At 31.5% G+C, this 47,386-nt stretch carries 49 protein-coding genes (1 of these 49 running past the window's edge); 24 read left to right on the forward strand and 25 right to left on the reverse strand.

Annotated features, from left to right (window positions below; genetic code table 11):
- Together ACIQ66_RS02225 and ACIQ66_RS02230 are read right to left on the reverse strand one after the other, a co-directional pair.
- Positions 1-836, reverse strand: the 5' portion of a protein-coding gene (locus tag ACIQ66_RS02225) for a hypothetical protein (protein ID WP_396211179.1). 331 nt of this gene lie to the left of the window's left edge; the window shows 836 of its 1,167 coding nt (coding positions 1-836); the start codon lies at positions 834-836; the stop codon falls past the left edge of the window.
- A 111-nt stretch (positions 837-947) separates the two neighbouring features.
- A complete protein-coding gene (locus ACIQ66_RS02230; RefSeq protein WP_396211180.1) occupies positions 948-1,298 on the reverse strand; it encodes a 4Fe-4S dicluster domain-containing protein in 351 nt (116 codons plus the stop codon).
- 144 nt (positions 1,299-1,442) lie between these two features.
- Here ACIQ66_RS02230 and ACIQ66_RS02235 point away from each other — a divergent pair, with 144 nt between their 5' ends.
- From ACIQ66_RS02235 to ACIQ66_RS02255, 5 genes are all read left to right on the forward strand, one after another.
- A complete protein-coding gene (locus ACIQ66_RS02235; protein ID WP_396211181.1) occupies positions 1,443-2,501 on the forward strand; it encodes an acyl-CoA reductase in 1,059 nt (352 codons plus the stop codon).
- Positions 2,502-2,633: 132 nt separating this feature from the next.
- Positions 2,634-3,704, forward strand: coding sequence for a 3-phosphoserine/phosphohydroxythreonine transaminase (serC, locus tag ACIQ66_RS02240; RefSeq protein WP_396211182.1), 1,071 nt, complete (start codon positions 2,634-2,636; stop codon positions 3,702-3,704).
- Positions 3,705-3,776: 72 nt separating this feature from the next.
- Positions 3,777-4,736, forward strand: a complete 960-nt coding sequence (locus tag ACIQ66_RS02245; protein ID WP_396211183.1) for a D-2-hydroxyacid dehydrogenase — start codon at positions 3,777-3,779, stop codon at positions 4,734-4,736.
- A 480-nt stretch (positions 4,737-5,216) separates the two neighbouring features.
- Entirely contained in the window at positions 5,217-5,645 is a 429-nt protein-coding gene (locus ACIQ66_RS02250; RefSeq protein ID WP_396211184.1) for a DUF6146 family protein, read from the forward strand.
- Between the two features lie 34 nt (positions 5,646-5,679).
- Positions 5,680-6,006 carry a DUF6787 family protein gene (locus ACIQ66_RS02255; protein WP_396211185.1) on the forward strand — a complete coding sequence of 109 codons (327 nt, stop codon included), beginning with the start codon at positions 5,680-5,682 and terminating at the stop codon, positions 6,004-6,006.
- A gap of 49 nt (positions 6,007-6,055) precedes the next feature.
- Here the strand turns inward: ACIQ66_RS02255 and ACIQ66_RS02260 are convergent, their stop codons facing one another.
- Together ACIQ66_RS02260 and folE are read right to left on the reverse strand one after the other, a co-directional pair.
- Positions 6,056-6,310, reverse strand: a complete 255-nt coding sequence (locus ACIQ66_RS02260; protein ID WP_396211186.1) for a hypothetical protein — start codon at positions 6,308-6,310, stop codon at positions 6,056-6,058.
- Between the two features lie 103 nt (positions 6,311-6,413).
- Positions 6,414-7,085, reverse strand: a complete 672-nt coding sequence (gene folE / locus ACIQ66_RS02265) for a GTP cyclohydrolase I FolE (RefSeq protein WP_396211187.1) — start codon at positions 7,083-7,085, stop codon at positions 6,414-6,416.
- A 157-nt stretch (positions 7,086-7,242) separates the two neighbouring features.
- Here folE and ACIQ66_RS02270 point away from each other — a divergent pair, with 157 nt between their 5' ends.
- The 9 genes from ACIQ66_RS02270 to ACIQ66_RS02310 all read left to right on the forward strand — a co-directional run bounded on the left by ACIQ66_RS02270 (position 7,243) and on the right by ACIQ66_RS02310 (position 15,009).
- Positions 7,243-7,905: an ABC transporter ATP-binding protein gene (locus ACIQ66_RS02270; protein ID WP_396211188.1), complete on the forward strand. Its 663-nt coding sequence runs from the start codon at positions 7,243-7,245 to the stop codon at positions 7,903-7,905.
- Between the two features lie 17 nt (positions 7,906-7,922).
- The gene (locus ACIQ66_RS02275; protein WP_396211225.1) at positions 7,923-8,687 is read left to right on the forward strand and encodes a TIGR02757 family protein; all 765 of its coding nucleotides are present in this window, start codon (positions 7,923-7,925) and stop codon (positions 8,685-8,687) included.
- Positions 8,688-8,897: 210 nt separating this feature from the next.
- On the forward strand, positions 8,898-10,247 hold the full coding sequence (locus tag ACIQ66_RS02280) for a DEAD/DEAH box helicase (protein ID WP_396211189.1): 1,350 nt from the start codon (positions 8,898-8,900) through the stop codon (positions 10,245-10,247).
- Positions 10,248-10,292: 45 nt separating this feature from the next.
- On the forward strand, positions 10,293-10,535 hold the full coding sequence (locus ACIQ66_RS02285) for a hypothetical protein (protein ID WP_396211190.1): 243 nt from the start codon (positions 10,293-10,295) through the stop codon (positions 10,533-10,535).
- On the forward strand, positions 10,532-10,813 hold the full coding sequence (locus ACIQ66_RS02290) for a type II toxin-antitoxin system RelE/ParE family toxin (RefSeq protein ID WP_396211191.1): 282 nt from the start codon (positions 10,532-10,534) through the stop codon (positions 10,811-10,813). The genes ACIQ66_RS02285 and ACIQ66_RS02290 overlap by 4 nt, the downstream gene beginning before the upstream one ends.
- A gap of 3 nt (positions 10,814-10,816) precedes the next feature.
- Positions 10,817-12,757, forward strand: a complete 1,941-nt coding sequence (locus ACIQ66_RS02295; RefSeq protein ID WP_396211192.1) for a BatA and WFA domain-containing protein — start codon at positions 10,817-10,819, stop codon at positions 12,755-12,757.
- Positions 12,758-12,773: 16 nt separating this feature from the next.
- Positions 12,774-14,027, forward strand: coding sequence for a dihydroorotase family protein (locus tag ACIQ66_RS02300; protein ID WP_396211193.1), 1,254 nt, complete (start codon positions 12,774-12,776; stop codon positions 14,025-14,027).
- On the forward strand, positions 14,027-14,350 hold the full coding sequence (locus ACIQ66_RS02305; RefSeq protein ID WP_396211194.1) for a hypothetical protein: 324 nt from the start codon (positions 14,027-14,029) through the stop codon (positions 14,348-14,350). The genes ACIQ66_RS02300 and ACIQ66_RS02305 overlap by 1 nt, the downstream gene beginning before the upstream one ends.
- A 20-nt stretch (positions 14,351-14,370) precedes the next feature.
- Positions 14,371-15,009 carry an alpha/beta hydrolase gene (locus ACIQ66_RS02310; RefSeq protein WP_396211195.1) on the forward strand — a complete coding sequence of 213 codons (639 nt, stop codon included), beginning with the start codon at positions 14,371-14,373 and terminating at the stop codon, positions 15,007-15,009.
- On the opposite strand, the gene ACIQ66_RS02315 is transcribed toward ACIQ66_RS02310, so the two are convergent.
- From ACIQ66_RS02315 to ACIQ66_RS02325, 3 genes are read right to left on the reverse strand one after another with little or no spacing between them, the layout of a single operon-like run.
- Positions 15,006-15,386, reverse strand: coding sequence for a PH domain-containing protein (locus ACIQ66_RS02315; protein ID WP_396211196.1), 381 nt, complete (start codon positions 15,384-15,386; stop codon positions 15,006-15,008). The genes ACIQ66_RS02310 and ACIQ66_RS02315 overlap by 4 nt on opposite strands.
- Positions 15,386-15,874, reverse strand: coding sequence for a hypothetical protein (locus tag ACIQ66_RS02320; protein WP_396211197.1), 489 nt, complete (start codon positions 15,872-15,874; stop codon positions 15,386-15,388). Before ACIQ66_RS02320 ends, ACIQ66_RS02315 begins: the two co-directional genes overlap by 1 nt.
- 15 nt (positions 15,875-15,889) lie before the next feature.
- On the reverse strand, positions 15,890-16,654 hold the full coding sequence (locus ACIQ66_RS02325; protein ID WP_396211198.1) for an MBL fold metallo-hydrolase: 765 nt from the start codon (positions 16,652-16,654) through the stop codon (positions 15,890-15,892).
- 92 nt (positions 16,655-16,746) lie between these two features.
- Here ACIQ66_RS02325 and ACIQ66_RS02330 point away from each other — a divergent pair, with 92 nt between their 5' ends.
- Positions 16,747-18,204: a TonB-dependent receptor gene (locus tag ACIQ66_RS02330; protein WP_396211199.1), complete on the forward strand. Its 1,458-nt coding sequence runs from the start codon at positions 16,747-16,749 to the stop codon at positions 18,202-18,204.
- A gap of 136 nt (positions 18,205-18,340) precedes the next feature.
- Here the strand turns inward: ACIQ66_RS02330 and ACIQ66_RS02335 are convergent, their stop codons facing one another.
- From ACIQ66_RS02335 to meaB, 7 genes are all read right to left on the reverse strand, one after another.
- A complete protein-coding gene (locus tag ACIQ66_RS02335; protein WP_396211200.1) occupies positions 18,341-19,378 on the reverse strand; it encodes an o-succinylbenzoate synthase in 1,038 nt (345 codons plus the stop codon).
- Between the two features lie 9 nt (positions 19,379-19,387).
- Positions 19,388-20,602, reverse strand: coding sequence for a tetratricopeptide repeat protein (locus tag ACIQ66_RS02340; protein ID WP_396211201.1), 1,215 nt, complete (start codon positions 20,600-20,602; stop codon positions 19,388-19,390).
- A 268-nt stretch (positions 20,603-20,870) separates the two neighbouring features.
- The gene (locus ACIQ66_RS02345; protein WP_396211202.1) at positions 20,871-21,548 is read right to left on the reverse strand and encodes a metal-dependent hydrolase; all 678 of its coding nucleotides are present in this window, start codon (positions 21,546-21,548) and stop codon (positions 20,871-20,873) included.
- 56 nt (positions 21,549-21,604) lie between these two features.
- The gene (menA, locus tag ACIQ66_RS02350) at positions 21,605-22,558 is read right to left on the reverse strand and encodes a 1,4-dihydroxy-2-naphthoate octaprenyltransferase (protein WP_396211203.1); all 954 of its coding nucleotides are present in this window, start codon (positions 22,556-22,558) and stop codon (positions 21,605-21,607) included.
- Positions 22,559-22,648: 90 nt separating this feature from the next.
- A complete protein-coding gene (locus ACIQ66_RS02355) occupies positions 22,649-23,488 on the reverse strand; it encodes a 1,4-dihydroxy-2-naphthoyl-CoA synthase (protein ID WP_396211204.1) in 840 nt (279 codons plus the stop codon).
- 26 nt (positions 23,489-23,514) lie between these two features.
- The gene (locus tag ACIQ66_RS02360) at positions 23,515-24,360 is read right to left on the reverse strand and encodes a S1 RNA-binding domain-containing protein (RefSeq protein ID WP_396211205.1); all 846 of its coding nucleotides are present in this window, start codon (positions 24,358-24,360) and stop codon (positions 23,515-23,517) included.
- Positions 24,361-24,434: 74 nt separating this feature from the next.
- Positions 24,435-25,514 carry a methylmalonyl Co-A mutase-associated GTPase MeaB gene (gene meaB / locus ACIQ66_RS02365; RefSeq protein WP_396211206.1) on the reverse strand — a complete coding sequence of 360 codons (1,080 nt, stop codon included), beginning with the start codon at positions 25,512-25,514 and terminating at the stop codon, positions 24,435-24,437.
- A gap of 133 nt (positions 25,515-25,647) precedes the next feature.
- Here meaB and ACIQ66_RS02370 point away from each other — a divergent pair, with 133 nt between their 5' ends.
- Entirely contained in the window at positions 25,648-26,484 is an 837-nt protein-coding gene (locus ACIQ66_RS02370) for a GIN domain-containing protein (RefSeq protein ID WP_396211207.1), read from the forward strand.
- Between the two features lie 83 nt (positions 26,485-26,567).
- Here the strand turns inward: ACIQ66_RS02370 and rho are convergent, their stop codons facing one another.
- Positions 26,568-28,310: a transcription termination factor Rho gene (gene rho / locus ACIQ66_RS02375; protein WP_396211208.1), complete on the reverse strand. Its 1,743-nt coding sequence runs from the start codon at positions 28,308-28,310 to the stop codon at positions 26,568-26,570.
- A 182-nt stretch (positions 28,311-28,492) separates the two neighbouring features.
- Between rho and ACIQ66_RS02380 the strand changes: the two genes are divergently transcribed.
- Positions 28,493-28,906 (forward strand): DUF4293 domain-containing protein, encoded by a 414-nt coding sequence (locus tag ACIQ66_RS02380; protein ID WP_396211209.1) that lies wholly within the window; start codon positions 28,493-28,495, stop codon positions 28,904-28,906.
- Between the two features lie 154 nt (positions 28,907-29,060).
- Here the strand turns inward: ACIQ66_RS02380 and ACIQ66_RS02385 are convergent, their stop codons facing one another.
- A complete protein-coding gene (locus tag ACIQ66_RS02385; protein ID WP_396211210.1) occupies positions 29,061-29,294 on the reverse strand; it encodes a hypothetical protein in 234 nt (77 codons plus the stop codon).
- Positions 29,295-29,338: 44 nt separating this feature from the next.
- A complete protein-coding gene (locus ACIQ66_RS02390; RefSeq protein ID WP_396211211.1) occupies positions 29,339-30,505 on the reverse strand; it encodes a class I SAM-dependent RNA methyltransferase in 1,167 nt (388 codons plus the stop codon).
- A 116-nt stretch (positions 30,506-30,621) separates the two neighbouring features.
- Between ACIQ66_RS02390 and ACIQ66_RS02395 the strand changes: the two genes are divergently transcribed.
- The 3 genes from ACIQ66_RS02395 to ACIQ66_RS02405 all read left to right on the forward strand — a co-directional run bounded on the left by ACIQ66_RS02395 (position 30,622) and on the right by ACIQ66_RS02405 (position 32,834).
- Positions 30,622-31,386, forward strand: a complete 765-nt coding sequence (locus tag ACIQ66_RS02395; RefSeq protein WP_396211212.1) for a class I SAM-dependent DNA methyltransferase — start codon at positions 30,622-30,624, stop codon at positions 31,384-31,386.
- A 48-nt stretch (positions 31,387-31,434) separates the two neighbouring features.
- Entirely contained in the window at positions 31,435-32,133 is a 699-nt protein-coding gene (locus tag ACIQ66_RS02400; RefSeq protein ID WP_396211226.1) for a ZIP family metal transporter, read from the forward strand.
- Between the two features lie 263 nt (positions 32,134-32,396).
- Positions 32,397-32,834, forward strand: a complete 438-nt coding sequence (locus ACIQ66_RS02405; RefSeq protein ID WP_396211213.1) for an SET domain-containing protein-lysine N-methyltransferase — start codon at positions 32,397-32,399, stop codon at positions 32,832-32,834.
- Here ACIQ66_RS02405 and menD read toward each other — a convergent pair.
- Positions 32,831-34,486, reverse strand: coding sequence for a 2-succinyl-5-enolpyruvyl-6-hydroxy-3-cyclohexene-1-carboxylic-acid synthase (menD, locus tag ACIQ66_RS02410; protein WP_396211214.1), 1,656 nt, complete (start codon positions 34,484-34,486; stop codon positions 32,831-32,833). The two genes, ACIQ66_RS02405 and menD, sit on opposite strands and share 4 nt — an antisense overlap.
- 152 nt (positions 34,487-34,638) lie before the next feature.
- Here menD and ACIQ66_RS02415 point away from each other — a divergent pair, with 152 nt between their 5' ends.
- Entirely contained in the window at positions 34,639-35,133 is a 495-nt protein-coding gene (locus ACIQ66_RS02415; protein ID WP_396211215.1) for a GNAT family N-acetyltransferase, read from the forward strand.
- Positions 35,134-35,185: 52 nt separating this feature from the next.
- On the opposite strand, the gene ACIQ66_RS02420 is transcribed toward ACIQ66_RS02415, so the two are convergent.
- Positions 35,186-35,776 carry a glutathione peroxidase gene (locus tag ACIQ66_RS02420; protein ID WP_396211216.1) on the reverse strand — a complete coding sequence of 197 codons (591 nt, stop codon included), beginning with the start codon at positions 35,774-35,776 and terminating at the stop codon, positions 35,186-35,188.
- A 1-nt stretch (position 35,777) separates the two neighbouring features.
- Positions 35,778-38,900: a cytochrome c biogenesis protein CcsA gene (gene ccsA, locus ACIQ66_RS02425; protein ID WP_396211217.1), complete on the reverse strand. Its 3,123-nt coding sequence runs from the start codon at positions 38,898-38,900 to the stop codon at positions 35,778-35,780.
- A gap of 120 nt (positions 38,901-39,020) precedes the next feature.
- Here ccsA and ACIQ66_RS02430 point away from each other — a divergent pair, with 120 nt between their 5' ends.
- Both ACIQ66_RS02430 and ACIQ66_RS02435 read left to right on the forward strand, forming a co-directional pair.
- Entirely contained in the window at positions 39,021-39,782 is a 762-nt protein-coding gene (locus ACIQ66_RS02430) for a Rossmann-like and DUF2520 domain-containing protein (protein WP_396211218.1), read from the forward strand.
- On the forward strand, positions 39,766-40,293 hold the full coding sequence (locus ACIQ66_RS02435; protein WP_396211219.1) for a KdsC family phosphatase: 528 nt from the start codon (positions 39,766-39,768) through the stop codon (positions 40,291-40,293). Before ACIQ66_RS02430 ends, ACIQ66_RS02435 begins: the two co-directional genes overlap by 17 nt.
- Here ACIQ66_RS02435 and ACIQ66_RS02440 read toward each other — a convergent pair.
- The 3 genes from ACIQ66_RS02440 to ACIQ66_RS02450 all read right to left on the reverse strand — a co-directional run bounded on the left by ACIQ66_RS02440 (position 40,290) and on the right by ACIQ66_RS02450 (position 42,839).
- Complete coding sequence (locus ACIQ66_RS02440; RefSeq protein WP_396211227.1) at positions 40,290-41,576, reverse strand: cryptochrome/photolyase family protein; 1,287 nt, start codon at positions 41,574-41,576, stop codon at positions 40,290-40,292. The two genes, ACIQ66_RS02435 and ACIQ66_RS02440, sit on opposite strands and share 4 nt — an antisense overlap.
- Positions 41,577-41,668: 92 nt before the next feature.
- Positions 41,669-42,367, reverse strand: a complete 699-nt coding sequence (locus ACIQ66_RS02445; RefSeq protein WP_396211220.1) for an SDR family NAD(P)-dependent oxidoreductase — start codon at positions 42,365-42,367, stop codon at positions 41,669-41,671.
- A 4-nt stretch (positions 42,368-42,371) separates the two neighbouring features.
- Entirely contained in the window at positions 42,372-42,839 is a 468-nt protein-coding gene (locus ACIQ66_RS02450) for a cell division inhibitor (RefSeq protein ID WP_396211221.1), read from the reverse strand.
- Between the two features lie 133 nt (positions 42,840-42,972).
- Between ACIQ66_RS02450 and ACIQ66_RS02455 the strand changes: the two genes are divergently transcribed.
- Entirely contained in the window at positions 42,973-43,818 is an 846-nt protein-coding gene (locus ACIQ66_RS02455; RefSeq protein WP_396211222.1) for a DUF2911 domain-containing protein, read from the forward strand.
- 65 nt (positions 43,819-43,883) lie between these two features.
- Here ACIQ66_RS02455 and ACIQ66_RS02460 read toward each other — a convergent pair whose 3' ends face one another.
- Together ACIQ66_RS02460 and ACIQ66_RS02465 are read right to left on the reverse strand one after the other, a co-directional pair.
- Positions 43,884-45,578, reverse strand: a complete 1,695-nt coding sequence (locus ACIQ66_RS02460; RefSeq protein WP_396211223.1) for a sodium:solute symporter — start codon at positions 45,576-45,578, stop codon at positions 43,884-43,886.
- Positions 45,579-45,690: 112 nt separating this feature from the next.
- Positions 45,691-47,386 (reverse strand): LmbE family protein (locus ACIQ66_RS02465; RefSeq protein WP_396211224.1); only part of this gene is annotated, 1,696 nt, incomplete at its 5' end.

Genomic DNA, 47,386 nt, shown 5'->3' on the forward strand with positions numbered 1-47,386 from the left:
GTTTTATTTTTAACTTTAGCCAAAGTCATTGGAGAAATAACCGAGCTAACTTCAATTATCAATTTCTTTTCAGGATTATATACAACTTCGAAATCATCAAGTAAACCTACAGCATTATTTAGTGGCTTTGCCGAAATTACATAATACTCTTTATTGGAAGAATAAACTTTTATCAAAAAATCATACTCTTTAAGAGCCTTTGGTTCTAATAATGCATTTAGGTATTTGAAGTTATAATAATTTTCCATTATGTTATTAAAATTATAACCCAATAAATTATTATTTATTTCTTCCTCTACTAGACCAAAAGAACGATTTTGTTCAACTAAAATAGTAGATTTAAAATCTTTTGATTTACTAAAAATTTGAAAATTCATCAATCCATCTGTATAATAAGAATAACTTCCATTTAACTTAAAAAACTCTCTTGAATATACTTTTAGTCTTACAGGAGCAATAAGTTGATTAACAGAATTTCTAATTAATGATTTTAAAACTTTTTGTGGATGTTGCTTGCTTAAGATAATTTCATCCAAATCATTCAGATTACTTTTTAAATAGATAACATTCTCTTTTTCTTTTAAAACGGAAGTTCTAACTGTAGATTCTAAATAAGAAGTATGTGATATAATAAGATTAGAACCGCCTTTTAATTCAAAAGTGGCAATACCTTCAGAATTACTCAATAGTGTTTGCTTGCTTTTAACAACATAAACAGTAGCATCTTGTATAGGTTGATTGCTATCAATATCTTTTACAATGATAGTTTTTTCGACACTTTGCGAAAACAAATGGAGTGAAATAAATAAAAAAAATAAAGTGAAATTCCTTTTCATTTATTATAATCTTTTAACAAAAATAATTTATTTTTGTTAAAAGACACCTTAAAAATGTATTTTTTTATCGATAAAAAACACTTTTTAATGTAAAATTAACTGAAAAGAGTTTTATTCGTTGTGCAAAAATGATTGTCGATTAAGAAGTGTTTCTTCATTTTCAACATGATTTTCATCTAGAATACAACAATCTACAGGGCAAACAGCAGCGCATTGGGGCTCTTCATGAAAACCTTTACATTCGGTACATTTACCAGGAACGATGTAATATAAATCATCCGAAACTGGAGTTTGAGGTGCATCAGCATCTACCTCCGTTCCGTCTGGAAGAATAACTTTTCCTCTTAACTTTGTTCCATCTTTGTATCTCCAATCGTCTGCACCTTCATATATTGCAGTGTTTGGGCATTCTGGCTCACAAGCACCACAATTGATACATTCGTCTGTTATTATTATTGCCATATTTAAAGTTTATGAGTTTAAAAGTTTAAAAGTTTATGAGTTAAAAAAAACGCATAACTTTTTCAACTATTTACTTATTCCTATTTACTTATTATTAATTTTGTACAAAATTACAATCAAAACCATTCATATACAAATAAACAAATGTTACAAAAAGAAAAAAATAACGCTTTTGTAGAATTAGGTATGTTTCTAAGCCAATTTTCGTTGGACAATAACACTAAAAAAGCAAACGTTTTATGCAATGATTTGTTTTATGATAATTTTATAAATTTAATTGAACTTTCGCAATCACATAATGGTTGGTTTACAAAGGAACAAGTTTATTTTGCCATAAACTCTTGGTCTAAGGCATTGACTGAAGAAAATTTGGACAAATGGCTTTCTCAATACGATTTATCCAATATCGAACCAAAAACCGTTGGATTGGTTCTTGCTGGAAACATTCCACTTGTTGGATTTCATGATTTTCTTTCCGTTTTGATTTCGGGTCATAAAGTTTTGGTTAAGACTTCATCAAATGATCAACATTTAATTAAATTTTTAGCTAACTATTTAATTTCAGTAAATCCTGAAATTGAAAATCGCATCACTTTTACCGATGGAAAATTAGAAAATTTTGATGCTGTAATTGCAACCGGAAGCAATAATACCGCTCGTTATTTTGAATTTTATTTCAAAGACAAACCAAGAATTATTAGAAAAAATAGAAATTCCGTTGCCGTTTTAACTGGAAATGAAACACATAAAGATTTGGTTAATCTTGGAGAAGATATTTTTAGATATTTTGGTTTAGGTTGTCGCAATGTTTCTAAATTGTTTGTACCCAAAAACTATAATTTTCAACCATTTTTTAAAGCTATTTACGAATATAAAGATGTAATTTTTTACGAAAAATATTCAAATAATTACGATTATAATAAAGCTGTTTTCTTAATGAGCAACTTCAAATTGTTAGATAACGAATTTTTAACTTTGAAAGAAGATTCGAGCTATGCCTCTCCTATTTCGTCTGTTTTTTACGAATATTATGAAAGTTTAAATGAAATTAAAAACCAATTAGAAAAAGATTCCGAACAAATACAATGTATTGTTTCTAAAGATATTGTTAAAAATTCCATCGCTTTTGGTGAAACTCAAAAACCAAATCTTTGGGATTATGCCGACAATGTTGATACTTTAGCATTTTTAAAGGAAATATGATTATTAATTCTCAAATATTATTACAAACTATAACGATTTCGTTAATAATATAACCCAATTATTGCCAAATTCTAATCGCTTTTTCGTAGGCTATTTACGAAATTTGCACCTTAAATTTGCTTTACCTAAACAATGAAAAAACACAACTATAGCGCTGGACCATGTATTCTTCCGCAAGAAGTCTTTGAAAAATCAGCGCAAGCCATTTTAAATTTTAATAATTCCGATTTATCTATTTTAGAAATTTCGCATAGAAGCAAAGATTTTGTTGCCGTTATGGACGAAGCAAGAGCTTTAGTTTTAGAACTTTTAGGATTAGAAGGAAAAGGATATCAAGCATTGTTTCTAGCTGGTGGAGCCAGTTTAGAATTCTTGATGGTTCCCTATAACTTAATGAAAACTGACGGAAAAGCTGCTTATCTAGATTCTGGAACATGGGCAAATAATGCTATAAAAGAAGCCAAACATTATGGTGAAACTGTAATTGTCGCTTCTTCAAAAGAGCAAAATTACAATCATATTCCAAAAGGTTATTCTGTTCCTGAAGACGCATCTTATTTTCATTGTACAAGTAATAATACCATTTTTGGAACGCAAATGAAGTCATTTCCACAAACAAATGTTCCTGTGGTTTGCGATATGAGTTCGGATATTTTTTCAAGAACTTTAGATTTTTCAAAATTTGATTTGATTTATGCTGGAGCTCAAAAAAATATGGGGCCTGCTGGAGCAACTTTAGTAGTTGTAAAAGAAGAAATTTTAGGAAAATCTGGAAGATATATTCCAAGCATGTTAGATTATGAAAAACATATTAAAGCAGAAAGTATGTACAATACGCCACCTGTTTTTTCTATTTATGCATCGCTTTTAACTTTACAATGGTTGAAAAACCTTGGTGGAATTGCTGCTATTGAAAAAATCAATGAAGCTAAAGCTAATTTATTATACACTGAAATCGATAGAAATCCATTATTTAAAGGAGCTGCAGCCATTGATGATAGAAGTATTATGAACGCCACGTTTTTATTAAACAATGAAAACCAAGCACCTATTTTTGATAAAATGTGTAAAGAAGCTGGAATTTCTGGCTTACCAGGACATCGTTCTGTTGGTGGTTATCGTGCTTCAATGTACAATGCCTTACCAATAGAAAGTGTTCAAATATTGGTAGATATAATGCAAGCACTTGAAAAAAACATCTAAATTTTAAAACTAAATATATTAATTGAGTTTTAACTTTTAAACTCATAAACTTTTAAACTCATAAACTTTTATATGAAAGTATTAGCCAACGACGGAATTTCAAAAAGCGGTATCAAAGCTCTTGAAAAAGGCGGATTTGAAGTAATTACTACTAAAGTAGCTCAAGAGCAAGTTGCCAATTTTATCAATACAAACAATGTTGATGTAATTTTGGTACGAAGCGCAACCAAAGTTCGTAAAGATATTATCGATGCTTGTCCTAACCTAAAAATAATTGGTCGTGGTGGCGTTGGAATGGATAATATAGATGTAGAATATGCTCGTGCAAACGGAAAACATGTCATCAACACGCCAGCATCCTCCTCAGAAAGTGTGGCAGAATTAGTTTTTGCACATCTATTTACAGGTGTTCGTTTCTTACATGATTCTAACAGAAATATGCCTCTAGAAGGTGATACTAATTTTGAAGGTTTAAAAAAAGCGTATGCAAATGGCATCGAACTTCGTGGAAAAACTTTAGGAATTATAGGTTTTGGAAGAATTGGTCAAGCAGTAGCAAAAATGGCACTTGGACTTGGAATGAAAGTAATTGCTGCCGACAAATTTGTTAGTAAAGCCGAAATAAGAGTTGATTTTTATACCGGACAATTCATAAATGTTGATGTTATCACTGAACCTCTTGAAGATTTATTTAAGCATTCCGATTTCATTACTCTACACGTTCCTGCTCAAGAAGGTTATGTGATTGATAAAGAAGAAATAGCTTTATTAAAAGACAATGTAGGAATTGTAAATTGTGCTCGTGGTGGCGTTATTAATGAAGTTGCTTTAATAGAAGCTTTAGAAAATGATAAAATTTTATTTGCTGGTTTAGATGTTTTTGAAAACGAACCAACTCCTGAAATTCAAATTCTAATGCACCCGAGAATTTCATTAACTCCACACATTGGAGCCACTACTTTAGAAGCACAAGACAGAATTGGTTCAGAACTTGCAGAACAGATAATAGATTTATTAAAAAACAGAAGATAATTTGGTTTAGAAACAGCCATAAACAATCCTTCAATGCCAAACGAACAAAATGAAGCTGAAATTGAAGAAGCACCGAAGATCAATTCTTTAAGATTTAAAAGATATGGTGAAAGGAGAAAAAACAGGTGCTCTAGAAGAAATACTTTAGGCTAAAAAATCCTGTCGATTTGAATAATACTATAGTAAAAGAATTAGCAGGGAAAGTTACTAGAAATTTAGGTTCAAAATTATTATTGTATTCATATATAAATCATTAAACCATTACGGCGACTTAAAAGTTGGGGTTAGCGATGCTATTTCAGTGGTAACCAAAAAATCTGGTGGAATTGGTGATTTATTGGACAAACATCTGGAAGGAAAGTAATTTAACTAATTATAATTCAACAAAAATTATCTCTTTATCGGGCATTTTTTTGTTAAAAACAAATTAAATTTTAGTTGATTTACTTATTTTTCAGAATTTTATGAAAAATAAATCGGATGAAAAATCTACTTTCAATTTTATTCCTTTTTCTCATTATTATTGGATGTTCGACAACTTCTAGAACAATCCAAAAAACTGAAAATGATTCTGCAAAAGTTTTGGATACAATTCGTATTGCTAATGATGAACTAGAATACGAAGTCATTATAATTGATTCAGGATTTTCAACATGGTTAGCATCGCAAGCTCAACCAAGAGGGTTTTATGGAGAAAGTTATCTTGAAACTAGAAATAAAATATATGCAAATGAGTGGAATAATCGCATGATGCAACCACAACTTTTTAATCCAAACTTATATGAAATGCAAATTAATTACGACCCTTTTGCGCATTATGGCTACGAAGTAAACTATTTGATTTACAATTATTTTATATATTTTCAATTAACCTACAAACAACAACTTTCAGGATTTGTTCCGCGTTAAGAAATAAATTAAATTTGCACTACTTTTTACACTAATGGGAAATTTTAAAGAACGCTGGAATATTACTTCTAATTGGCAAATGCTTATTATATTTGTCGTTTTTGCCTTAACAGGCTCTACTTCTGCATTAATAGCAAAACCTATTTTAGCATTTTTTGGAATTACAAAAGAAACAATTTCAGTTTGGCTGTACTTTCCATTATATATAATTATAATTCTTCCTTTTTACCAAGTGCTTTTAGTAACATTTGGATTTATTTTTGGACAATTCAACTTCTTTTGGGCATTCGAAAAGAAAATGTTACGAAGCATGAAACTTGGTTTTATTGCCGATTACTTTGATTCATTTTCAAAAAAATAAAAATAACAACCCTTTTCAGATTGGCATTTTAATGAGAAGCAACTTAATTTTAGTTTTCTTTTTTGATGATATAAGTATAAATCCAAGTAATTGTAAATGTAGGAATTATATCAGTAAAGAGAATAAGTTCTTCTAAGAATCCTAAAACACCTGCAATTTTACCTGTATTTCCTTTATACATTTTGGCAAGTAAAAGTCCAGAAATTGGAGCCCAAATCAAATCAATAATTTCAGAAAATCCAGGAAAAACATAGGAAAGTATTCCTATCAAGTCAAAAAAAATTCCCGCAACTAACTTCGTCATTTTATGCGATTTAACTTTGGGAAAGAATTCAACTTGCAATTCATTTGTCATTTTTTATCCAATTTAAAAATTTGAATAAATACCATACAAAACAAATGCCAAACTATTTTGGTTGATTTATCATATTGAAAAAATCGTTTCTATTTTCTTTTTCATTAAAAATTCCACTATATTGAATTGTAGAAGTGTAGCTAGATTCGTCTTTAATCCCACGACTTGATACACATAAATGAGTTGCTTCCATAACAACAATTACATTATCTGTTTCTAAAACCGTTTTCAATTCGTTGTATATCTGCATAATCAAACGCTCTTGCACTTGCGGACGACGAGAATAATAATCGACTATTCTGTTCAACTTAGACAATCCAATAACTTTTCCGCTAGAAACATAGCCAATATGAGCTTTTCCAACTATTGGCAAAAAATGATGTTCGCAAGTTGAGTTAAAACTAATATTAGCTTCCACCAACATTTTATCATAGTTGTAACTATTGTCAAAAACCGAAATTTTAGGCTTGTTAGCTGGATTTAATCCCGAAAAAATTTCTTGAATAAACATTTTAGCAACACGATGTGGTGTTCCTTGTAAACTGTCATCAGTCATGTCTAATCCCATTTCTTCCATGATTATATGGAAATGCTTTTCGATGGTTTGCATTTTGTCAGCATCTGATTTATCAAATGCATCTGGACGTAAGGGTGTTTCTGCCGATGTCATTTGATGATTATCGCCAATCAATTCGTAAATTTCTTTTTCAATTAGTGTGTTCATGGCTCAATGAGATTAAATTATTTTGTTCAACAAATTTACAAAAACTTTAAACAAATAATTTTATTTAACGTTTATTTATTATTTATACAACGATAAATATTTCTTATACCTATAAACAATTTAGGAAATACTTTGTTTCTTTGTGAAAAATAAAAAGATGATAAAAGCCCACAATATTCATAAATATTACGATAGTTTACACGTATTAAAAGGTGTTGATTTACATATAAAAAAAGGTGAAATTGTTTCAGTTGTAGGCGCTTCTGGTGCTGGAAAAACAACTTTGCTTCAAATACTTGGAACATTAGACAAGCCAAAAATTGAAAACGGAACTTCATTAACCATAAACAATGAAGAAGTTTTAAACATGAATGATAAGGCCATTTCAAAATTTAGAAATCAACATTTGGGATTCATTTTTCAATTTCATCAATTATTACCTGAATTTACAGCTTTAGAAAATATATGTATTCCAGCTTATATCTTAGGAAAAGAAAAAGCAGAAACCGAAAAAGAAGCCAAACGTTTGTTAGAATATCTGGGGTTATCACATAGAATTTCACACAAACCAAATGAACTTTCAGGTGGCGAACAACAGCGTGTGGCAGTTGCAAGAGCCTTGATAAACAAACCAGCCGTTATTTTTGCTGATGAACCTTCTGGAAACTTAGACACGGCTTCGGCAGAAAATTTGCATAAACTGTTTTTTCAACTTCGCGACGAATTTGACCAAACTTTTGTAATTGTAACACACAACGAAGAATTAGCTAATATGGCTGATAGAAAATTAGTGATGGTTGATGGAAAAATTAGTGTTTAGAACTTTTTATGATTAATTTGAACAAAAACGACCTCAAATTTTTTCTTGATGAGAAAGTAGAACTTTACAACAATCCTACTTTTATAGAATCAGATCCTATTCAAATTCCACATGCTTTTTCTTTGAAAGAAGATATTGAAATTGCAGGTTTTTTGGCGGCAACAATTGCTTGGGGAAATCGCAAAATGATTATCAATAACGCCAGAAAAATGATCGATTTGATGGGAAATTCACCTTACGATTTTGTACTAAATCATCAAGAATACCAACTTGAAAAACTGGATAATTTTGTACATAGAACTTTTAATGGAGGCGATTTTAAAACGTTTATTCTTTGTTTAAAAAATATCTACATTAACAACAACGGATTAGAAGCTGTTTTTTCAAATCATGCCGAAAAAGATTCTATGCAAAAAAGCATTTCAAACTTCAAACAAATTTTCTTTGAGGTTCAACATCAAAGTCGAACACAAAAACATATTTCTGATCCATTAAACAATTCGGCTGCCAAGCGTATCAACATGTTTCTTCGTTGGATGGTTCGTCAAGATAAAAAAGGTGTTGATTTTGGTATTTGGAAAAGTATTTCACCTTCACAATTATCTTGTCCGCTCGATGTTCATTCTGGAAATGTAGCTCGAAAACTCGAATTACTTTCAAGAAAACAAAACGACGCAAAAGCACTTTCAGAACTCGATACTAATTTGCGATTACTAGACAAAAATGATCCTGTAAAATACGATTTTGCATTATTTGGTTTGGGCGTTTTTGAAAAGTTTTAGATTATTTTTATACAAAAATTTCACTAATTTTCACGAATTAAAAATGTAATTTAAAATTACACAAATTCATTAATAATTACAATTTGTGAAATTAACAAAGATGCATTTTCGTGCAAATTCGTGAAATTCGTGTAAACCATCAAAACCATGAAAAACTTCTCACTAGAAAATCAATTTTAAAAACCCTATCTTTGCACAAAATTCAAGCAAATGAGCACTTTTGAGCAATTCAATCTTCCAAAATCCGTACAAAAAGCAATAGACGAATTGGGTTTTACAACTCCAACACCTATTCAGGAAAAATCGTTTGCCGTGATTATGTCAGGTCGCGATATGATGGGAATTGCACAAACAGGAACAGGAAAAACTTTTGCCTACTTACTGCCATTGCTGAAACTTTACAAGTTTACACCAACTAATACGCCTAAAATTGTAATTTTAGTTCCAACACGTGAATTAGTAGTGCAAGTAGTCGAAGAAGTTGAAAAATTAACCAAATACATGTCGGTTAAAACTCTTGGAATTTATGGTGGCGTAAATATCAACACTCAAAAGAAAGCCGTTTTTGATGGAATAGATATTTTAGTAGGAACACCAGGACGCGTAATGGACTTAGCGTTAGACGCTTACATTCGATTTGATGAAACTCAAAAATTGGTTATTGACGAATTTGATGAAATGCTTAATTTAGGTTTTAGACCACAAATCACCTCGATTTTATCGATGATGAAAACCAAACGTCAAAACATATTGTTTTCGGCAACTATGACCGATGAAGTAGATCAAGTTTTGAATGACTATTTCGATTTTCCTGAAGAAGTTACGCTTGCTGCATCTGGAACACCGTTGGAAAATATTACTCAAATAGTTTATAAAGTTCAAAATTTTAATACCAAAATCAATTTACTGAAACATTTGTTGCAAAATGATGAATCGATGAGTCGAATTTTGGTTTTTGTCAATAACAAAAAGATTTCCGACATGCTTCATGAGCGAATTGAAGCTGATTTTGAAGGCCAATTTGGCATCATTCACTCCAATAAATCTCAAAATTACAGATTAAATACGATGGCTAGTTTTCAAGAAGGAAACTTACGAGGACTAATCACAACAGACGTCATGGCGCGTGGTCTAGATATTTCAAATATCACACACGTTATCAACTTTGAAATGCCAGAAGAACCAGAATTATACATGCACAGAATTGGTAGAACTGGTCGTGCAGATGCCAATGGAACTGCAATAAGTTTTTATACAACTCGAGAAGAAGAAGTCAAAATAGAGATAGAATTATTGATGAATCGAGAGTTAAACCCAGAAGTTTTTCCAGAAGAAGTTGAAATTTCTACTCTTTTAATTGGACCAGAAAAAGACAAAGAAAAAATCAAGTTTTTACTCAAAAAACCAAAATTAGAAGGTGAAGGTGCTTTTCATGAAAAAGCCAAGAAAAACACCAAAGTAAACCTCGGTGGTCCATCGAAAACAAAGAAAAAAACATCTGGTTCGGTTAACCGAAATATGTTGCGAGAACAAAATAAAAAAAGAGCAAAGAAAAAATAAAACACTATATTTGTTTCACTGTTTAATTTTTAATTGTTTATAAACATGGATTTAGAGGCGAAAAAATTACATTTTATTGAAGAATTTCTAAAAATTAATGATGTAAAGATTATTGATAAATTAGAAAAAGTAATCAATATTAGTTTTAATAAAACTTCTAAAAAGACTGAAAAACCAATGTCTTTAGAAGAATTTACTAAAACAATTGATATTTCACATAAGCAACATTTAATCGGCGAAACTTTAACAGAAGAAGAAGTTGATACACTTATTGATTCTTGGGAATGAAAATAGTTTGGTCAATTTTTGCTACAAAACAATTGAAAAAAATTAGAGAAAGCCATTCTCAAAATACAATTTCAAATATTATAATACGAACAAAAGCTTTAAAAGAATTTCCATTTATTGGACAAAAGGAAGAGTTATTAAATTTTAGAAATGAGGATTTTAGGTATTTAATTGAAGGCAAATTCAAAATAATTTATTGTGTAGACAAAGAATCAATATGTATTTATTCAGTTTTTCACACTAAACAAAATCCAAAAAAAATCAAAAATTTAGATTAAAAAATGCAATTTAAACACCCAGAAATTCTCTACTTCTTATTTTTATTGGTTATTCCAATTCTGGTTCACTTATTTCAATTACGCCGTTTCAAAAAAGAATATTTTACCAACGTTAAAATTCTAAAAGAACTTTCTATTCAAACCAGAAAAAGTTCAAAACTAAAAAAATGGTTGCTTCTTGCAACACGTTTATTGTTACTAGCCTTTGTCATCATTGCATTTGCACAACCTTTTTTTACGGCAAAAGATAGTAAAAATGCTTCCAACGAACTTTATATCATTCTTGACAATTCGTATAGCATGCAAGCCAAAGGTCAAAAAGGTGAATTGCTAAAACGTGCTGTTGAAGATTTACTCGAACATGCACCTGAAAATCAGAATCTTTCGTTACTTACCAATTCAGAAAATTTTTGGAATACAGATATAAAATCGATTCAAAAAGAATTACAAAATTTAAAATACAGTGCAACTGCTTTCAACTTAGAAAGTATTCTCAATCAAATAAAAGCTAGAAAATCAGCCTTTGGTAAAGATGTTGTGATTATTACAGATGCAGTGGGTTTAGAAGCGAAACAGTTGAGTAGCATCAATAAAGATTTGAATACTTTGTTTGTAGTTCCAAAAGCAGAACAGAAAAATAATATTTCTATTGATAGTGTTTATATCAATCAAACGCTGGATAATTTTTATGAAATTAGTGTCAAATTGACAACTTATGGCGATAATTTGAAAGAGATTCCGATTGGTTTGTACAACAAAGAAAAATTGGTTGCTAAAACATTGGTTAAATTAGAATCGAAGAATAAAACGATGAATTTTACGATTCCGAAAGAAGATTTTAATGGCTATTTTTCAATCTCTGATAATGGTTTGGATTATGATAATCAATTGTATTTCAGCATTTCAAAACCTAAAAAGAAAAATTTAATTAGCATTGGCAAAACAGAAAAAAGTAATTTTTTAAGTAGAATTTATACGAGCGATGAGTTTGAATATAAAAACTTTCCAATAGAAAATTTAGATTACAATAATCTCGAAAAACAAGATGCCATTGTGCTAAATGAACTAAAAGAAATTCCACAAGCCTTGCAAACAACTTTAAAGTCATTTGTTGAAAAAGGTGGAAATTTGGTAGTCATTCCGGCAACAGAAAGTTCACTAACTAATTTGAATAGCTTTCTTTCAAACATAGCAAACATGGAGTTTGGAGCAGTTTCTACATCTGAAAAAATGATCACCAAAATTCATTTTAATCATCCGTTATTTCAGCCTGTTTTTGAGAAAAAAATTACCAATTTTCAGTATCCAAATACAAAAAGTGCTTTTACCATCTCAAGTGCAACACCAGCAATTTTGAGTTACCAAGATCAATCCTCATTTTTGACTGCAAAATCTAATGGAATTTCGACTGTTTATGTTTTTGCAGCCGCTTTAAATAAAACAAATTCTAATTTTCAGAATTCACCATTAATTGTACCAACATTTTACAATATGGCACAAAATGACCAAAAAACAGGTGTAGTTGCGATGAAAATAGGCGAAAATAATCCGTTTATAGTGGATGTCGAATTGGCAAAAGATGAAATTTTGGAAGTCAAAAACACTTCAAAAGCAACAGGTGAAAAATTTATTCCGGTACAACAAATTTTGAATAATAAAGTCAAAATGACGTTTAATGATTTTTCAAAAGAAGCTGGAAATTATGGCGTTTTTAATCAAAATAAATTAATCAAGAACATTAGTTTTAACTATTCAAGAACTGAAGGAAATATTGACAATTCGAACATTGATGCTCTTTCTAATTACAAAATAGTGGAATCAATCGAATCTGTTTTTGATACTTTAAAGTTTGATCGCCAAGATACTTCAATATGGAAATGGTTTGTTTTCTTAACCTTGCTTTTTCTAGTATTGGAAATACTAATTCAAAAATTTGTGAAATAGACTAAAAATTAAAACTATGAAACTAATTATTAGAGAAGCCAAGATTATCGATTTACAAAGTTCTTTTCATAACCAAACAGTCGATTTGCAAATTGAAAACGGAATTTTGACTAAAATTGGTTCCAAACTTTCAAACGAAAAAAAAATTGAAGAACTAAAATTAGACAATCTTCATGTTTCACAAGGTTGGTTTGATAGTAGCGTAAGTCTTGGTGAACCAGGATTTGAAGAAAGAGAAACTATAGAAAATGGTTTGAATGTTGCTGCTAAAAGTGGTTTTACGGCAATAGCATTGCAACCCAACTCCAACCCGATTATAGATAATCAATCGCAAGTAAATTTTGTGAAATCAAAAGCGCAGAATAAAGCAACCGATTTATATCCGATTGGGGCTTTGACCAAAAATAGCGAAGGAAAAGATTTGGCAGAACTTTACGATATGAAAAACGCTGGAGCAGTTGCTTTTGGCGATTATGGAAAGAATTTGGATAATTCTAATTTGCTAAAAATAGCATTACAATATACGCAAGATTTTGACGGATTGGTTATAGCTTTTTCGCAAGATGCCAATATCAAAGGAAATGGTGTTGCTAATGAGGGAATAGTTTCAACAAGATTAGGATTAAAAGGAATTCCGAATTTGGCAGAAGAATTATTGGTAGCCAGAAATCTTTTTATACTTGAATATACTGGCGGAAAGCTACATATTCCAACCATTTCGACTACAAAATCAGTTGCTTTGATAAAAGAAGCAAAAGCCAAAGGTTTGCCAGTAACTTGTAGTGTTGCCGTTCATCATTTGGTGATGACAGATGAAAAGTTAGACGGATTTGATACACGTTATAAAGTTTCGCCACCATTGCGAAAAGAAGTTGATAGAAAAGCATTACTTGAAGGTGTTTTAGATGGAACAATCGACATGATAACTTCTGATCACAATCCTATTGACATTGAGCACAAAAAAATGGAATTTGATTGGGCTAAAAATGGAACTATTGGGCTAGAAAGTGCTTTTGGAAGTTTGCTAACAGTGCTTCCGCTTGAAGTTGTGGTTTCCAAATTAACTTCGGGAAAAAGCTTATTCGGAATTGAAAATCAAATTATAAACGAAGGTTCAAAAGCAACAATTACGCTTTTTAATCCTTCGACTGAATCAATTTTTACAAAAGAAAACATTCTTTCAAAATCAAAAAATTCCGCTTTTATTGGTCAAACGATGAAAGGTAAAGTTTATGGAATTGTGAATAATAAACAATTAATTTTAGCCTAATGAACAAACAAACAATTGATGCAGGAAAATCAACAGCTATTACAAGTTATATTTTAATTGTTGGCGTTTTAATAGCCATGTCAATGAATGCTGAACCGAAAAATCCATTTGCTGCATTTCATATTCGTCAATCGTTGGGATTATCTATTTTATTTGTTTCACTAGGATTGATAATAAGTAATTTTGATAACATAATGATTTCATCATCAATGTGGATATTTGTTTCAATATTATGGACTTACGGTGTTTTTACAGCAATAAAAGGTGAAATGAGACCAATTCCGCTTTTGGGTTCATTTTTTCAAAAATGGTTAAAATCTTAGAAAGACAAAAAAACTAAATTATGAGTTTATTTTATATAATTAGAGAACCGAAAATTAAATTAGAAAAAAATCCGTTGTTGCTATTGCTTCATGGTTACGGCAGCAATGAAGAAGATTTATTTTCGTTTGCTAGTGAACTTCCTGATACTTATTACGTTGTTTCAGCTCGCGCTCCTTATGATTTGATGTATGGAAGTTATGCTTGGTACGCCATCAACTTTGACGCAGATGAAAACAAATTTTCTGATATGAATCAAGCTAGTCAATCTCGTGATTTGATTGCAAATTTTATTGATGAATTAATTACAAAATATCCAATTGATGCTCAAAATATAACTTTAATAGGTTTTAGCCAAGGTTCTATTTTGAGTTACGCCGTGGCGTTATCTTATCCTAAAAAAGTTCAACGAGTTGTTGCTATGAGCGGTTATTTGAATACTGAAATGGCAAGAGAAAATTTTGATAAAAATGATTTATCAAACCTTAAAATATTCGCTTCTCACGGAACTGTCGACCAAGTAATTCCAGTAGATTGGGCTAGAAAAGTTGTGCCAGCACTAACCGACTTAGGAATTCCCGTTGTTTACAAAGAATATCCTATAGGTCATGGTGTTTCACCACAAAATTTTTATGATTTTAAAAATTGGTTGGCGAATTAGGCTAAAACATGTTGCGCTAAGACTTTCTGAACTTCATAAACATTTACAGATTTATTAAATTGCTTAATTATACTTGGATTAACCTCACTTGAAATCCAAATTTTTAGCTCAGCATCCAAATCGAAAGTGCCAGCAGTTTCAATACTAAAACGAGTTATACTCTTATACAAGATTGATTTGTACTCGGTTTTATTTCCGGTAAAACCTTGCTTGTCTACTAAAATAAGTCGTTTGTTTGTAAAAATAAACGTATCCCGTATAAGTTTGAATCCTAATTCTATCTGTTCATTATCAACTAATAATTGACCAAAATCTTTGATTAATTGTTCGTTGTTTACCGATCCCGCATTTCCTAATAAAGCTGAAAAAAGTCCCATTATTTTTGATATAAAATTGAATTAATTGTTTCAAAAGTTACTTGTTCGTTATCATCGATAAAATATTTTATCAAAACTTCGCCCCAATATTCACCATCGCTATAATCAGCAATAATCCAACGATGATTTAGCAATTTTACTTTATTGATAATAAATTTATTAGCCCCAATTTTATCTTGACCAATATAAGGATTTCCATTTGAATCTACATTAAAATCAATCAATTTCTCTGTCACTAATGGAATTATTTTGGAATAATCCATTCTAACTTTTACATTGTCATTATCAAAATAATTTTGAGCATTTTCGTTATATTTCAGTGAAAAATAATCAGCATCAGCTACTTTAGCAGCAACAGAATCTATTTTGATTTTCATTTTTTCAACTCTTTCTTTTTCAAAAGTTGCTTGTTTACTAAAATACATGTAGGTGAAAATATTCATCAAAACAGCCAAAATAAACAGGTACAATAAAAGTGATTTTTTCATTTTTTTAAATTAAATTTATAATAGTATTTCTAAATTATCATAAGCCAAAAACACGTTTTCAGGAAGTCGTTTTTGCACTTCTTCATGAAATCCAAAATGATGACTTATATGTGTTAAATAAGCTTTTTCTGGTTGAACCAAAGTTATAAAATCTAATGCTTCTTGCAAATTAAAATGTGAATGATGTTCTTCGTCACGCAAAGCATTTATTACAAGAACTTTAAGACTTTTTAGTTTCTCAATTTCAAAAGTTTCTATCTTTTTTACGTCTGTCAAATAAGCAAATTCATCTATTCTATAACCAAAAACTTGAAGATTTCCATGCCAAACGTTTATTGGAATAATCGTTTTATTACCTAAAACAAAATTTTGATTATTAACAACCTCAATAGCATCAACTCTTGGTGCACCAGGATAACGATTTTCGGTGGCAAAAACATAGTCAAATCGCTTTTTCAAATTATCTAAAACACGTTTGTGTCCATAAATTGGAATATTTCCTTGCATAAAATTAAACGGACGAATATCATCAATTCCAGCAGTATGATCAGAATGCTCGTGAGTAAATAAAATTGCATCTACTTTTGAACATTGAGAAACCAACATTTGTTGTCTAAAATCGGGTCCACAATCAATAATGCACGAAAAATCATCCCAAGTTATCCATACAGAAACTCGCAATCTTTTGTCTTTAGCATCAGCGCTTTTGCATACAGGATGTTGACTTCCTATTACAGGAATTCCTTGTGATGTTCCAGTTCCGAGAAAATAAATTTTCAATTGAATTCTTTTTTTACAAAAATAAGTTAATATATTTTATTAAAAAGCCTAATTTGCTAACTTTGTAACATCATTTTAGTGATAAAAAAAACATGGGAACAGAGATAAAATTAAAAGGAGATAAAATCATAGAGCAAATCCCTGCAATAAAGGACAAAGCTTTACGAATAAATCTTAATGAAAATATATACGGAACCTTCTCTGAGATTGGAGCTGGGCAAGAAACTGTTAGACATTTTTTCAGAGCTGGAGGTTCATCTGGAACGATTGCAAAAGCGATGTCGGCTTATGACAAAGACTTTAGTGATGCCATTTATGGTATTGAAGATGATGGCCGATATGTTACCGAAAGTCGCTTAAAAAAAATGCTTGCACATGAAGTAAATCTTGTTGAGCAACGTTTAGGAAGAGACAAACATCCAAGCAAAGTATTTTTTAGTTATGCAAATACAGTGGCTACTATTGATTTTGCAAAACAATTCAAAGGTCACGGTTGGGTTGGAATAAGATACCAAGTTGAACCAGACGAAGATTACAACGAAATCATCATTCACATACGTTTTAAAGAAACTGATGCTAAACTACAACAAGAAACCCTAGGAATTCTTGGTGTTAACTTGATTTACGGAGCGTATTACAAATACAATGATCCAAAAAAATTACTTCGTTATTTATACGACCATTTAGATAAAGATCAATTAGAAATCGATACTATCAACTTTTCGGGACCTCGTTTTGCTAATGTTGACAACCGATTAATGAGTTTACAATTAGTAAAAAATGGAATGACAGATGCCGTAATGTTTAGTCCAGATGGAAAAAATATCTTGCCTGCAGCAATTTTATACAAAAAAAATATCTTAGCACTTAGAGGAAGTTATAGACCTGTAACCAATGTAAACATTGACATGTATGAGAAATCCTTGAAAATGTTTTTAGAAGAAAGTAAGGTAGAAAAAGACAATACGTTAGTTATTTTTGAAATTACTCTTTCAAATCTTCGTTCTGAAGGAGAAATTGACGAAAGAGATTTTATGGATAGAGCTGAATTACTTTGTTCGTTAGGACAAACGGTAATGATTTCTAACTTCCAAGAATATTATAAAGTAGTAGAATATTTCGCCAATTATACAAAAGCTCGTATGGGACTGGCAATGGGTGTAAACAACCTAGTTGATATTTTTGACGAAAAATACTACCGTCACTTAAGTGGTGGCATTTTGGAGGCTTTTGGTAAATTATTCTACCGCGATTTGAAAGTTTTTTTATATCCAATGTTGGATGAAAATGGTGATTTGATTACTTCTCAAAACTTAAAAGTACATCCTAGAATGAAAGAATTATACAAGTTCTTTGCTTACAATGGAAAAGTGGTAGATATAGAAGTTTTTGATAAAGAAAACCTAAAAATATTTTCAAGAGAAGTATTAAAAATGATTTCAAATGGAAATTCTGGATGGGAGAAAATGTTACCCGAAGGTATTTCAGAATTGATTATAGAACACCAACTTTTTGGTTACGATCCAAATAAAGTTTTAGAAAAAGCATAAAATAAATTTTAAAAAGTATCGCTCTAAGGGCGATATTTTTTTTGCACTTACTGAAATTATTGAATAGTCATATTTGAAAATTTGAAGAGAAAATCAGTTTGAAAAATAAAATTTAATAGATAATTTTCATTAAAAATTAAATCAAATCACAGTTCCAATTTAGTTCATTACTATACCATAATTGACCATTTGAAACTTGTAACGGACAATCAAAATTATTGGTATAAAGTGAGCCTGTTCCCAAACCTTGTGGCATTGGATTTTGCTTTAAAAATGTCCATTGCGAAATGGCGTTTAAGCCAACGTTAGATTCTAATGCAGAAGTAATCCACCAACCGATTTTGTATTTTTCTGCTAATGAAATCCATTCATTTGTGCCACGAAAACCGCCAACAAAACTTGGTTTTAAAATGATATATTGCGGCTTGATTTTGAGTAATAACTTCTCTTTTTCTTCAAAATTTACAACACCAATTAGCTCTTCATCTAAAGCTATTGGAATTGGGGTTATTTTACACAATTCTGACATCCTGTCATGCTGGTTTTTTGCTATAGGTTGCTCTACACTATGCAACTCTGAACCAGTCAATTGGCATAATTTATCAAAAGCATTACTTGAATTAAAAGCTCCGTTTGCATCTACGCGGATTTCTATTGTAGAAACATCGAAATTTTGACGAATATAGTGTAATAAATCGAGTTCTTTTTGAAAATCTATAGCGCCAATTTTTAGTTTTATGCAATTGAATCCTTGCGCTAGTTTTTCTTCTATTTGTGCTTTCATAAAAGCTTCGTCACCCATCCATACCAAACCGTTTATCGGAATGCTTTTTTGATGCTCTGTGAACGCCGAAGGGAATAACAAAAAAGGATTTTCAGAAGCCAACGATTGGAACGCCATTTCGACTCCAAATTGAATTGAAGGAAAGTCTAAAAGTGCTTCCCAAAGTTGGTCTTTTCCTAAGTGAATGTTAGCACAAGTCCATTGCAATTTTTCTTCATAATCAGGTCGGTCGTCATGACTCAAACCACGCAAAATACCGCACTCGCCTATTCCCTTTTTTTGACCATCATCAAGTAGTAAAAACCAAGTTTCTTTGGTAGTCAAAATACCGCGAGAAGTGCCCGAAGGATTCTTGAAATTGAGAATATATTTTTTGTAGGTTGCTTTCATTAAAATTTTCTACTTTCCTAAAACTTCTAAAACTTTATCTAAATCATCTAATTGAATTCCTGCTTTTTTGAATTCTTGGATGTCGGTTTTAGTTTGTGCTTTCCAACTGGTTTTAGCGGTTATGTTTTGCGATTGATATTTTTTGTGTAACGTTTTAGCCTTACCAAATTGGTTAGTAAGCATATAAAAATGCGCTAGATTTAATTGCAAACGCAATTCAGAATCATCTAGTTCAATTCCTTTATTGATGGCTTTTAAAGCTTTGTCATATTGTTTGGAATACAAATAATAAGTTGCTAGTGAATTGTAGTCTAAAATGCTTACATTACCGTTGTCTATTACGCCAATAGTTAGCAAATCGATAGCATCGTTGTATTTTTTGTTTTTGAAATGCGTTGCAGCGTCTTTTCTTATGCCGTTTAAGATGGCTTTGTTATTTGGTTTTTCTGTTAGGCAAGTGTTACCGTAATCTTTGAAATCTTTTGATTTTTCAATGGCTAGCATATCTTGAAATTCTTTGAATGTATTTTCTTTTTCAAATTTGTCTAAAACACAAAGGCAAAAATCGTCGGAGTTGACCATTAGTTGTGCAAAATCTGATGATTTACACAAATCGATTACAGATTTTTTGTTTTCTTTTGACCAGCCACGACTTAGTTTGGCGTCAACCCAAGGCACAACTTCTAAAACAATTTTTTGGTTCATAATCCAGTTTTTACTTTCGAAAGAAAACCAAAGTGCTTCAGAATCGGCATTGAAGCAAGTTGTTTTTCCTATCGAAATACGTTTGGCCTCTTTGTTTATAGGATTGTTTTGGAATAAGCAAGCTCTCGAAGTTTCACCTGAACCGACATAATCTGAACTTGCTTTTTCAGATGAGAATATGGCATATTTGCATTTGTCTTCGCCCGAAACTTTGGAAAGTAAAAAGACTGCTCCAGCAGAACCTTGACTAATACCACTTGGATCGGGAATAGATTTTAGCACCGAAACCAAACTGGAAGCCATTTCTTGGTTTTCGTTTAAAAGTGTAATTCGATAGACGATTTCGGTGGTTCCTTGAGGTAAATCTTCGGTTTTTACGACGATTCTATCTCTTGCTGAAACGACTATTTCTTTGGTGGTTGCTCTGTCTTTGTCCCAAAAACCGTTTTTGGATTGTGCTGAAATAGAGAAAGTGCTTACTAAAAAAAGAAGTGTGAATAAGATAGCAGGTTTGTTCATGTATTTTATGGTAGATTTTAATATGATAATCTGAACTGTTTTTAAAACACAAATTTCACAAATTATCACAGATTTTATTGAATAATTTTTAAAATAATTACGATTAACTTCTTTTGAAATCGATTGCCCTAGCCCAGATAGTAGTGGAAATCCTTTGTTGTTGGGCTGTATTTTTTTCTTGGCTTACGACAGCGACCAAAGGAAGCTCGTTGTAAGGCTTAGAAAAAAACAGTCGAACGGCAAAGATTGCAACGAATAGCTGGATTGGCTACAAATAAATGCTTTCGCCAATTTTGAGCAACATCAAATCTTTTCCGGCATCAAAAAATTTCTTGATAGCCATGTCGTGATTAATTTCGATAAAACCGAATGTATCAAAATGTACGCCAAGAATTTTGTCGCACTCAACAAAATCGGACGCGAGAATGGCATCGTCTATATCCATAGTGAAATTGTCGCCTATTGGAAGGATTGCCAAGTCGAGTTTGGTACGCATCGGGATGAGTTTCATGTCCATAGTAAGTGCCGTGTCGCCAGCGATGTAGATGTTTTTGTTTTCGCTTTCGATGACAAAACCGCAAGGATTACCACCATAAGAACCATCGGGAAATGAACTTGAATGAATAGCGTTTACCAGTTTTACTTTTCCGAAATCGAATTTCCAGCTTCCGCCGTGATTCATAGGATGGTATTGCAAACCTTTGTTGCCAAAATGTGTCGCCACTTCATAGCTAGAAACAATTATGGCATTAGTTCGATTGGCAATAACCTCAACATCTAGAATGTGGTCTTGGTGTGCGAGTGTGAGTAAAATATAGTCTGCCGCCAACGAATTTATATCGATATGACTAGCTTTTGGATTGGCGGAAATAAATGGATCGACTAAAATGGTTTTTCCGCCGACTTCGATTGCTAAACTTGCGTGTCCGTAGAATGTTATTTTCATTTTATGTTAGTTGTTTGGAGATAGATGTTGAATATTTTTGCCAACAACCTACATCTTTATTCTAAAATATTTTCGATTATATATAGTGCTATATCAGAAAAAAGGAAAATTAATCCGATAGAAAGCACCACACAGATAAAAAATGTTGAAAGTGCTAGTTTTTTTAATTCAGGGTCTAAAAGTCTTGGTTCGCTGTTTTTGTAAACTCGTTTAAGATGCGCAACAAGTGGAAAATAGAAAGGCAAGAAGAAATATTGGTCGAAATTGAAAACTCCGTCTCGCATATCGTTAATAAATGCAAAAACAACAAATAAAATCATTGCAGAACATATTAGAAAATAGTGGTATTTCTTTGCCCAATCTGCACCAAATTTGACAACTAATGTATTTTTGTTAGATTTAGCATCAGATGCTTCATCACGCATATTGTTGAGATTTAGAACACCCACACTTAAAAATCCAACTGCTGTTGCTGGTAAAAACAATAACCAATCGACTTCTTTGGTGAACATGAAATAGATTCCGAATGTACTAATGAGTCCGAAGAAAACGAAAACAAAAACATCGCCCAAACCTCTGTATCCATAAGGATTTTTACCAACCGTATAACGAATTGCAGAAGCGATTGCTAATATTCCCAAAACAAAGAAAATGATGGAATAGAGAAAATATTTTCCTTTGAAAGAAGCATAAATAAGTAACATTGCCGAAACTAATGTCAAAAACGCCGTTACAAAAATAGCATAGCGCATAGTTCCTGGTGAAATTGTGCCGCTTTGAATAGCGCGTTTTGGTCCTACTCTATCATCGTTATCAGTTCCGTTGACGCCATCGCCGTAATCATTGGCAAAATTGGAAAGAATTTGTAAACCTAGCGTAGTGGAAAGTGCTAAAATCACAATTTTCCAGTTAAAATGACCTTGCGACATGGCATAAAAACATCCTACCAATATTCCAGAAACAGATAAGGGTAAGGTTCTAACTCGGGCGGCTTCTATCCAGTGTTTCATATTTTTTTTGGTTTTAGGTTTTTGGTAATTGGTTTTAGGCTGTGAGTTTTACTATTTCCTAAACCCAACAACCTAATTCCTATTACCTATTTATGGCAACCATTTTTTTTTAAAATCGGGTTTTCTTTTTTCTAAGAAAGCGTTTCTTCCTTCTTTGGCTTCGTCTGTCATGTAGGCTAATCTTGTGGCTTCACCTGCAAATACTTGTTGTCCAACCATTCCATCATCGGTTAAATTCATAGCGAATTTAAGCATTTTTATAGATGTTGGTGATTTTGCCAAAATTTCTTGTGCCCATTCGTAGGCTGTTGCTTCTAATTCATCATGCGGAATTACGGCGTTTACCATTCCCATATCAAAAGCTTCTTGTGCAGAATAATTTCTACCTAAGAAGAAAATTTCTCTAGCTTTCTTTTGTCCCACCATTTTAGCTAAATAAGCTGAACCATAACCGCCATCAAAACTGGTAACATCAGCGTCGGTTTGCTTGAAAATAGCATGTTCTTTACTTGCCAATGTCAAATCGCAAACAACGTGCAAACTATGTCCGCCACCAACTGCCCAACCTGGCACAACTGCAATTACAGCTTTTGGCATAAAACGAATTAGACGTTGTACATCTAAAATATTTAATCTATGATAACCGTCTTCGCCAACATAACCTTGATGACCGCGCGCTTTTTGGTCGCCACCACTACAAAATGACCAAATACCATCTTTAGAACTTGGTCCTTCGGCAGAAAGCAAAACAACTCCAATAGATGTATCTTCTTGTGCATCGTGAAAAGCTTGTAATAATTCTGAAGTTGTTTTTGGTCGAAATGCATTGCGAACATCTGGTCTGTTGAATGCTATTCGGGCAACACCATTACATTTTTTATAGGTTATATCTTCAAACTCTTTGACAGTTTTCCAATTTATTGAACTCATATTTATTTTTCTATAAAATTAAAAAATTATTCTTTAACCAAATAAATTCCGTCATCTTTAATTTCGATTAATTTGTCTTTATATAAAGACCCAATTGCTTTTTTGAATGTTTTTTTACTCATTTTCAAAACCGTTTTAATGTCTTCTGGATGTGAATTGTCGTTTAATCTTAAGAAACCTCTACTTGCACGGAGTTCATCTACTATTTTCTCAGCATTTGGTTCAACATTTTCGTAACCTTGCTTTTGCAAGGAAACATCAATTTTTCCGTCAGGACGAATATTTTTGATATATCCTACTGCTCTGTCACCTGTTCTGATGGATTCATCATAAACCTCATCTTTGTAGAGTAATCCTTTGTGTTTTTCGTTGATAATTACATTTATACCAAGTTCAGTGATATGAGAAACTATTAAATCAACTTCTTCACCTTTTTCAACTGTGATATTTTCATTACTTAAAAATTGATTGGTCTTACTTGAAGCGACCAAACGATTTGTTTTTTCATCTACATAAAGATATACCAAATAACGTTTCCCTTTTTCCATTGGGCGAGCTTGTTCTTTGAACGGAACTAGAATATCTTTTTCCATTCCCCAATCCATAAAAGCACCTACTTGGTTTATGTAGTTTACTCGCAAAAGAGCAAATTCATTTACTAAAATATAAGGTTGAAGTGTTGTCGCCACTGGCCGTTCTTCATGGTCAAGATAAACAAAAACTATTATTTCTTCACCAATTTCAAAAACTTTTGGGACATATTTATTGGGTAAAAGAATATCATCTTTATCGTCGGTTGTGTTTCCTAAAAACAAACCAACTTTGGTATCTCTTAAAATTGTAAGTGTATTGTATTTTCCTATTTCGAGCATAATATTTCTTATCTAATCATGCAAAGGTACAAAGATTTGCGGGTTTTATGGTTGAAAGTTTTTAGTTCTAACTTTTATTGAAAATAGGTATTTAACAATCTTGTAGCAGCATCAAAAGGAGAAATTTCATTTTCTTGAACCGCTTTTTTGTTGTATTCAATCAGTTTAGCAATTTTAGGATGATTGTAAAAATGATTTTTCAGGTTTTCGTTTATGGTTTCAAACATCCAATATTGATTTTGATCTTGGCGTTTTTTACCGAAATAATGATTCTCTTTTGTTAGTTTCAAATAATCTTCAATAATTTGCCATACGTTTTCAATTCCTTCTTTGGTAACGGCACTACAAGTCGAAACTACAGGTTGCCAATTAGAATTTTTAACGGGAAATAAATGCAAAGCACGATTGAATTCGACTTTAGCTAAATTTGCTTTTTTGATATTATCGCCATCAGCTTTGTTAATAATTATAGCATCAGCCATTTCCATAATACCGCGTTTTATACCTTGTAATTCATCGCCAGCACCAGAAATTTTTAATAACAAAAAGAAATCAACCATACTGTGAACGGCCGTTTCGCTCTGTCCTACACCAACAGTTTCAATTATGATTACATCAAATCCGCAGGCTTCGCACAAAATTATGGTTTCTCTCGTTTTTCTAGCTACGCCACCTAATGTTTCGCCTGATGCACTTGGTCTTATATAAGCATTTTCGTTTTTTACCAATTCTTCCATTCGGGTTTTATCACCTAAAATACTTCCGTGAGAAATGGTACTACTTGGGTCAATAGCTAAAACGGCAACTTTTTTTCCAATACTAGTTAGAAATGTTCCAAAAGCTTCTATAAATGTGCTTTTTCCAACGCCCGGAACACCCGTTATTCCGATACGAATGGATTTATTTGCGTAAGGTAAACAACCATTAATAACTTCGTTGGCTTGCTCAAAATGACTTGTATTGGTGCTTTCGATTAATGTAATAGCACGACTTAAAGCTACTTTATCTTTTTTAACAATTCTAGTAATCAACTCTTTTGAAGATGGTTTTATTTTACGAAAATTTTGAATAGTCACAACAGACGATGTGCTGATATTTTCAGGTTGTGCAATGCCATCTTTTTCGTTGAGTGCCGATTGTTGCTTTGAGTTCATGAATTTAAATCGTCTATTTTGTAAAATTACAATTATTTTTCAAAATGAAACTAAAAAAAATAAAACACCTATTTAACATAGACTTTAAAATCAGTAAATTATTAAGTATCTTTGCCAATAAATTGATTATAAAATGAAAAAAACAGTACTACTTATTGCTCTTATAATTTCTACAACACTAGTATTTTCGCAAAAAAATGAAAAGCTGAAAGGCTCTAAAATAGTTACTCTAGAACAAAAAGAAATTGAAGATTTTGATGCCATTGAAATTTCAGATGATATTGAAGTTTTTTTGGTAAAAGGTGATAAATGCAGTCTTGAAATTGAAGCCGATGACAACATTCATGATGCGATGGGAATAAGCGTTGATGGAACAACTTTGCGATTAATGCGCGTTAAAAAAGTATCGAGCTACAAAAAATTTAGTGTTCGTATCAATTATTCCGAAAATTTAAAATTTGTTTTTGGTAAAAATAATTCTAAGATTACAGCTATTGCAGATATTAGTTTGGCTGATATAAAATTTAAATTAACCGATCAAAGCCAATTTTTTGGCAATATCAAATCAAAAGTTTTTAGTATTGATGCAACTGATAAGTCAAAAGCAGAGCTAAATATCAAAACCGAAAAAAGTTCACTTACTTTTAGCAAAAATGCTAACTTAAAAGCGTTAATATCTTCAAATGAATTGATTATTGATATGTACCAAAAAGCGGAAGGAATTATTGAAGGCGATGCTGTAGATTTCAAACTACGATTAGACAACAATTCTGTCGTTGAAGCAAAAAAACTAACTGCTCAAAATGTTACTTTAGCAATGGAAGGCTACACTAGAACAAATGTAAATGCAATTAATACAATTAGTATAGAAGCATCTGGAAAAGCAGAAATTCAGTTATTTGGTGATCAAAAAATAGAAATGAAACGATTTGTTGATAATGCAACATTGTACAAAAAACCAACAAAATAGTTTTTTAAAATTTCATTAAAATAAAAATTCCAAATACTAATAGTGACTATTGGTATTTGGAATTTTTTATTTGAAATTTAAACTTAGTCGTTCATCGAAATCAAAAACTCGTCGTTGTTTCTTGTCTTCTTAATTTTATCACTTATAGTATCCATTGCTTCTACTGGGTTCATATCGGCTAGGTATTTTCTTAAAATCCACATCAATTGTAATGTTTTTGGATCTAACAATAAATCATCACGTCTTGTACTTGACGAAGTTAAATCGATAGCAGGGAAAATTCTACGATTCGCAATTTTTCTATCCAGTTGTAACTCCATATTTCCAGTTCCTTTGAATTCCTCAAAGATAACCTCATCCATTTTAGAACCTGTTTCGGTCAAAGCTGTTGCGATGATACTCAACGAACCACCGTTTTCAACATTACGAGCAGCTCCAAAGAAACGTTTTGGTTTTTGTAACGCATTAGCATCAACACCACCACTCAATACTTTTCCAGAAGCTGGTTGAACTGTATTATAAGCACGCGCTAATCTGGTAATTGAGTCTAATAGAATTACAACATCGTGACCACATTCTACCAAGCGTTTTGCTTTTTCTAAAACAATATTTGCAATTTTCACGTGTTCTTGTGGTTCTTTGTCAAAAGTGGAAGCGATAACTTCACCTCGAACACTGCGTTGCATATCGGTAACCTCTTCAGGACGTTCATCTATCAAAAGCACAATCAAATAAACTTCTGGATGATTAGCAGCAATGGCATTAGCAATGTCTTTTAGCAACATTGTTTTACCAGTTTTAGGTTGCGCCACAATCATACCACGCTGTCCTTTTCCTATTGGAGAAAATAAATCGATAATTCTTGTTGAAACCGAACTTCCTCTTTCGGCAATTTTGAATTTTTCTGTTGGAAAAACGGGTGTCAAATGTTCAAATGAAACTCTATCTCTAACAACCTGCGGATCATGACCATTTATTTTTAAAACTCTTACCAATGGAAAAAACTTCTCACCTTCTTTTGGCGGACGAACTACACCTTTAACGGTGTCCCCAGTTTTTAAACCAAATAATCTAATTTGAGAAGTTGATAAATAAATATCATCTGGCGAAGCTAAATAATTATAATCTGAAGAACGCAAGAAACCATAACCATCAGGCATCATTTCGAGAACGCCTTCACTTTCTATAATTCCGTCAAACTCAAAATCGGAATCTCTAAAATTATTTTTCTTATTTTTGAAATTCGGATTTTGATTACCGTTCCCATTTCCGTTTTGATTTGGGTTTTGGTTAGGATTTTTATTTTGATTCGGATTGATTTTCTTTTCTATGAAAGTATTTTCTTTTCCTTCTTTACTTTCTAATGGTGAAGCTACTTCGTCGTTTACCGTTTCGGTAGTTTCAGCTACTACTTGTTCCTCTGTATTTTGATTTGCTTTTTTAGCAATTTTTTTCTCATAATCAGCTTTTTTGAATTTTGCCAACTTCTTTTCAAAAGGTTTTGAAACAACTTCTTTTTGTTCTAAAATTACTTCTTTATCTTTTTCAACTAAAATTTCTGGTTCAGAAAATAAAGTTACCGATGCTTCTTTTGGTTGAATAGTATTTTTATCCGAGGTAATCCTAGCGCGTTTTTGCTTATTTTCAAAAAATTTTTCAGATGATTTTGGAGCTTCTGTCGGTTCATCCAAAGAGTTTTGAGCAGTAAGAATCATATCGATTAATGCTTCTTTTTTTATGCCAGTATATTTAATGGTTTTAGCTAATTTAGCAATGTCTTGAAGCTCAGTAAGCTTCATTCCTTTTAATGCAGAAATGTCAAACATAAATGTTTATATAATTTTAAATTTTTCTTGAGAAATTGAATAAGTAGTGAAATTTGTGATTTTTGGAATCGTCGTAAAATGAAGTATTTACCGATTTATACTGCAATACTACAAATAAAATTTCAATTTGCAATAGTATTTCTAAAAAAGAAAATATATTTTTGCGTAACAAAATTTAACAAATGATTCAAAGAATACAAACTATTTACTTAATTTTAGCATTTGTAGCCACTGGTGTGTTGCCATTTGTTTTTAGTTTATGGACATTAGACACCAAAGTAGCGTATTATTTTATGCAAAATCAAGTGTATTTGGTACTTTTTGCTGTGAGCACCGTTTTATCGGCTGTGAGTATTGTAAGTTATAAAAAGAGACAAAATCAATTTGTAATGGGCAGATTGAATATCATATTAAATTTAATTTTATTAGGATTATTTGTATATCGTTCGCTAAATTTATCTGGAGAAACTCCTGCAGTTTCGGAGAAAGGTATTGGGATGTTTCTACCTATTGTTGCTATCGTGTTATTGGTTTTGTCCAATAAAGCCATCAAAAAGGATGAAGAGCTCGTAAAATCTGTTGATCGATTGAGGTAAACCTATAAACTTAGTTTATTAGTGCGAAGAAAAGTCCGAAATGAAAGTTTCGGATTTTTTTTTAGGGTTTTCAGATTATTATTAAACCATAAAATAATAGCTAAAGGCTATTTACCAGAAACTTTTTGATAAAACATCAAACTATTTAGCCTTGCTAATTCACTTCTTTTATTCCTTTAACAAAAATCCATTTTACAAATAGTTTTTCTCCGTCTTTGGTGGCAACTGCTTGAAATTTTGGAGCCAAAACTGTTCCAATAATAAAAGCCACTAACGGAATCCATAAATCTTTTAAAGTTGTAAAAGAGGCCACTGCAAATCGAACTGCAAAAAATATAATAGCAAATCCTATAAGATTATAAACGAGTGCTTTTGTTTTTTTTGACATTTTTTTTAAAAGTTGATTATTGTTGATGGTTTCTACAAAAACTACTAATTGCCTTCTTGAACTTGAAACTTTGTTCTTTTGCTACCTTCGTACATTTCGTATTTGACTAATCTGGCTTCTAAACTTCCGTTGAAGAGTTTTATTTTTCTGGAAGGTTTTAGTCCTACAAATTTTAATGCTTCAAGGTTGGCTGTTATAAACCAAGCGTTGGTTCCTGGATAATTTTGTTTCATCGTATCACCCATTTCTCGATAAAAACGCTCTAAATCTATATCCAAACGTTCTCCATATGGCGGATTGAAAACCATGTGCAATGGGCCAACGGTTTCTTTTTTGGTGTCAAAGAAATTTTGTTGTTCAATTGTTACGTAATCATCAAGATTAGCATTTTTTATATTATCTTTTGCCTTGCTAACAGCACTTGGCGCTTTGTCATATCCTTTTATAGTATAATGAAACTCTTTTACTTTTTTCAAAAGACTTTCTACAATTTGGTCAAACAAATCATTATCCCAATCGTTCCATTTTTCAAAAGCAAATTCTTTTCGGTTGATATTCGCTGGAATATTACAAGCAACCATAGCTGCTTCTGCCAAAATTGTTCCCGAACCACACATTGGATCTAGAAAATCAGAGTTTCCGTCCCAACCAGAAAGCAAAACCATTCCAGCTGCCAAAACTTCATTTATAGGTGCAATGTTGGTTGCTGTTCGATAACCTCGATGATGCAAAGAAGCGCCCGAAGTATCAAGTGACACCGAAACTTGGTCTCTATCAATGTGGATATTAATGCGTAAATCTGGATAATCTTTATCTACACTTGGTCGTTGTCCGGTTCGATCTCTAAATTGATCTACAATCGCATCTTTTGCTTTTTGCGAAACAAATTGTGAATGTTTGAAATAATCTGAATGTATCGTGGTGTCAATTACAAATGTTTGATTGGCGTTTAGGTATTTACTCCAATCCATACTTTGAATTCCTTTATATAAATTCAAATCGTTTGTTGCCCTGAAATGGTAAATCGGTTTAAGAATTTTTAAAGCGGTACGCAGTGACAAATTAGCTTTGTACATAAAACCTTTATCGCCTTTAAAACTTACGGCACGCGTTCCTATTTCAACATTTTGAGCACCTAAAAGTTGTAGTTCTTTAGCAAGTATTTCTTCAAAACCAAAAAAGGTCTTGGCAATCATTTTAAAATTTTCCATTTTTCAATATCATAATTCAATTGTAATATCAAAAATCAATATCAATCACAATGTTGGGTAACTTCTGCAAAAATACACTAAATTTGCACGTTAGAAATTGTAATGCAAAAGAATTAATGTCAAATTTTCAAAATAATAAATCCCAAATCGTAAATCCTAAATCTGAAAACTGGTTTGCTTCTTGGTTTGATACACCCTATTATCACATTCTTTACAAAGAAAGAAATTATAGAGAAGCGCAGCTTTTTATGGACAACCTAACGCTTTATCTAAACTTGCCAGAGCATGCAAAAGTATTAGATTTAGCTTGCGGAAAAGGGCGACATTCCATCTATTTGAACCAATTAGGATATGAAGTTTTAGGAGTTGATTTGTCTGAAAATAGTATTGCAGAGGCCTCCAAAAACACTAATGACACTTTGCATTTTCAGGTGCATGATATGCGTGAACCTTTAGAAGCAAAATTTGATGCTATTTTCAATCTATTTACCAGTTTTGGTTATTTTGAAAACGAAACTGATCACTTGAAAACATTAATTTCTATTAAAGAAAATCTTTCTGAATATGGTTTTGCAGTTATTGATTTTATGAATGTAAATAATGTGTTGGAGAATTTAATTCCAGAAGAAACCAAGTCTGTTGAAGATATCGATTTTCATATAAAACGCTATCATATTGATGGATATATTTACAAAGAAATTAGCTTTACCGATAATGGCGAAAATTTTAATTTTATTGAAAAAGTTAGGGCTTTCACTTTAGAAGATTTCACAAGAATGATGGACGAAGCAGGCATTTTTTTACTAGATACTTTTGGCGATTATAAGCTGAAAAAGTTCTTGAAAAAAGATAGCGAGCGCTTGATAATGATTTTTAAATAGTCGGGGGTTGGAAGTTTGAATTTTTTTAAAATTAATACTATGAATTATATTATATATCTGTTTCCACTTTTTGCGGTGCTCTTAGGTTATTTTATTGCTGCTTTTTTTCATCCTAAGAGCAAGAAAAATCTAAAGCTACTTTTGGCTTTTAGTGGTGCTTTTTTGCTTTCGCTAACAGTGATGCATTTGTTGCCTGAAGTTTATGAAGCCGACATGCACAGTCACGAAGGTCACGACCATGAGCAAGGAACCATTGGAATATTTATTATGATTGGAATAGTGTTTCAAATTATATTAGAATATTTTTCAAAAGGTGCCGAACATGGGCATGTTCACGGTCATGAAACAATGCATCATATTCCGTGGTTGTTGTTTTTTAGCTTGTGTTTGCATGCACTTTTAGAAGGAATGCCTATTAGCAATCATAATCATTTGGCTTACGGAATTGCGGTGCATCATTTTCCAATTGCTATAATCTTGACCTCTTTTTTCAAAAATGCAAAATTAGATAAAAAAGCTATTTTATTCTTTATGTTCATCTTTGCATTGATGACGCCACTTGGAACATTTGCTGCTGTAAACCTTACATTTTTAGCTAACTACTACGTTCAAATTTCTGGAATTGTAATTGGGATTTTATTTCATATTTCTTCCACAATTATCTTTGAAAGCAGCGAGGGACATAAATTTAATTTGGCAAAAATTAGCGTTATTGTTTTAGGGATAATTTTGGCATATTTTATGTAATAAAAAAAGTGCTCAACTTATCGAACGCTTTTGTTTTCTGTATATTGTCTTGTCCTGAAATAGCGAAACACAAAAAGTATCCTTATAAAAAAACATTAAGAATGTCACTATGTAAAACGCACACAAAAAGATTACACAATGTCTTTTAAATTAGCAGCACAAATAGCCATTAAAAAGTATCATTATATGTAATTATTAAAAAAAATTAAGAATTATAATCTCAAATAACTATTCCTTACTTTTGGAGAATAGAAAATAAAAAAATGCACCATTCAAAATTAATTATCGATCAAAATGAAATTGATGCAGAAGAAACCGATTATTTATATTTCAAGACTTCACAGCTTTCAAATTCAGGAAATGGATTGTTTACTGCAATTGCTATTTATAAAGACGAAATAATTTCAATTTTCAAAGGTGAAATTTTATCTGAAAATGAAGCTAAAATTAGAGTTGCAAATAAAGAGGATAACTATTTTATGAATCTTCTAAACGGAACCATTTTGGATTGTAAGAACACCGATTGTTTTGCCAAATATGCTAATGATGCAAAAGGTTTTTCAAAATCAGATTTTAAGAATAATGCCAAAATAACTTTGGATGAAAACGGAAATATTTGCCTTATTGCCATTAAAAAAATAAAATCAGGCGAAGAAATTTTCTGTGATTATGGAAAACGATATTGGAAAAGACATTCTTAAACCAACTCCTTAAAATACTGCAACAAAACCTTATCATTTTCCAATGTTGGTGTAAAAACTTCTAATAAAAATGGTTTTTCGTTTTGCTTGAACATTGCTTCCAAACTATTCTCTAAAGTGATTTTATTACTTGCAGTTAGATATTCAAATCCGTACATTTTGGCTAAATGTTCTGCAGTTAAACAATGAGAAGTTTCAAAAAATGTATTGAAAACTGGCGTTTCATCATGACCTGGTAAAATTCTAAAAATTCCACCGCCACCGTTATTAATCAAAATGATTTTGAAGTTTTTTGGGATGTAATTATTCCACAACGCATTGCTGTCGTATAAAAATCCAATATCTCCAGCTATCAAAACTGTTGGCTTTTGGTTTGCGACTGCTGCTCCAATTGCTGTTGAAGTGCTTCCATCAATTCCGCTTGTGCCACGATTGCAAAAAACTTCAATCGTATTATCAATACTTACCAGTTGAGCATAACGAATGGGTGAACTATTGCTAATTTGCAAATGAGTGTTTGATGCTAATTTTGGCAAAATAATATCAAATGCTTTTAAATCGGTAAACGGAATTTTATCAATATATTCAATGTGTTTTCGCGCTCTTAAAGTTCTAATTTTTAATAATTTTTCTTGATAATCACTTTCAATTTTGATAGTTTTTGAAAAGAAACTTTCAAAGAATTCATTTGGTGAAACTTCAAAATGTTTAGTCAAACATCCATAAGTATCATAAGCTCTTAATTTGTCAACGTGCCAATGTTGTTTGGGTTGGTATTTTCTCAAAAATGTTTTGATTCTTTTAGAAACAATCATTCCGCCAAAAGTCAACAAAATATCTGGTTGAAATTCTAGAAAATCTTCGATCGTAAATGGCGTTATTATCGTATCAATATTGGTTATAAAATTTGGATGATGCACATTTGATGTAACTTCCGTCATTACTACAACCGAATTATCATTTCCTAAAGTATCAAGAAACTTTTGCTCTACAGCATTTGGATGCAAACCACCAATCAAAACCAATTTCTTTTTTGACAAATTCCAATTAGTTGCTAAATAATCAAGGTTCTCTAATTCATTATTTACTATTTCATTTGAGATGATTTTAGGCTCAACCAAAAGTGATTCTACTTTTTCATACAACGGTTCTTCAAATGGCGCATTGATATGCACTGGTCCTTTTTTGGCGAAAGCCGTATTGATAGCTTCATTGATTAAAAAATCATTTTCATCGGAAGGAAATTCATCCAAATTAGCATTAAATAACGAATGATTGGCAAATACATTTTCTTGACGAATGGTTTGTCCATCTCCAATATCGATTTTGTTTTTTGGTCTATCAGCCGAAACTACTATAAGTGGAATTTCGCTATAAAAAGCCTCTGAAAATGCCGGATAATAATTCAATAATGCTGAACCTGAAGTACAAACAACCGCCACGGGTTTATTGATTTGTTGGGCAATTCCGAGTGCAAAAAAAGCAGCACAACGCTCATCAGCAATGCTATAACAAATAAAATTGGGATTATTTACAAATCCAATTGTTAAAGGCGCATTTCGTGAACCTGGAGATATTACAATATGTTGGATTCCTTTGGCACGAAAAATTTCGATTATAGATTGTGCTAAAGGTATTTTAGGGTATTTCATTTGTATGTTTATAAATTCAAAACTTTAGTAATTAATCTCTAAAATTTCAATTACAAAAGTACAAAGTTATTTAGTGTAGAAAAATTAAACCATTAAGAAAGTTAAGTTAATTAAGTTATTTCTCAATGCTAAAAAAATAGTATTTTTGAAACATGGAAATCAAAATAAGACCCTATCGAACGGAAGATATTCAAGCTATTTTGGATATTATCAATTATACTATTCTAAATTCAACTGCATTGTATGATTATGAACCTCGAAGTTTGGAAAACCAAATTACCATTTTTGATGGTAAACTCAAAAAGGGATTTCCGATAATCGTTGCGATTGAAAACGACGTTGTAGTTGGTTTTGGCTATTATAGCGAATTCCGATTTAGAGAAGCCTATAAATTTACCGTTGAACATTCGATTTATGCTCATCCAAATCATATTGGAAAAGGAATTGGCAAAATGATTATGGAAAACTTACTCCATTTAGCAAAAGATCAAAAACTCCACACCATGATTGGCGTAATCGATTCAGAAAACCAAAGTAGTATTGATTTTCATGAGAAATTTGGTTTTGAAATCGTTGGAACTATTAAAGATTCTGGATTCAAATTTGACCGATGGTTGCATAGTGTTTTTATGCAGAAGATGATTTAGATTAACGAATGTAGAATAAAAAAGTTTGATTTTTGAAGCATCAAAATACGAATTACTTTTTCTCAATCCAACTCACAATTTCATTATCTGTTGGTAAAACTCTTGGGGAAACTACTTTATCCAATTCACCTTTATCGTTGATTAGGTATTTTTGGAAATTCCATTCTACGTCGCTGTCTTGCAATCCGTTTTTAGATTTTTGAGTTAGAAATTTATAAACTTCACACATATCGTTTCCTTTCACAGAAACTTTGCTCATCATTGGAAAGGTAACACCGTAATTTTTTTGACAAAAAGCACCAATTTCTTCATTTGTTCCTGGCTCTTGAGACATAAAGTTGTTTGCTGGGAAACCAACTATTACAAAATTTTGATTTTTATACTTTTCGTAAATTGATTCTAAATCTTTGTATTGTGGAGTCAATCCGCATTTGGAAGCTGTATTCACAACTAGAATTTTCTTGCCTTTTAGTGTTGCAAAATCAAATTCTTTTCCTTCCAAATCTTGTACTTTAAATTGGTAAATGTTTTGCTTTTCCATAGTTTCTGTTTTAGAAGTTACTGCTGTTGATGCTTGATTCTGAGCTTGGTTTTTGCATGATAAAAAAACAAAAACGACTAGTAATAGAATTATTTTTTTCATTTTATTTTAGTACTTTTTTATTTTTTATATACGATACTATTCCCAAAATTACAACAAATGCGACTGAATAATAAATAAATGTTGGTGTTACAACTTTATCTCCACTTGCATAGGAATGCAATCCAGTTAGGTAAAAATTCACTCCAAAATAAGTCATCATTATTGAATAGAAAGCAAAAATACTCATTAAATTAAAAATCCATTTACCACGAAGTGATGGTACAAATCGAGCGTGAATTACAAATGCATAAACCATAATACTGATTAAGGCCCAAGTTTCTTTTGGATCCCAACCCCAATATCTTCCCCATGATTCATTTGCCCATTGTCCGCCAAGGAAATTTCCAATTGTTAGCATAACTAATCCAATAGTTAATGCCATTTCGTTGATATAAGTGATTTCTTTAATGTGCAAATCCATTTTGACTTTGTTTTTTTGGTTGGTAAAAAGCATCAAAATCAAGGAAACCGTTCCCAAAACCATTCCTAATGTAAATGGTCCGTAACTTGCTACGATTACCGCAACGTGAATCATTAACCAATACGAATTAAGAACAGGTTGCAAATTGGCAATAGATGGATCCATCCAATTCCAGTGTGCAATCATTAATATCATAGAAGCTACAAATGTTCCTGAAGCTACAGTTAATTTTGATTTTATATCAAATGCTAACGTAAAAAACATGGTTGCCCAAGCTACATAAATCATACTTTCATAAGCATCACTCCAAGGCGCGTGACCTGAAATATACCAACGAGCAATTAATCCGAGTGTATGAATAATAAAAAAGATTCCTATTAGAATATGAAATCCATTTATAGTGTATTTCAAAATTTTTGAATTTGAAAAAATATTAACAATTGTTAGCAAAAGCATCAAGGTTCCTGCCATCATGTACATCCAAAACAAGTTTTTGAAAACGTCGTACTTGTTATACATGACTTCATAATTGATTTTTTTATCGGATGGACGAACGGCGCTTCCGTATTTCTTTTGGTAATTTTCCATTCCGACTAAAAACGTGTTTGCCATGGTGTAATCGTCTTTTTGAGAAGCTTTTAACAAGGCATCTAGATAAATTGGCAAAGCAGATTTGATAGTATCTAATGAGGTTCCTGTTGTATGAGAAATATCCATATAAGAGAACCATTTGTTATTTTTATCATTTGGAACTGGAAAGATCTTCAAAATAGTTCCACTTAATGCCGAATTTAGAAGATTTACCTTCTTATCTGCTTCGATAAAATCTTTTTCAAAATTACTTGGTACGGCTGCTTTGTAGGCTGCATCTAAAAATGGTGACAGTTTATAATTTCCTTTATCATCAAAAAAGTCTTTAAAAGCAACCAATTTTTGTCCGTTAGGAATTCCTAAAATTTTATGAATACTGTCGTTTTCTTTTTTTAGATAAATCAATGGCACTTGAAACCAAGCTTGCGGAAACTGCGTCATCGATATAAAAGATTGGTCAGCATTTAATCCTTCATAAGAATCACTTTTACTCACTTTTCGCAATAATTCTGATGAAAACGTATTGATAGGTTTCATTCTACCATTTTGATCTTGAATAACCAATCGCCCAAATTGATCAGCGTGTTTTTCGGAAACTTTGTATTTTTTTATGGAATCTAAATAATTAATTTTAGTAGTTGGATTTGGGTGATTTTGACTAAATCCAAACAATGAAAAGAACAACAAAAAGATAGTCAATAACTTCTCTTTCTTCTGTTTTACATCTTCCAATTTTCTTTTTAAATCGGCAAAACGAGAATGTTTAGTAAACAAAATAGCCATCATAGCAAAAAACAACATAAAATAACCGCAATAAGTAACAAAAGTTCCCCAATAATCATGGTTTACAGAAAGAACAGTTCCTTTTTCATCAGGATCGAAGGAAGCTTGAAAAAAACGAAACCCTTTATGGTCTAAAATATTATTCATGTAGATATGTGCGTCAAAATTTTCTTTGCCATCAACTACCGTAACTTTACTTTCGTAAGAAGAATAACTTTTCTCGGTTCCAGGATATTTCTTAGCAATAAAATCGTTCAACTTTATGTTAAATGGCAAGGTATAAACTTTACTTCCGTAGTAAAAAGTGAATTCTAATTTACCTAATTTAAATGTTTGAGGCGAACCTTGTTGTCCTTTTGAACCTAATAAAGTAATGTCTTTTTCTTTTCCTTCAACAGTTACTTTTAAAGTTAAAGCATCTTCTCCTTTTTTGTTTTTAAAATTTCCACTTGATTTATAATCTTTCACACCTTTTATTGGCTGATCTGGAAATACAAACTGCGCATTACCCATATTATAAAGCGAACGATACATCAACTCTTGTTCTTTATCTTTTTCAACTTTTCCTTGAAGCTTATCTGCCATTCGCATAAAATTTCCTTCAAAAGGCGAAAGAATAGTTGTTTTTTCTCCAGTTGTATTAATGTTTATAGCGCCTTGTGTTTCTTTATTTAAGGCAAATAACGTATTATGAATATTTTGAACTTCACCATCTTTTAGATAATGTTCATGTCGTTCTCCACCACCCGATTCAACCATTTTTAGATACATAATACCTTTTGCATCTGGTTTAATGGTTTCTTTGGCATCTATAACGAAATTTTTATATTCAATTTCAAATGGCGTTTCGTCAAACTTAGAATCGATAGAAAATTTGTTGTTTGTAACTGGTGAAAGTAATAATGGTTCTTCAAAAACTCGGCGTTTCATTTCTCCTTTATACTTACCATCAACAAAAACAGTTAGGTAGTTTTTATCAGAATATAATTGATTAGAAGTTTCGCCTTCTCTAATTGGCATCATTCCTTCATAACTTACATAGCGTGTGATTGCTGCTCCTACTATTATAAAAATGAATGATAAATGCAGTAAAAGTGTTGCCCATTTTTCTTTTTTAAGCAATTGGTAACGAAAAATATTTCCCAAAAAATTGATTAAGAAAAAAACATGAATAGCTTCAAACCACTTTGTATTGTAAACTAAAATTCTTGCAGTATCGGTATTATAGTCGTTTTCAATGAATGTTCCTACTGCCATAGCTATTGCATAACCTATGAATAGAACAGCCATTAAGCGAGTTGAAAAAAGTATCGATTTTATTTTTTCCATGATAGTTTGAAATGATTTTTTTTTTTGGAAACACAAAAGTAAAGTAAAAATGTGGATTTATTTATTATTAAGCATTTGATTTAAGTGTTTTTTAAGAGATGTTTTTATTATTTTTACCAAATGATAAAAGTAGTAATAATAGGTTCTGGAAATGTTGGGCAACATCTTATCAAGGCTTTTGCCAAAAGTGGAGCTGTGACTGTAATTCAGGCTTATGCTAGAAACAAAAGCAACCTTACTCACCTACTCGATTCTAAACAAATCACAAATGATTTTTCTAAGCTAAAAGAAGCCGATTTGTACATTATTTCTGTTTCTGATGAAGCCATAAATGAAGTTTCAAAGCAAATTATTTTTTCAAATAAATTAGTCGCACATACTTCGGGAAGTGTTGCTATGAATGAACTTAGCGATTTCAATAGAAAAGCAGTTTTTTACCCGTTACAAACATTGTCTAAGAAAAAAGAAGTGGATTTTAAACAAGTGCCTTTATGCTTAGAAGCGGAAAACGAATCTGATTTAAAAATTTTAAATGAACTTGCTACAAGCGTTTCTGACAAAGTCTTTGAAATTGATTCTGACCAAAGAAAATCATTGCATGTCGCAGCTGTTTTTGTTTCCAATTTTGTAAATCATTTGTACAAACTTGGAAGCGATATTTGTCTTGAACAAAAAGTTCCATTCGAGATTTTGAAGCCTCTTATACTCGAAACTGCAAAAAAAGTGGAACTTCTGTTGCCAGATGATGCACAAACTGGCCCTGCAAAACGAAATGATACCGCAACATTAAATAAACATTTAGTAATTCTAACCGATGAAAATCAGAAAGAAATTTATAAATTGCTAACCAAATCTATAATTGACCATGGCAAAAAGTTATAAAGAAATTATGAATCACATCACCACTTTTATTTTTGATATAGATGGTGTTTTGACTGATGGAACTGTTCACGTTTCTCCAACTGGTGAAATGCTTCGCGAAATGCATATTCGTGATGGGTTTGCTATGAAAGCAGCTCTCGAAAGCGGTTATAATGTCTGCATAATTTCTGGTGGAAGCAACGAAGGTGTTCGCATTAGACTAAGAAACTTAGGCATAACCGATATTCATTTAGGCACACCTGACAAAGTTGAAACTTTCAAAGAATACACCGAATTATACAACATAAAACCATCAACTATTTTATACATGGGCGATGATATTCCTGATTTTCATGTGATGCAATTAGTAGGCTTACCAACTTGTCCACAAGATGCAAGTCCTGAAATCAAAGAAATTTCAAATTATATTTCACATAAAAATGGTGGAAAAGGTGCTGTTCGTGACGTTATCGAACAAGTGATGAAAGTACAAGGAAAATGGCATTTGTATTATAATGGTAAGCATGATTAACCTACAGCTACTTTATAAACTCTCAAACACTTTTCTCTAGCTTCTTTGTGATCTACAATTGGTTTTGGATACTCAAAAGTTTCCAATTCTGGAATCCATTTTTTGATGTATTTTAAGTCTTTATCAAACTTTTTTATCTGCTCAGTTGGATTAAAAATCCTGAAATACGGAGCTGCATCTACCCCACTGCCTGCTGCCCACTGCCAATTACCTATATTACTTGCTTGCTCATAATCTAAAAGTTTTGTAGCAAAATACGTTTCGCCCCAACGCCAATCAATCAATAAATGTTTGCATAAAAAACTGGCTACAATCATTCGAACTCTATTGTGCATGTGACCTGTTGCATTAAGTTCACGCATTCCAGCATCTACAAAAGGATAACCTGTTTTTCCTTCACACCATTTTTTAAATAAATCTTCATTATTTTCCCATTTTATTTCATCATATTTTGGTCTAAAACAAGATTTACTTGTGTGTGGAAAATGCCATAAAATTTGCATAAAAAATTCTCTCCAAATCAATTCTTTCAAAAAAGTTTCGTTTTTACTTTCTAATGCTTTTGCCACAATTTTTCTAATGGAAACTCCTCCAAATCTTAAATAAATTCCCAAATAAGAAGTTTTGTTTAGAGCTGGAAAATTTCGTGTTGCTTCGTAATTATCAATCAAATTTGAAGAAACATCAAATGGTGAAACTTGAATTGACGATTTTTCAAATCCTATTTGTAATAAACTTAAAAACGGATAAGAATGAGCGCTAATTTTATCCAATAAATCTTCAGAACTATAATGAACTAAATGTATTTTTTTAAAATTTTCTTTCCATTTATTTGAATACGGTGTATAAACTACATAAGGAGTTCCATCGCCTTTTACCACTTCGCTTTTTTCAAAAAGAACTTGATCTTTGCTGGTTTTGAATTCAATTGAATGTCCTTTAAAAAGGTAAAATAACTCTAAATCTCTTTTTCTAGCATAAGGTTCATAATCGTGATTGGTATAAACTTTATTTATTTTATTTTCAGTAATTAATTTGGTAAAAATATCAAAAGGTTTTCCGTGAAAAACAGCTAATGATTTTCCTTTTTTTCCCAATTCAAATTGAATAGTTGAAAGTTGTTGGTGAATGAAAGTTACTCGAGCATCATTTTTTGGCAATTGTGATAAAATCGAATCATCAAAAATAAAAATAGGCAAAACATCTTCTCCACCATTCAAAGCATGAAAAAGCCCAACATTATCATCTATTCTTAAATCTCTTCTAAACCAAAAAATATTCATACTAAATTCAATGTCAATATCAAAAATCAAATTCAAAATTCAATTTTTAAATTGTTACTTTAGATTGCAATTGATTTTTGCAATTGTTATTGTTATTGATTAACCAACAATGTTGACATTCCGCCATCAACATGAAAAACTTGCCCTGAAATCCAACTGCTTTTTGAACTTAATAAAAAACTAGCTATTTGTGCCATATCGTCTGAAGTTCCTACTCGTTTTAGCGGATGTCTTTCTGCTGATTTTTCTCTTTTTACATCATTATTCAAAAACTTGTCTGCCAAGGGTGTATCGGTTAATGAAGGCGCAATTACATTCACTCTAATTTTAGGAGCATATTCAGCGGCTAATGCTTTTGCAAATCCTTCAATTGCTCCTTTGGCTGCGGCCACCGATGTATGAAAAGGCATACCCATGCTTGCTGCAACTGAGCTAAATAATACAATACTCGATTGATTAGAAGCTACTAAATTGGGTAAAATAGATTGAATCACTTTGACCAAACTAATAAAATTAATTTGTAAATCTTGTTCAAATACTTCTAGCTTCAAGCCTTTGAAAGGTCGCAAATTTATACTTCCTGGGCAATAAACTAATCCATCTATTGCTTCAGGCAATTTTGACATATCCAAAGTATCTGTTGTAGCATCAAACTGAATATGAGTAACGTTCATATCAGCAATATTTTCATATGTTCTTGAAGCTATAAAAACCTTATTTTCATATTGAAGCTCTTTAGCAATTGCTAATCCAATTCCGTAGGAACCGCCAATTAATAGTATATTTTTCATATTTTTAACCTTTAAATTCTCCAAAAAGTTCGATAAGTTTTTTTCTTCTAAACTCAAAAATTTCATTCAATTTTGGCTTAACCAAAAACGGATGTACCAATTGACCAATAATTCCCATCGGAACTTTATAGTCAACAATATCTTCCATTTCAACACCGCCAGCAATTTCTTTTAGAAAATGTTTGTGATGCCATAAATCGTAAGGTCCAAAACGTTGTTCATCAACAAAATATTTTTTATCTTTTACATGCGTGATTTCGGTAACCCATTTCATCGGAATTCCCAAAACAGGAGTTACTATATATTGAATAATTTGCCCAGGAAACATTTCCCTATCATCTCCTGAAAGTGTTTTAAAACCCATGTATTCTGGAGTAATTACCTTCAAATTCTTAGGATTTGACAAAAATTCCCAAGCTTCGTCTAGAGAAATTGGTAAATTCTGTTTACTATGTAATGTGTATATTTTCATTTTATTTTTATGTAAAAGTACAAATTGTTTAATAATATTTTAAATATGTTAAACAAAATATTTTCAATTTAAGTTTAAATTAACATTTGAAGAAAATACAATTCGTAATTTTGAAACAATAAAACTTATAACTATGAAAAAAATTATCTATTTATTTGCTTTTGTAATAGCAAATTTCGCAATTGAAGCACAAGTAAAAACACCTCAAGCAAGCCCTAAATCTGTTCTTACACAAGTAGTTGGGCTAACCGATGTGACAGTTGAATATTCTAGACCAAGTGCAAAAGGAAGAACTGTATTTGGCAATTTAGTTCCATTTGGAGAACTGTGGAGAACTGGTGCAAATGCTAATTCTACAGTTTCATTTAGTGAAGATGTAATTATTAATGGTACAACACTAAAGAAAGGAAAATACGCTATTTTCACAATTCCAAAAGCAGACATGTGGGAAGTTGATTTTTATGTAACCAATGATAATTGGGGTTTACCAGAAAATTGGGATGAAAAAGATGTGGCAGCAAGAACAAATGTTAATCCAATTGCTTTAGGAAACAATGTAGAAACATTTACTATGGCAATAAACAACATAACTAATGATAGTGCAACACTTGACATTTCTTGGGAAAAAACGATGGTTTCAATAAAATTTGAAGTTCCAACACAAAAAACTGCTTTAGCTAGTATTGACAAAGTATTAGCAGGTCCAACGGCTGGCGATTATTTTTCATCTGCTCAATATTTTTATCAATCTAATGGCGACTTAAACAAGGCATTGACTTATATCAACAAAGCATTAGAATTGAACAAAGACAAACCTTTTTGGTACAACCGTTTAAAATCTTTAATTCAAGCGAAATTAGGTGATAAAAAAGGTGCAATTGAAACTGCAAAATTATCGTTAGTAGCGGCTACAGAAGCTAAAAACAATGATTATGTAAAAATGAATAATGACAGCATCGCTGAATGGAGTAAAAAGTAATTTTTTACTTAAAATAGAATTCCACAAATGAGAAACTAAACTTTCTTGTTTGTGGTATTTTTATTTTAAAGAGTTACTTCTTTATTTCTGAAAATAAAAAATTGAAAAATAATTGACAAAATCAACGTTAGCATTGCCCCAATAAAATTCAACCAAAGAAAGCTTACAATGTCTAAATAATAGATGTAAAAAATAGTAAATTGACTAATTGTAGCTCCAAAAAAAATGGCATTTGCTTTTACATATTTTACATAAAATCCAACCAAGAAAATTCCCAAAACGGTTCCGTAAAATATGGAACCAACAATATTTACTAATTGAATAAGATTTTCAAATAAGGTTCCAAAGCACGCAAAAAGAATAGCAATAATTCCCCAAAGCAAAGTAAAATATTTGGTTGCATTTACATAATGCTTTTCCGATTTTTCGCCTTTTACATTTCTTTTGTATAAATCAACAGCTGTTGTGGCTGCCAATGCATTTAAACCAGAAGCTGTTGATGACATTGCTGCCGAAAGTATTACAGCTAATAACAAACCTATTAATCCTTGTGGCAAATAATTTAGAATAAAATGAATAAAAACATAATCCTTATCATTGGTTTCGGCTTTTTCATCGGCTTTAGAAATTATCTCGCGTGCTTCATCTCGTAATTCATTTTCTTTATTGGAAATACCGACCAATTCTTTTCTCAAAATTGGATTGTCATAATTTTGATTTAAATGGTCAATATAAATCAAATTGATTTCTTTCTTTTCTTCAGAAAGTTTCACCAACTTTTTCTCTAAAACTTCATATTCTGTTTTGTATTTTGATTTATTGATTGCAATTTTATTATTCGGATTAAAGTTTAATGGAACAGGGTTAAATTGAAAAAAAACAAAAACCATTACGCCTGTAAGCAAGATAAAAAACTGCATAGGAACTTTCAAAAATCCATTCATAATCAATCCCATCTGACTTTCCTTTACAGATTTTCCAGAAAGATAACGACCAACTTGCGATTGATCGGTTCCAAAATAAGAAAGCATCAAGAAAAATCCACCTGTAATTCCACTCCAAAAAGTATACCTGCTTTCAGGATCAAAAGAAAAATCGAGAATATTCATTTTATCGTTAGCACCTGCTATATGCAAGGCATTACTAAAAGTCATATCGTTGGGCAACAAATGCAAAATCAAGAAAAAAGTGATAAACATTCCGGACATGATGACAAACATTTGCTGTTTTTGTGTAACATTTACCGCTTTTGTTCCCCCTGAAAAGGTATAAATAATTACCAAAATTCCAATAACAACAATCATCAAAGTCAAATTCCAACCTAATAATGTTGAAAGAATAATAGCCGGTGCATAAATTGTCAATCCCGTTCCTAATCCTCTTTGAATTAGAAATAAAATTGAAGCCAATGAACGCGTTTTTAAGTCAAATCTCTGTTCAAGATATTCATAAGCCGTGTAAACCTTTAATCGATGGTAAATTGGGATAAAAGTGAAACAAATGACAACCATTGCTATCGGCAAACCAAAATAGAATTGCACAAATCCCATTCCGTCATGATAGGCTTGCCCTGGTGTTGATAAAAATGTAATCGCACTAGCTTGAGTCGCCATAACAGAAATACCAACGGTAAACCAATTGGTTTCTTTGTTTCCTAGAATGTAATCTTGTACATTTTTACTACCTTTTGTTTTATAAACACCATAAAAAACAATAAAAAGTAACGTTGCCGAAAGTATTATCCAATCAAGTTGTTGCATAAGTTAAGAGAATATTTGCATTAAAATAAAAAAGATAATGATGTAAAGGCCATTCATTACCAACAACCAAGTGTAACTATTTTTCCAACGGTATTTTTTTGGTGTTTCCATACTATTTTCCTATCGAAATCATATTTGCCATTAATCTATAAGCTCCAATTACGCCTTCTGGCAATTCTCTGAAGAAACTCAAACCTGTATAAATATAATTTCCTTTTCCGTATTTGGCTACCAAAATTGCTCCATCTTTAGGCTTTTCACCTTTATCATTGGCAGATAAAATTGCAGTGAAATTTTTATCCCATTCGTTCGGATAATACAAACCTTGCTCTTGTTTCCAACCATTAAAATCGCTTTCCGTTATTTTGTTTGGATAATTCAAAATTGGATGTTCAGGTGCTAAAAATCGAACTTCTGCATTTTCTTCGGTTACTCTATCACGTGAAATTTTTAACAAGTAAGGTGCAATTGTTGGAGTTACCAAATCATCAAGTGTATTGTATTGCACTATCATGGTTTTTCCATTTTTGACAAAATCTAATAAAATAGATTGTTTAAATGCCAATTCGGAAACAGTATTGTAGGCACGAATTCCGGTCATAACCACATCAAAATTTAGCAGTCTTGTTGCCGAAATTTCTTCTGGTTTGATGATTTCGACTTCGTAACCCATTTGTTTTAAACTTTTAGGAACTTCATCACCAGCGCCCATGATATAAGCGATTTTTTCATTTTTAATTTTAATATCAACTTTAAATGCTTTTGCTTCAGATGGTTTTAGAACAATTTGCTTGTAAATATGTGAATAATTTATTTCAATTTTTTCATTATCAAAAACCTGATTATCAACCGTTATTTTGCTTTTAATTACAATTTCACTAGCTTCTTTTGATGGTGAGACGCTAAAAACGGCCAATTGTTCTTCGTCTTTTTTGGTTAACTTAAAAGGAATTTCTTTTGGCGAAACCGACCAATTAGCTGGGATCTCTAACTCAATCTTACCATTTACATTTTCTTTTCCAGCTTTTATTTTAACTGTCACCGTTTGCGATTTTGAAGAATTAAAAACATAAACTTTTTCAGTAATTGCAGAAGTTACTGCCGGAATAACATCAAGCGGTTGGTAAACTTCTCCTTTTACATCGTCATTGTATTTGTAAACAATATAGCGTTCAAAAGGAATCGTAACACCATTAATTTCGATTTCAAAAGCAACTTTCGCTTGACGTAATACATCTGGAATTCCAATATTTTGCTGTTCGTCCACACGATACATGCCTACCATTCCTTTTTCTTTTAGCCAATATGGTGAAGTATAATTCACATTATCAGGAACTTCTAAAGTTAAACTATTATTATATAGAGTATTATTTTTTAAATCAATTGAAATAAAGTCTTCCTCATTTTCAGGAAAAGAGTTTGTAGATTTCCATTTCATTGGCACCGAACTTCTATTGATAGCTTCCAATTTTACTTTGATAGAATTTCCAGTAGTAACACTTTGACTTTCGGCAACAGCTTCTAAATACAAACCTGAACAAGCAGCAATAATCTTTTTGATTTCTTCGGTTTTAACCGTTTTCCAATGTTGATTGTCTAATTTTTGAATCAAATTATACGCTTTTACTAACTCTTGAATACTCGCTGATGGATTTTTAAAATCAAAATTTTTCTCCACTGCATTTAAGATTTCACCAATTGCATTTCCGCCATTTACTCGGTTCCATGATGTGTCAATTCCTTCAAAAAGATTGGTTTTGTCTGTTATATTTTCGCCTTTTAAAAGCTCTAAATATTCGTCTTCTTCT

It is taken from the genome of Flavobacterium sp. (assembly GCF_044377315.1).
In the GTDB taxonomy this organism is placed as follows: Bacteria; Bacteroidota; Bacteroidia; order Flavobacteriales; family Flavobacteriaceae; genus Flavobacterium.

Coding starts and splice junctions, on each gene's coding strand:
- ACIQ66_RS02460 (WP_396211223.1), bottom strand. CDS start 45,578: ATGCAACAACTTGATTGGATAATACTTTCGGCAACGTTACTTTTTATT.
- ACIQ66_RS02395 (WP_396211212.1), top strand. CDS start 30,622: ATGTCAAATTTTCAAAATAATAAATCCCAAATCGTAAATCCTAAATCT.
- ACIQ66_RS02370 (WP_396211207.1), top strand. CDS start 25,648: ATGAAAAAAACAGTACTACTTATTGCTCTTATAATTTCTACAACACTA.
- ACIQ66_RS02335 (WP_396211200.1), bottom strand. CDS start 19,378: ATGAAAGCAACCTACAAAAAATATATTCTCAATTTCAAGAATCCTTCG.
- ACIQ66_RS02340 (WP_396211201.1), bottom strand. CDS start 20,602: ATGAACAAACCTGCTATCTTATTCACACTTCTTTTTTTAGTAAGCACT.
- ACIQ66_RS02235 (WP_396211181.1), top strand. CDS start 1,443: ATGTTACAAAAAGAAAAAAATAACGCTTTTGTAGAATTAGGTATGTTT.
- ACIQ66_RS02250 (WP_396211184.1), top strand. CDS start 5,217: ATGAAAAATCTACTTTCAATTTTATTCCTTTTTCTCATTATTATTGGA.
- ACIQ66_RS02385 (WP_396211210.1), bottom strand. CDS start 29,294: ATGTCAAAAAAAACAAAAGCACTCGTTTATAATCTTATAGGATTTGCT.
- menD (WP_396211214.1), bottom strand. CDS start 34,486: ATGAAATACCCTAAAATACCTTTAGCACAATCTATAATCGAAATTTTT.
- ACIQ66_RS02245 (WP_396211183.1), top strand. CDS start 3,777: ATGAAAGTATTAGCCAACGACGGAATTTCAAAAAGCGGTATCAAAGCT.
- ACIQ66_RS02320 (WP_396211197.1), bottom strand. CDS start 15,874: ATGAAAAAATCACTTTTATTGTACCTGTTTATTTTGGCTGTTTTGATG.
- ACIQ66_RS02405 (WP_396211213.1), top strand. CDS start 32,397: ATGCACCATTCAAAATTAATTATCGATCAAAATGAAATTGATGCAGAA.
- ACIQ66_RS02260 (WP_396211186.1), bottom strand. CDS start 6,310: ATGACGAAGTTAGTTGCGGGAATTTTTTTTGACTTGATAGGAATACTT.
- serC (WP_396211182.1), top strand. CDS start 2,634: ATGAAAAAACACAACTATAGCGCTGGACCATGTATTCTTCCGCAAGAA.
- ACIQ66_RS02290 (WP_396211191.1), top strand. CDS start 10,532: ATGAAAATAGTTTGGTCAATTTTTGCTACAAAACAATTGAAAAAAATT.
- ACIQ66_RS02390 (WP_396211211.1), bottom strand. CDS start 30,505: ATGGAAAATTTTAAAATGATTGCCAAGACCTTTTTTGGTTTTGAAGAA.
- ACIQ66_RS02440 (WP_396211227.1), bottom strand. CDS start 41,576: ATGAATATTTTTTGGTTTAGAAGAGATTTAAGAATAGATGATAATGTT.
- ACIQ66_RS02345 (WP_396211202.1), bottom strand. CDS start 21,548: ATGAAAATAACATTCTACGGACACGCAAGTTTAGCAATCGAAGTCGGC.
- ACIQ66_RS02445 (WP_396211220.1), bottom strand. CDS start 42,367: ATGAAAAATATACTATTAATTGGCGGTTCCTACGGAATTGGATTAGCA.
- menA (WP_396211203.1), bottom strand. CDS start 22,558: ATGAAACACTGGATAGAAGCCGCCCGAGTTAGAACCTTACCCTTATCT.
- ACIQ66_RS02360 (WP_396211205.1), bottom strand. CDS start 24,360: ATGCTCGAAATAGGAAAATACAATACACTTACAATTTTAAGAGATACC.
- ACIQ66_RS02315 (WP_396211196.1), bottom strand. CDS start 15,386: ATGGGACTTTTTTCAGCTTTATTAGGAAATGCGGGATCGGTAAACAAC.
- ACIQ66_RS02295 (WP_396211192.1), top strand. CDS start 10,817: ATGCAATTTAAACACCCAGAAATTCTCTACTTCTTATTTTTATTGGTT.
- ACIQ66_RS02415 (WP_396211215.1), top strand. CDS start 34,639: ATGGAAATCAAAATAAGACCCTATCGAACGGAAGATATTCAAGCTATT.
- ACIQ66_RS02270 (WP_396211188.1), top strand. CDS start 7,243: ATGATAAAAGCCCACAATATTCATAAATATTACGATAGTTTACACGTA.
- ACIQ66_RS02280 (WP_396211189.1), top strand. CDS start 8,898: ATGAGCACTTTTGAGCAATTCAATCTTCCAAAATCCGTACAAAAAGCA.
- folE (WP_396211187.1), bottom strand. CDS start 7,085: ATGAACACACTAATTGAAAAAGAAATTTACGAATTGATTGGCGATAAT.
- ACIQ66_RS02435 (WP_396211219.1), top strand. CDS start 39,766: ATGGCAAAAAGTTATAAAGAAATTATGAATCACATCACCACTTTTATT.
- ACIQ66_RS02230 (WP_396211180.1), bottom strand. CDS start 1,298: ATGGCAATAATAATAACAGACGAATGTATCAATTGTGGTGCTTGTGAG.
- rho (WP_396211208.1), bottom strand. CDS start 28,310: ATGTTTGACATTTCTGCATTAAAAGGAATGAAGCTTACTGAGCTTCAA.
- ACIQ66_RS02380 (WP_396211209.1), top strand. CDS start 28,493: ATGATTCAAAGAATACAAACTATTTACTTAATTTTAGCATTTGTAGCC.
- ACIQ66_RS02305 (WP_396211194.1), top strand. CDS start 14,027: ATGAACAAACAAACAATTGATGCAGGAAAATCAACAGCTATTACAAGT.
- ACIQ66_RS02255 (WP_396211185.1), top strand. CDS start 5,680: ATGGGAAATTTTAAAGAACGCTGGAATATTACTTCTAATTGGCAAATG.
- ACIQ66_RS02455 (WP_396211222.1), top strand. CDS start 42,973: ATGAAAAAAATTATCTATTTATTTGCTTTTGTAATAGCAAATTTCGCA.
- meaB (WP_396211206.1), bottom strand. CDS start 25,514: ATGAACTCAAAGCAACAATCGGCACTCAACGAAAAAGATGGCATTGCA.
- ACIQ66_RS02430 (WP_396211218.1), top strand. CDS start 39,021: ATGATAAAAGTAGTAATAATAGGTTCTGGAAATGTTGGGCAACATCTT.
- ACIQ66_RS02300 (WP_396211193.1), top strand. CDS start 12,774: ATGAAACTAATTATTAGAGAAGCCAAGATTATCGATTTACAAAGTTCT.
- ACIQ66_RS02310 (WP_396211195.1), top strand. CDS start 14,371: ATGAGTTTATTTTATATAATTAGAGAACCGAAAATTAAATTAGAAAAA.
- ACIQ66_RS02450 (WP_396211221.1), bottom strand. CDS start 42,839: ATGAAAATATACACATTACATAGTAAACAGAATTTACCAATTTCTCTA.
- ACIQ66_RS02355 (WP_396211204.1), bottom strand. CDS start 23,488: ATGAGTTCAATAAATTGGAAAACTGTCAAAGAGTTTGAAGATATAACC.
- ACIQ66_RS02420 (WP_396211216.1), bottom strand. CDS start 35,776: ATGAAAAAAATAATTCTATTACTAGTCGTTTTTGTTTTTTTATCATGC.
- ccsA (WP_396211217.1), bottom strand. CDS start 38,900: ATGGAAAAAATAAAATCGATACTTTTTTCAACTCGCTTAATGGCTGTT.
- ACIQ66_RS02330 (WP_396211199.1), top strand. CDS start 16,747: ATGGGAACAGAGATAAAATTAAAAGGAGATAAAATCATAGAGCAAATC.
- ACIQ66_RS02285 (WP_396211190.1), top strand. CDS start 10,293: ATGGATTTAGAGGCGAAAAAATTACATTTTATTGAAGAATTTCTAAAA.